Origin of the sequence: Pseudomonas brassicacearum (genome assembly GCF_003732175.1) — a bacterium.
Classification (GTDB): domain Bacteria; phylum Pseudomonadota; class Gammaproteobacteria; order Pseudomonadales; family Pseudomonadaceae; genus Aquipseudomonas; species Aquipseudomonas brassicacearum_G.
On the sequence record NZ_MOBI01000009.1, the window covers coordinates 237,565 to 295,235 of the forward strand.

Annotated in this window: 51 protein-coding genes and 1 pseudogene (2 of these 52 only partly in view); 19 read left to right on the forward strand and 33 right to left on the reverse strand. The window is 59.6% G+C overall.

The annotated features are described in order from the left end of the window. The 13 genes from pip to hutC form a co-directional block, all read right to left on the reverse strand. Positions 1 to 946, reverse strand: the 5' portion of a protein-coding gene (gene pip, locus BK658_RS09055) for a prolyl aminopeptidase (protein WP_123582020.1). It extends 26 nt beyond the left edge of the window; the window shows 946 of its 972 coding nt (coding positions 1–946); the start codon lies at positions 944 to 946; the stop codon falls past the left edge of the window. A gap of 104 nt (positions 947 to 1,050) precedes the next feature. Next, positions 1,051 to 1,986 carry an alpha/beta hydrolase gene (locus BK658_RS09060; RefSeq protein ID WP_123582104.1) on the reverse strand — a complete coding sequence of 312 codons (936 nt, stop codon included), beginning with the start codon at positions 1,984 to 1,986 and terminating at the stop codon, positions 1,051 to 1,053. A 15-nt stretch (positions 1,987 to 2,001) separates the two neighbouring features. Continuing rightward, a complete protein-coding gene (locus BK658_RS09065; protein ID WP_123582021.1) occupies positions 2,002 to 2,949 on the reverse strand; it encodes a choline ABC transporter substrate-binding protein in 948 nt (315 codons plus the stop codon). 245 nt (positions 2,950 to 3,194) lie between these two features. Next, a complete protein-coding gene (hutG, locus tag BK658_RS09070) occupies positions 3,195 to 3,998 on the reverse strand; it encodes an N-formylglutamate deformylase (RefSeq protein WP_123582022.1) in 804 nt (267 codons plus the stop codon). A 10-nt stretch (positions 3,999 to 4,008) separates the two neighbouring features. Then, the gene (gene hutI / locus BK658_RS09075; protein WP_123582023.1) at positions 4,009 to 5,214 is read right to left on the reverse strand and encodes an imidazolonepropionase; all 1,206 of its coding nucleotides are present in this window, start codon (positions 5,212 to 5,214) and stop codon (positions 4,009 to 4,011) included. A 16-nt stretch (positions 5,215 to 5,230) separates the two neighbouring features. Beyond that, positions 5,231 to 6,637 (reverse strand): amino acid permease, encoded by a 1,407-nt coding sequence (locus BK658_RS09080; RefSeq protein WP_123582024.1) that lies wholly within the window; start codon positions 6,635 to 6,637, stop codon positions 5,231 to 5,233. A 106-nt stretch (positions 6,638 to 6,743) separates the two neighbouring features. Further along, positions 6,744 to 8,276, reverse strand: a complete 1,533-nt coding sequence (gene hutH, locus BK658_RS09085; protein WP_123582025.1) for a histidine ammonia-lyase — start codon at positions 8,274 to 8,276, stop codon at positions 6,744 to 6,746. 216 nt (positions 8,277 to 8,492) lie between these two features. Next, the gene (locus tag BK658_RS09090; protein ID WP_123582026.1) at positions 8,493 to 9,317 is read right to left on the reverse strand and encodes a quaternary amine ABC transporter ATP-binding protein; all 825 of its coding nucleotides are present in this window, start codon (positions 9,315 to 9,317) and stop codon (positions 8,493 to 8,495) included. Further along, a complete protein-coding gene (locus BK658_RS09095; protein WP_123582027.1) occupies positions 9,314 to 10,165 on the reverse strand; it encodes an ABC transporter permease in 852 nt (283 codons plus the stop codon). Before BK658_RS09095 ends, BK658_RS09090 begins: the two co-directional genes overlap by 4 nt. Before the next feature lie 170 nt (positions 10,166 to 10,335). Further along, positions 10,336 to 11,799 (reverse strand): purine-cytosine permease family protein, encoded by a 1,464-nt coding sequence (locus BK658_RS09100; RefSeq protein ID WP_123582028.1) that lies wholly within the window; start codon positions 11,797 to 11,799, stop codon positions 10,336 to 10,338. Positions 11,800 to 11,963: 164 nt separating this feature from the next. Continuing rightward, on the reverse strand, positions 11,964 to 13,652 hold the full coding sequence (gene hutU, locus BK658_RS09110; protein ID WP_123582029.1) for a urocanate hydratase: 1,689 nt from the start codon (positions 13,650 to 13,652) through the stop codon (positions 11,964 to 11,966). A gap of 476 nt (positions 13,653 to 14,128) precedes the next feature. After that, a complete protein-coding gene (locus BK658_RS09120; RefSeq protein WP_123582030.1) occupies positions 14,129 to 14,701 on the reverse strand; it encodes a HutD/Ves family protein in 573 nt (190 codons plus the stop codon). Positions 14,702 to 14,727: 26 nt separating this feature from the next. Further along, on the reverse strand, positions 14,728 to 15,396 hold the full coding sequence (hutC, locus tag BK658_RS09125; RefSeq protein WP_236721995.1) for a histidine utilization repressor: 669 nt from the start codon (positions 15,394 to 15,396) through the stop codon (positions 14,728 to 14,730). Positions 15,397 to 15,583: 187 nt separating this feature from the next. Here hutC and BK658_RS09130 point away from each other — a divergent pair, with 187 nt between their 5' ends. Beyond that, complete coding sequence (locus BK658_RS09130) at positions 15,584 to 16,948, forward strand: formimidoylglutamate deiminase (RefSeq protein ID WP_123582031.1); 1,365 nt, start codon at positions 15,584 to 15,586, stop codon at positions 16,946 to 16,948. Between the two features lie 83 nt (positions 16,949 to 17,031). On the opposite strand, the gene BK658_RS09135 is transcribed toward BK658_RS09130, so the two are convergent. Both BK658_RS09135 and BK658_RS09140 read right to left on the reverse strand, forming a co-directional pair. Next, positions 17,032 to 17,601 carry a lipocalin family protein gene (locus BK658_RS09135; RefSeq protein WP_123582032.1) on the reverse strand — a complete coding sequence of 190 codons (570 nt, stop codon included), beginning with the start codon at positions 17,599 to 17,601 and terminating at the stop codon, positions 17,032 to 17,034. Between the two features lie 31 nt (positions 17,602 to 17,632). Beyond that, positions 17,633 to 17,887, reverse strand: coding sequence for a hypothetical protein (locus tag BK658_RS09140; RefSeq protein ID WP_054595181.1), 255 nt, complete (start codon positions 17,885 to 17,887; stop codon positions 17,633 to 17,635). A 29-nt stretch (positions 17,888 to 17,916) separates the two neighbouring features. On the opposite strand from BK658_RS09140, the gene BK658_RS09145 reads away from it, so the two are divergent. The 3 genes and pseudogenes from BK658_RS09145 (at position 17,917) to BK658_RS30715 (ending at position 20,062) form a co-directional block, all read left to right on the forward strand. Then, on the forward strand, positions 17,917 to 18,096 hold the full coding sequence (locus BK658_RS09145; RefSeq protein ID WP_123582033.1) for a hypothetical protein: 180 nt from the start codon (positions 17,917 to 17,919) through the stop codon (positions 18,094 to 18,096). An 85-nt stretch (positions 18,097 to 18,181) separates the two neighbouring features. Further along, positions 18,182 to 19,204, forward strand: a pseudogene (locus BK658_RS30710) (HAMP domain-containing protein); the annotation flags it as partial. Between the two features lie 93 nt (positions 19,205 to 19,297). Further along, entirely contained in the window at positions 19,298 to 20,062 is a 765-nt protein-coding gene (locus BK658_RS30715) for a methyl-accepting chemotaxis protein (protein WP_404943174.1), read from the forward strand. Positions 20,063 to 20,179: 117 nt separating this feature from the next. Here the strand turns inward: BK658_RS30715 and BK658_RS09155 are convergent, their stop codons facing one another. The 5 genes from BK658_RS09155 to BK658_RS09175 form a co-directional block, all read right to left on the reverse strand. After that, the gene (locus BK658_RS09155) at positions 20,180 to 20,782 is read right to left on the reverse strand and encodes a DUF924 family protein (RefSeq protein ID WP_123582035.1); all 603 of its coding nucleotides are present in this window, start codon (positions 20,780 to 20,782) and stop codon (positions 20,180 to 20,182) included. A gap of 3 nt (positions 20,783 to 20,785) precedes the next feature. Continuing rightward, positions 20,786 to 21,796 (reverse strand): class 1 fructose-bisphosphatase, encoded by a 1,011-nt coding sequence (locus BK658_RS09160; RefSeq protein ID WP_123582036.1) that lies wholly within the window; start codon positions 21,794 to 21,796, stop codon positions 20,786 to 20,788. A 272-nt stretch (positions 21,797 to 22,068) separates the two neighbouring features. Beyond that, complete coding sequence (locus BK658_RS09165; RefSeq protein ID WP_123582037.1) at positions 22,069 to 23,433, reverse strand: DUF3999 domain-containing protein; 1,365 nt, start codon at positions 23,431 to 23,433, stop codon at positions 22,069 to 22,071. Further along, positions 23,430 to 27,020, reverse strand: a complete 3,591-nt coding sequence (locus BK658_RS09170; RefSeq protein WP_123582038.1) for a DUF2339 domain-containing protein — start codon at positions 27,018 to 27,020, stop codon at positions 23,430 to 23,432. Before BK658_RS09170 ends, BK658_RS09165 begins: the two co-directional genes overlap by 4 nt. A gap of 239 nt (positions 27,021 to 27,259) precedes the next feature. Continuing rightward, on the reverse strand, positions 27,260 to 29,710 hold the full coding sequence (locus BK658_RS09175) for a glycogen/starch/alpha-glucan phosphorylase (protein WP_123582039.1): 2,451 nt from the start codon (positions 29,708 to 29,710) through the stop codon (positions 27,260 to 27,262). A gap of 253 nt (positions 29,711 to 29,963) precedes the next feature. Here BK658_RS09175 and BK658_RS09180 point away from each other — a divergent pair, with 253 nt between their 5' ends. Next, positions 29,964 to 30,401, forward strand: a complete 438-nt coding sequence (locus tag BK658_RS09180; protein ID WP_019691319.1) for a YkgJ family cysteine cluster protein — start codon at positions 29,964 to 29,966, stop codon at positions 30,399 to 30,401. A 211-nt stretch (positions 30,402 to 30,612) separates the two neighbouring features. Here the strand turns inward: BK658_RS09180 and typA are convergent, their stop codons facing one another. Both typA and thiI read right to left on the reverse strand, forming a co-directional pair. Beyond that, positions 30,613 to 32,433 carry a translational GTPase TypA gene (typA, locus tag BK658_RS09185; RefSeq protein WP_123582040.1) on the reverse strand — a complete coding sequence of 607 codons (1,821 nt, stop codon included), beginning with the start codon at positions 32,431 to 32,433 and terminating at the stop codon, positions 30,613 to 30,615. Positions 32,434 to 32,572: 139 nt separating this feature from the next. Then, entirely contained in the window at positions 32,573 to 34,027 is a 1,455-nt protein-coding gene (gene thiI / locus BK658_RS09190; RefSeq protein ID WP_123582041.1) for a tRNA uracil 4-sulfurtransferase ThiI, read from the reverse strand. Between the two features lie 330 nt (positions 34,028 to 34,357). On the opposite strand from thiI, the gene glnA reads away from it, so the two are divergent. From glnA to ntrC, 6 genes are all read left to right on the forward strand, one after another. Next, a complete protein-coding gene (gene glnA / locus BK658_RS09200; protein ID WP_123582043.1) occupies positions 34,358 to 35,764 on the forward strand; it encodes a glutamate--ammonia ligase in 1,407 nt (468 codons plus the stop codon). Positions 35,765 to 35,898: 134 nt separating this feature from the next. Then, positions 35,899 to 36,477 carry a chorismate mutase gene (locus tag BK658_RS09205; RefSeq protein ID WP_123582044.1) on the forward strand — a complete coding sequence of 193 codons (579 nt, stop codon included), beginning with the start codon at positions 35,899 to 35,901 and terminating at the stop codon, positions 36,475 to 36,477. A gap of 177 nt (positions 36,478 to 36,654) precedes the next feature. Continuing rightward, positions 36,655 to 37,161, forward strand: a complete 507-nt coding sequence (locus BK658_RS09210) for a DUF4124 domain-containing protein (protein WP_123582107.1) — start codon at positions 36,655 to 36,657, stop codon at positions 37,159 to 37,161. Beyond that, positions 37,158 to 37,784, forward strand: coding sequence for a DUF4124 domain-containing protein (locus BK658_RS09215; protein WP_123582045.1), 627 nt, complete (start codon positions 37,158 to 37,160; stop codon positions 37,782 to 37,784). Before BK658_RS09210 ends, BK658_RS09215 begins: the two co-directional genes overlap by 4 nt. A gap of 253 nt (positions 37,785 to 38,037) precedes the next feature. Beyond that, positions 38,038 to 39,123: a nitrogen regulation protein NR(II) gene (gene glnL / locus BK658_RS09220; RefSeq protein WP_123582046.1), complete on the forward strand. Its 1,086-nt coding sequence runs from the start codon at positions 38,038 to 38,040 to the stop codon at positions 39,121 to 39,123. After that, complete coding sequence (gene ntrC, locus BK658_RS09225) at positions 39,120 to 40,556, forward strand: nitrogen regulation protein NR(I) (RefSeq protein ID WP_123582047.1); 1,437 nt, start codon at positions 39,120 to 39,122, stop codon at positions 40,554 to 40,556. The genes glnL and ntrC overlap by 4 nt, the downstream gene beginning before the upstream one ends. 463 nt (positions 40,557 to 41,019) lie before the next feature. On the opposite strand, the gene BK658_RS09235 is transcribed toward ntrC, so the two are convergent. Further along, positions 41,020 to 41,460, reverse strand: coding sequence for a hypothetical protein (locus tag BK658_RS09235; protein WP_019691310.1), 441 nt, complete (start codon positions 41,458 to 41,460; stop codon positions 41,020 to 41,022). Between BK658_RS09235 and BK658_RS09240 the strand changes: the two genes are divergently transcribed. Next, positions 41,459 to 41,914 carry a tRNA (cytidine(34)-2'-O)-methyltransferase gene (locus tag BK658_RS09240; RefSeq protein ID WP_019691309.1) on the forward strand — a complete coding sequence of 152 codons (456 nt, stop codon included), beginning with the start codon at positions 41,459 to 41,461 and terminating at the stop codon, positions 41,912 to 41,914. The genes BK658_RS09235 and BK658_RS09240 overlap by 2 nt on opposite strands. A 195-nt stretch (positions 41,915 to 42,109) precedes the next feature. On the opposite strand, the gene secB is transcribed toward BK658_RS09240, so the two are convergent. The 3 genes from secB to BK658_RS09255 are packed head-to-tail and all read right to left on the reverse strand — an operon-like array spanning position 42,110 to position 43,318. Continuing rightward, complete coding sequence (gene secB, locus BK658_RS09245; RefSeq protein WP_123582049.1) at positions 42,110 to 42,592, reverse strand: protein-export chaperone SecB; 483 nt, start codon at positions 42,590 to 42,592, stop codon at positions 42,110 to 42,112. A gap of 56 nt (positions 42,593 to 42,648) precedes the next feature. Next, positions 42,649 to 42,903, reverse strand: a complete 255-nt coding sequence (gene grxC, locus BK658_RS09250) for a glutaredoxin 3 (protein WP_123582050.1) — start codon at positions 42,901 to 42,903, stop codon at positions 42,649 to 42,651. 1 nt (position 42,904) lies between these two features. Continuing rightward, entirely contained in the window at positions 42,905 to 43,318 is a 414-nt protein-coding gene (locus tag BK658_RS09255) for a rhodanese-like domain-containing protein (RefSeq protein ID WP_019691306.1), read from the reverse strand. 150 nt (positions 43,319 to 43,468) lie between these two features. Between BK658_RS09255 and gpmI the strand changes: the two genes are divergently transcribed. The 5 genes from gpmI (at position 43,469) to BK658_RS09285 (ending at position 50,059) form a co-directional block, all read left to right on the forward strand. Continuing rightward, on the forward strand, positions 43,469 to 44,998 hold the full coding sequence (gene gpmI, locus BK658_RS09260; RefSeq protein WP_123582051.1) for a 2,3-bisphosphoglycerate-independent phosphoglycerate mutase: 1,530 nt from the start codon (positions 43,469 to 43,471) through the stop codon (positions 44,996 to 44,998). A gap of 253 nt (positions 44,999 to 45,251) precedes the next feature. Continuing rightward, positions 45,252 to 46,547, forward strand: a complete 1,296-nt coding sequence (locus BK658_RS09270; RefSeq protein ID WP_123582052.1) for a murein hydrolase activator EnvC family protein — start codon at positions 45,252 to 45,254, stop codon at positions 46,545 to 46,547. Between the two features lie 34 nt (positions 46,548 to 46,581). Then, the gene (locus BK658_RS09275; RefSeq protein WP_123582053.1) at positions 46,582 to 47,901 is read left to right on the forward strand and encodes a S41 family peptidase; all 1,320 of its coding nucleotides are present in this window, start codon (positions 46,582 to 46,584) and stop codon (positions 47,899 to 47,901) included. A gap of 1 nt (position 47,902) precedes the next feature. Then, positions 47,903 to 48,688, forward strand: a complete 786-nt coding sequence (locus BK658_RS09280; protein WP_123582054.1) for a divergent polysaccharide deacetylase family protein — start codon at positions 47,903 to 47,905, stop codon at positions 48,686 to 48,688. 117 nt (positions 48,689 to 48,805) lie between these two features. Beyond that, positions 48,806 to 50,059, forward strand: a complete 1,254-nt coding sequence (locus BK658_RS09285; RefSeq protein ID WP_123582055.1) for a trypsin-like serine peptidase — start codon at positions 48,806 to 48,808, stop codon at positions 50,057 to 50,059. Here BK658_RS09285 and BK658_RS09290 read toward each other — a convergent pair. The 7 genes from BK658_RS09290 to BK658_RS09320 all read right to left on the reverse strand — a co-directional run bounded on the left by BK658_RS09290 (position 50,040) and on the right by BK658_RS09320 (position 55,842). Beyond that, the gene (locus BK658_RS09290) at positions 50,040 to 50,795 is read right to left on the reverse strand and encodes a substrate-binding periplasmic protein (protein ID WP_123582056.1); all 756 of its coding nucleotides are present in this window, start codon (positions 50,793 to 50,795) and stop codon (positions 50,040 to 50,042) included. The two genes, BK658_RS09285 and BK658_RS09290, sit on opposite strands and share 20 nt — an antisense overlap. A gap of 66 nt (positions 50,796 to 50,861) precedes the next feature. Beyond that, positions 50,862 to 51,632, reverse strand: a complete 771-nt coding sequence (hisF, locus tag BK658_RS09295; protein ID WP_054595158.1) for an imidazole glycerol phosphate synthase subunit HisF — start codon at positions 51,630 to 51,632, stop codon at positions 50,862 to 50,864. A 9-nt stretch (positions 51,633 to 51,641) separates the two neighbouring features. Further along, a complete protein-coding gene (gene hisA / locus BK658_RS09300) occupies positions 51,642 to 52,379 on the reverse strand; it encodes a 1-(5-phosphoribosyl)-5-[(5-phosphoribosylamino)methylideneamino]imidazole-4-carboxamide isomerase (RefSeq protein ID WP_019691297.1) in 738 nt (245 codons plus the stop codon). A 42-nt stretch (positions 52,380 to 52,421) separates the two neighbouring features. Beyond that, positions 52,422 to 52,679: a DUF2164 domain-containing protein gene (locus BK658_RS09305; RefSeq protein WP_071552372.1), complete on the reverse strand. Its 258-nt coding sequence runs from the start codon at positions 52,677 to 52,679 to the stop codon at positions 52,422 to 52,424. Then, a complete protein-coding gene (hisH, locus tag BK658_RS09310) occupies positions 52,679 to 53,317 on the reverse strand; it encodes an imidazole glycerol phosphate synthase subunit HisH (protein ID WP_123582057.1) in 639 nt (212 codons plus the stop codon). Before hisH ends, BK658_RS09305 begins: the two co-directional genes overlap by 1 nt. Beyond that, positions 53,317 to 53,910, reverse strand: coding sequence for an imidazoleglycerol-phosphate dehydratase HisB (gene hisB, locus BK658_RS09315; protein ID WP_071552374.1), 594 nt, complete (start codon positions 53,908 to 53,910; stop codon positions 53,317 to 53,319). The genes hisH and hisB overlap by 1 nt, the downstream gene beginning before the upstream one ends. A gap of 270 nt (positions 53,911 to 54,180) precedes the next feature. Further along, a complete protein-coding gene (locus BK658_RS09320) occupies positions 54,181 to 55,842 on the reverse strand; it encodes an OFA family MFS transporter (protein ID WP_123582058.1) in 1,662 nt (553 codons plus the stop codon). A gap of 274 nt (positions 55,843 to 56,116) precedes the next feature. Between BK658_RS09320 and BK658_RS09325 the strand changes: the two genes are divergently transcribed. Together BK658_RS09325 and BK658_RS09330 are read left to right on the forward strand one after the other, a co-directional pair. Continuing rightward, on the forward strand, positions 56,117 to 56,515 hold the full coding sequence (locus BK658_RS09325; RefSeq protein WP_123582059.1) for an acetyl-CoA sensor PanZ family protein: 399 nt from the start codon (positions 56,117 to 56,119) through the stop codon (positions 56,513 to 56,515). Positions 56,516 to 56,597: 82 nt separating this feature from the next. After that, positions 56,598 to 57,671: the start of an AsmA family protein gene (locus BK658_RS09330; RefSeq protein WP_123582060.1), read on the forward strand. 1,158 nt of this gene lie beyond the right edge of the window; only the first 1,074 of its 2,232 coding nucleotides appear in the window; the start codon lies at positions 56,598 to 56,600; the stop codon falls past the right edge of the window.

A 57,671-nucleotide genomic window follows, 5' to 3' on the forward strand; every position in this document is an offset into this window, starting at 1 on the left:
GCAAACGCCGGGCCATCTGGCTGGCCGCACGCACCAATGCATCGGTGATACCCGGCTCGGACGCTGCGTGTCCAGCATCGCGGATCACCTGCAGTTCGCTGTTCGGCCAGGCCTGATGCAGCTCCCAGGCATTATCCAACGGGCAGATCACATCGTAACGGCCGTGGACGATGACGCCTGGCAAATGGGCGATCTTGCCCATGTCGCGAATCAGCTGGTTGGGCGCAAGGAACGCGTTGTTGGTGAAGTAGTGGCATTCGATCCGGGCAATCGACAGCGCGCGCTGCGGCTCGGAGAAGCGGTCGACCACCATCGGGTTCGGCCGCAAGGTAGCCGTGCGGCCTTCCCAGGTCGACCAGGCCTTGGCCGCGTGCATCTGGGCAATCTGGTCGGTGCCGATCAAGCGTTTGTGGAATGCGCTGAGCAGGTCGTCGCGCTCGTCCAGCGGGATCGGCGCGATGTAGTCCTGCCAGTAATCCGGGAACAGACGGCTGGCGCCAGCCTGGTAGAACCATTCGATTTCCTGCGGGCGGCAGAGAAAGATCCCGCGCAGGATCAGACCGTGCACACGCTCCGGGTGGGTTTGTGCGTAGGCCAGGGCCAGGGTCGAACCCCAGGAGCCGCCGAACAGCACCCATTTCTCTATCCCCAAGTGCTGGCGAATCCGCTCAAGGTCGGCGACCAGATCCCAGGTGGTGTTGTTTTCGAGGTTGGCGTGGGGGGTGGAACGACCGCAGCCGCGCTGATCGAACGTAACAATGCGATACAGGTTCGGATCAAAATAGCGTCGACTCTGCGCATCACAGCCAGCCCCCGGACCGCCGTGAATGAACACCACCGGCAAACCTTCCGGTGAACCGCTTTCGTCGACGTACAGCGTGTGTATTGCATCGACGGCCAGATCGTGCCGGGCGTGGGGTTTGATCTGCGGGTACAAAGTCTGCATTGCGCGCTCCGTAAGGGGTCGAGGTCATCCCTGGGGGGACTTCAATTATTCTGCCGTCCGGCATCATAAACCCGAATTACCTGAATGAGCATGCCCGCAAAAAATCAGACTTCGCTTACAAGAAACCGATGCAAATATGCCAACAGGGTTTCATAGAGCAGATCCACTTCCGCGACCTCGCCCCTGCCCCGCAAACACCCGTGAATCAGCCCTTTGCCCGAATACAGACTGACCTCGCCCCCGGCGGCTTCAAGTCGCTGGGCATAACTGACACCGTCATCGCGTAGCGGGTCGAACTGCGCGACGGCGATCATCGTCGGTGGCAAACCGCTGAAATCATCGGCGAGCAATGGCATGGCGTAGGCCGAAGGGTGCCGCGTACCACGCAAGTACAACGCGTGATAGCAGTCCAGGTCGCTGCTGCTGAGTAGCGGCGCGTCGACACATTCGCTGCGCGATGGAAGCCTGGCGTCACCGCCCAGTCCTGGGTAAATCAAGACTTGTGCGCAGGGCAAGCGCTCGCCCCGGTCGCGCAATGCCAGGCACAACGCGGCGGCAAGATTGCCGCCAGCGCTGTCACCCGCCACCAGCATCCGCTCAGCGTTAAATGCAAACGGGCTCGCTCCCGCGCACAGCGCCTGCCAGACGCTCAAGCAGTCATCGAACGCCGCCGGAAATGGATGCTCCGGTGCCAGTCGGTAATCAACGGCTATCACCAGCACGCCCAGTGCCGTCGACAACTCGGTGCAGATGAAGTCGTGCGAATCCAGATCCCCCACCACCCAGCCACCGCCGTGCAGATAAAGGATGCACGGCCAACCCGAATCCGGCGGTGAAACCGCTGGCTGGTAAGACCGGACGCGAACGCCTTCCAGCGTGAGGTCGGTGACCTCCAGCCCTTCCGGGCGAGCCGGGGTAAATGCCCGACACATTTGACTGTAAGCCTGACGCAGCCCCTCCAGGCTGCTGTCAGGACTGCTGAAGCTGAGGGTTTTCTCGACAAATGCCGAGAGCTGCGCAGAGATCGGATAGTCAGGCATAAAGTTCTCGGCCACTCAGAGTTTCAGGCTGGCCTGTACCGCCTTCACACCGTCCTTGCCATCGAAACTGCTGACACCCGCCAACCAACGCTGAAGATCCTCGGGATGGTCACGCAGCCATTGGCGGGCAACTTCCTGTGCGGTCTTGCGCTCCATGATCGGCACCATCAACTGGCTTTCCTGAGCGGCGGTGAATGTCAGGTTTTCCAACAGACGGTTCACGTTCGGGCAACGCTGGGCATAATCCGGCGCGGTCACGGTCGAGACCGTCGCCGCACCTTCGTTAGGGCCGTAGACATCCTCGCTGCCGGTCAGGTAGTTGATCTTCATGTTGATGTTCATCGGATGCGGGGTCCAGCCGACGAACACCACGAACTCCTTGCGATTGACCGCCCGCTGCACGGCGGCAAGCATGCCGGCCTCGCCGGATTCGATCAGCTTGAAGTCCTTGAGGCCAAAGTGATTGGTCTCGATCATGGTTTTGATGGTGGTGTTGGCGCCGCTGCCCGGCTCGATGCCGTAGATCTTGCCACCCAGTTGGTCTTTGAATTTGGCGATATCGCCGAAAGTCTTCAGACCCGCTGCCGCGACATAGTCAGGCACCGCGAGGGTGGCCTGGGCATCAGACAGGCTGGGTTTGTCCATGACTTTGAGTTGATTGGCGGCGATGAATGGCGCGATGTTTTTGTCCATCGCGGGCTTCCAGTAGCCGAGGAAGATATCCAGGCGTTTGTCGCGGATGCCGGCGAAGATGATTTGCTGCACGGCGCTGGTTTGCTTGCTTTCGTAGCCAAGCCCGTTGAGCAAGACATCGGCCATGCCACTGGTGGCGATCACGTCGGTCCAGTTGACCACGCCCATGCGCACCGATTGGCAAGACGCCGGTTCGCTGGCAAAGGTGTTGGCGCTCAGAAGTGCGGTACCGGTAAGGATTAACAGACAGCGATTGAACAGTCGTTTCATCGGGAAGGCTCGCTCGGCAGCTGGTTATTGTGGGCCCGGTGTCTTCGTGCACCGTGGCCACAACGTTACGCAGCGTCTGAACGACAAAAGCGACCTGTGGCGACCGTGTTTTGCACAGTGGCGACCGCCTGCGATCGTTCCCACGCTCTGCGTGGGAATGCCTCAAGGGACGCTCTGCGTCCAGTGACGCGGAGCGTCACGGGCTGCATTCCCACGCGGGAGCGTGGGAACGATCCTCAACAGGATTATGCGCAGTAGTGTTTCTGCGCCCAAGCCAGCAAGCCTTGCAGCAGTTCCTTGAGCACCACTTGAGTCGGCGCTGCCAGGTCAGGCCGATAGCGGAACGGTTCGACCTCTTCCATGTAAGTGCACTGCCCCAATTCCAGCTGCACCGCGTGGATGTTTTCGGCCGGGTTGCCGTAATGACGGGTGATGTGGCCGCCCTTGAAGCGCCCGTTAAGCACATGGCTGTAATCCGTGTGCCGGGCGCAGATGGCTTCGAGCTGGCTGGCCAGCTGTGGATCGCAACTGGCGCCGTTGAAGGTGCCGAGGTTGAAGTCCGGCAGCTTGCCGTCGAACAGGTGCGGGATCACCGAACGGATCGAATGCGCATCGAACAACAACGCATAACCGAACTCGGCCTTCAGCCGCGCCAGTTCTTGCTGCAAGGTGCTGTGGTACGGCGTCCAGACCTTTTCCAGGTAGGTCGCACGTTCCTCAGCCGAGGGCTCCAGCCCTTCGCGGAACAATGGCACGCCGTCGAACAATGTTGCCGGGTACAGACCGGTCGTCGCACCGACATACAACGGCTTGTCGTCGGACGGCCGGTTGAGGTCGATGACGAACCGCGAATACTCGGCGGCCAGGGTGCTGGCACCCAGCTCGGCGGCGAATTCGTAGAGCGTGGGAATATGCCAGTCGGTGTCCGGCAGGCCTTGCGCCTCGGGGATCAACCCGGCTTCAACCGCAGGCGTCAGACGCACGCCAGCGTGAGGCATGCTGATCAGCAACGGCACCCGGCCTTGTTTGAAGTTCAGAACCTTATCCACAGCTGTTCTCCTATAACTCGACTTCGACGCCGTGACGCACGACGCGTTTTTCCAGGTCACCGCCCAACCAGTACGACAGGTCGGCTGGGCGATCGATCTGCCAGGCCACGAAGTCAGCGACTTTGCCGACTTCGAGCGAGCCATGGGTTTGCTCCATGCCCAATGCCTTGGCGGCGTGAATGGTCGCGCCGGCCAGCGCCTCTTCCGGGGTCATGCGGAAACAGGTGCAGGCCATGTTCAACATCAACCGAACCGACAGCGCCGGCGAGGTGCCAGGGTTGAGGTCGCTGGCAATGGCGATTTTCACCCCATGCTTGCGCAAGGCATCCATCGGCGGCAACTGGGTTTCCCGCAGGAAGTAGAAGGCTCCCGGCAGCAGCACGGCAACAGTGCCGGAGGCGGCCATGGCGATGGCGTCGTCTTCGGTCATGAACTCCAGATGGTCGGCCGACAACGCGTGATAACGCGCCGCCAGGCTGGAGCCATGCAAGGAGGAAAGCTGCTCGGCATGCAGCTTCACCGGCAAACCGAGTTGCTGCGCCGCGACGAACACCCGCTCGACCTGCGCAGGCGAAAACGCCAGGTATTCGCAGAACGCATCCACCGCATCAACCAGGCCTTCGGCCGCCAGCGCCGGCAGCATTTCGCTGCAGATATGGTCGATGTAGTCGTCGGCGCGGTCGGCGTACTCTGGCGGCAAGGCGTGAGCGGCCAGGCAGGTGCTGCGCACACTGACCGGCAGTTCGGCACCGAGGCGACGGATCACCCGCAGGATCTTCCGCTCACTGGCGAGGTCGAGGCCATAACCGGATTTCATCTCGATGCTGGTCACGCCGTCACGCAGCAGGCTTTTCAGGCGTTTCTTCGCACTGGCGAACAGTTCGTCCTCGGTCGCCGCACGCGTGGCGCGCACGGTGCTGGCGATGCCACCACCGGCCGCAGCGATCTCCGCGTAGCTCACGCCTTGCAGACGCTGCTCGAACTCTGCGCTGCGGTTGCCACCGAACACCGTGTGGGTGTGGCAGTCGATCAGGCCCGGAGTGACCCAGGCCCCCGCGAGGTCATGGACCTCGGGGTATTCGCCGGATGGCAGCTCGCTACGTGGGCCGATCCACTCAATGTGCGCTCCTGACGTCACGATGGCGGCATCCTCGATGATCGAGTAAGTGCCCTGCGCCATGCTTGCAACGTGGCAGTGTTGCCAGAGAGTTTTCATCCGAGGCCTCCGTTAGTTATCGATTAGAAAAAGAAGGATCACGCGCGACCAGAGCTGCCCGCCCTGCCGCCGGTTTGACCCATGTCAGGTAGGCCAGTACCAGCAACACAATCCAGACCACGCCGACGATCAGCGCCGCTTGGGTATCCGGGAAATAGCCCAGCACGCCGAAGACAAACAGCATGAAGGCAATCGCCGCCATCGGCGCATACGGCCAGAACGGTACCGGGAATTTCAGCTGCGCCACTTGCTCGGCGGTCATGGAACGACGCATCGCCACCTGGGTGAACAAAATCATCAGCCAGACCCAGACGGTAGCAAAGGTCGCAATGGACGCGATCAGCAGAAACACGTTTTCCGGGATCAGGTAGTTCAGCAACACGCCCAGCAGCAACGCGACGCTCATCACCACCACGGTCATCCATGGCACGCCATTGCGCGACAGACGGGCAAAGCCCTTCGGTGCGTGCCCTTGCTGGGCCAGACCGAACATCATGCGGCCAGCGCCGAAGATGTCACTGTTGATCGCCGAAATCGCCGCCGTAATCACCACGATATTAAGGAGGGTGGCCGCCGAGCTGATCCCCAGCTTATCGAAGATCTGCACGAACGGACTGCCCTGGCTACCGATCTGCTGCCAAGGAAAGATCGACATCAGCACCAGCATCGTCAGCACGTAGAACAGCAGAATCCGCAACGGTACGGCGTTGATTGCACGAGGCAGCACATGCTGCGGGTCTTTGGCCTCACCTGCGGTGACGCCAATGATTTCAATACCGCCAAACGCAAACATCACCACCGCGAACGAAGCGATCAGACCGCCCATGCCATTGGGCATGAAGCCGCCTTGGGTCCAGAGGTTGCTGATGTCGGTCACTTGGCCAGGGGCCGTGCTGATACCGAACAGCATGATGCCGAAGCCCCCGAGGATCATCGCAACGATGGCGGCGACCTTGAGCAGCGACAGCCAGAACTCCATTTCACCGAAGACTTTGACGTTGCACAGGTTCAAGCCGCCGACGATGGAAACGACGCCCAATACCCAAATCCAGCGAGAGACTTCCGGGAACCAGAAGCCCATGTAAATACCGAACGCAGTGACGTCGGCCATGCCGACGATGACCATTTCGAATGCGTACGTCCAACCGAGGATGAAGCCTGCCATCGGTCCCAGGTAGGTGCTGGCGTATTGACCGAAAGAACCTGCGACCGGGTTGTGCACGGCCATCTCGCCAAGGGCGCGCATGACCATGAACACCGCTGCGCCACCAATCAGGTAGGCAAGCAGCACCGCAGGACCGGCCATCTGGATGGCCGAGGCAGAACCGTAAAACAGCCCGGTGCCGATCGCCGACCCCAGTGCCATGAAGCGAATATGTCGGGCAGATAGCCCGCGTTTCAAGCCGTTTGCTGGCTTTTGCATTTCTCGTCCTTAGTTATTTTTATCGGCGGAAATAATTGTTCCCCCATGACACTGATCGTTCCCACGCTCTGCGTGGGAACGATCAGTGTGGGAACGATCATCAGACTTACAGGCTAGGCAGCAACTTCGCCATTACCAGCTCATTCAGGCAGCGCGAAGCCAGCAGTTCGCTCGCGGCGTTGATGTCTGGTGCAAAGAAACGGTCCTTCTCGTAGAACGGTACTTTGGCGCGCAGGGTGCTGCGGGCTTTTTCCAGTTTCGACGAGGTCTTCAGACCGTCGCGCAGGTCCAGGCCCTGGCAGGCAGCCAGCCACTCGACAGCCAGAACACCGCGAGTGTTTTCAGCCATTTCCCACAGACGCTTGCCAGCGGCCGGAGCCATGGAAACGTGGTCTTCCTGGTTGGCGGAAGTCGGCAGGCTGTCTACCGAATGTGGATGTGCCAGTGCCTTGTTTTCGCTGGCCAGAGCCGCCGCAGTCACCTGGGCGATCATGAAGCCGGAGTTCACGCCACCGTTGGCCACCAGGAACGGCGGCAGTTGCGACATGTGCTTGTCCATCATCAGCGAGATACGACGCTCGCTCAGGGAACCGATTTCAGCGATGGCCAGCGCCATGTTATCAGCCGCCATGGCGACCGGCTCGGCGTGGAAGTTACCGCCGGAGATCACGTCACCTTCAGCCGCGAAGACCAACGGGTTATCCGACACGGCGTTGGCTTCGATCACCAACACTTCAGCGGCCTGACGGAACTGAGTCAGGCAGGCGCCCATGACTTGTGGCTGGCAGCGCAGCGAGTACGGGTCCTGAACCTTTTCGCAGTTCTGGTGCGAATCGGAGACTTCACTGCGCTCGCCCAGCAGGTCGCGGTAAGCGGCAGCAGCATCGATCTGGCCTTTTTGACCACGGGCAGCGTGAATACGCGCATCGAACGGCGAGCGCGAGCCGAGCACGGCTTCAACGGTCAGACCGCCAAGGGCCAGGGCACCCGCGAACAGGTCTTCGCCTTCGAACAGGCCACGCAGTGCATAAGCGGTGGACACCTGAGTACCGTTGAGCAGCGCCAGACCTTCTTTGGCCGCCAGGGTCAGCGGCTTGAGGCCAGCCACTTCCAGCGCTTCGGTCGCTTGCAGCCATTGGCCTTTGTAGCGAGCCTTGCCTTCGCCCAGCAGCACCAGCGACATGTGGGCCAGCGGCGCGAGGTCACCGGAAGCACCGACCGAACCTTTCAACGGAATGTGCGGGTAAACCTCGGCGTTGATCAGAGCGATCAGCGCGTCGATTACCACCCGGCGAATGCCGGAGAAACCACGGCTCAGGCTGTTGACCTTGAGCACCATGATCAGACGTACCAACGCATCGCTGATCGGCTCGCCAACACCGGCAGCGTGGGACAGCACCAGCGAGCGCTGGAGGTTTTCCAGGTCTTCGCTGGCAATGCGGGTCGAAGCCAGCAGGCCGAAACCGGTGTTGATGCCGTACGCGGTACGGTTTTCCACGAGGATCTGTTCCACGCAGGCAACACTGGCTTCGATTTGGGCGGAGGCACTGTCGTCGAGACGGACGTTGACCGGTTGCTGATAAACAGCGCGCAGTTGGGCAAGACTCAGTTGGCCAGGGATAAGATTCAGAGCAGTCACATTTATTCTCCTTTTGAGAGTTTTTATGCTCTTTATATAAGAGCAGTTAACTAACCAGACGCTCCGGATGATTCCGTTGTCCGTCGCTGCCCGCTTCTTGAGGGGGTGGCGCCTTGGCACGCTGGCTTTTGTTGAAATCAGTACAGCTTGGGTAACGCGGTTTACAGCAGTATCGGGTCTATCAAAATCAATTCAGTCTGGAACATGGCAACTCGCCTAAACCACCGCCGCACGCCGCTGGACAAACCGGTCGACGTATTCATCGGCCGGCGAGTGAAGGATCTCTTTCGGCGTGCCGACCTGGATCAACTGCCCATCCTTGAGAATCGCAATCCGGTTACCGATGCGCACGGCTTCATCGAGGTCATGAGTGATGAACACGATGGTCTTGTGCAGCGTCTGTTGCAGTTCGAGCAACTGGTCCTGCATCTCGGCGCGGATCAACGGATCTAGGGCACTGAAGGCTTCATCCATCAGGATGATGTCAGTGTCCGCCGCCAAGGCGCGGGCCAGGCCCACACGCTGACGCATACCGCCAGACAGCTGATGCGGGTATTTGTTTTCGTAGCCTTGAAGGCCCACGGTGTTGATCCAGTGCTGCGCGCGCTCGGCGCACACTTGCTTGCTTTCACCACGCACTTTCAAACCGTAGGCAACGTTGTCCAGCACGCTCTTGTGGGGCAACAGGCCGAAGCTCTGGAACACCATGCTGATCTTGTGCCGACGAAATTCGCGCAGGGCTTGCATGTCGTATTGCAGGATGTCCACGCCATCCACCAGGATCACGCCACTGGTCGGGTCGATCAGGCGGTTGATGTGACGTACCAGGGTCGACTTGCCGGAACCCGACAGACCCATGATCACGAATATCTCGCCGGTAGCGATGCTCAGTGACAGATCATTCACGCCTATCACGCAGCCGGTCTCGGCCAGTACCTGATCCTTGCTCTTGTTCTGTCGGATCATGTTCAGCGCGTCGGCTGAACGGTTACCGAAAATCTTGAAAACGTTTTTGACTTCGATCTTGGCGGCGCTGTTCATTGGCTCACCTCATGCCGTGGACGACCGTAGGCTTGAGTAATGCGGTCAATCACCACCGCCAGAATTACGATCGCCAGACCGGCTTCAAGACCGCGTCCGACATTGAGGGTCTGGATCCCCACCAGCACGTCTTCGCCCAGACCACGCGCACCAATCATTGAAGCGATCACCACCATCGACAGGGCCATCATGGTGGTCTGGTTGATCCCGGCCATGATGCTCGGCAGCGCCAGCGGCAGTTGCACGCCAAACAGTTGCTGCCAGCGGTTGGCACCAAAGGCATTGATCGCTTCCATGACTTCGCGATCGACCTGGCGAATGCCCAGATCGGTCAGGCGAATCAGCGGCGGTACGGCGTAGATCACGGTGGCGAAAATCGCCGGGACCTTGCCCAGACCGAACAGCATCAGTACCGGAATCAGGTACACGAAGCTGGGCATGGTCTGCATGATGTCGAGCAGCGGCATCAACACTGAACGCAGGCGATTGCTGCGCGCCGACAAAATGCCCAACGGAATGCCGATCAGCACCGAAATAACCGTCGCCACCAACATCAATGCCAACGTTTGCATGAGCTTGTCCCAGAGGCCGACAGCACCCACCAGGAACAGCAAACCAACGATCACCGCCGTCGTCACCAGCTTGCGGGTCGCGTGCCAGGCAATGCCGGCGACGATCACCAGCATCAACCACCACGGCGCCGCGCGCAGCAGGCCTTCGAGGCTGACGATGGCCCAGAGCAAGGTGTCGGAGATGTGGCGGAACACATCCCCGTAATTGACGACCAGCGAATCAACCCAAACGTTGACCCGGTCGGCGATGGAAAAGGTGAAGCTTTCGGGAAACATAAGAGACTCTCAATCAAGTGGATGTAGCGAACGTCCCGGCCAGCCTCTCGGTTAGCCGGGAGGTATCTGCCTACAGTTCCGCGTTGATTTTCCTGGCAGTGTCGGTAGTGACCCACAACGGCCAGATCTCAGGATGTGCCTTCACAAAGATCTTCGCCAGTTTCGTCCAGTCAGATTGCTGCAACGCTATCCGCCCCGCTTGTTTTCACTTTTACAGCCTCGCCCTCCTCTACCGGCAGTATCAGCCGATCAGGTACTGCGCTATGCCACTTCCTGGCGGCGAAGTAGTACATCGCCGCCGGGACCACCAGGCCAATGATCCACGAGATGTCGGTATCACCGAGGCTCGCGACCAGAGGGCCGGTGTAGAAGTGGGTAGAAATGAACGGCATTTGAATCAACACGCCGAACACGTAAATGCTGATGCCCATGATGTTCCAGCGACCGTAGCGACCCTCGGGGTTGGACAGTGCCGGAATGTCATAACGCTCTTTGGTGATGCAGTAGAAGTCCACCAGGTTGATCGCGCTCCACGGCGTGAAGAACGCCAGCAGGAACAGGATGAACGCGGAGAATTCCTTGAGGAACGAGTCCTTGCCAAGCAAAGCCAGAGCAGCGGCAAGCGACACCATGATGAAGATGTACAGCAGGCGTACGCCGCTTCCAATGTGGCGGCTGCCACGGAAGCCGCTGATGATCGTCGCGATCGACATGAAGCTGCCGTAGGCGTTCAACGTGGTCACGGTGACTTTGCCGAAAGCCACGGCGAAGTACAGCAGCGCCGCGACAATCCCGGTACCGCCCAGGCTGACGATGAACGACACCTCGTGGTGAGCGAACTGCGAACCGGCCAGGGCTGCGGCGAAAACGCCGAAGACCATTGACGCCTGAGCACCGATCACCGAACCCAGGCCAACGGCCCAGAAGGTTTTCGACGCAGAGGTGCTGCGCGGCAGGTAACGCGAGTAGTCCGCCACATAAGGGCCGAACGCGATCTGCCAGGACGCCGACAACGACACCGCCAACAGGAAACTCGCCACCGAGAAATGCTTGTTGCCCAGCAACGCGCCGATGTCGTTACCGGCCAGCAGCTTGTAGAACAGGTAGATGAACGCCACCACGCCCAGCACACTGGCGACCCGGCCAATGCCGTGGATCACCCGATAGCCAAAGATGGTGAAGACCATGATCGAGCCGGCGAACAGCGTGATACCGACCCAGTCTTCGACGTGCAGCAACTGCGCGACTGCCTGCCCCGCCAGCAAAGAGCCGCTGGCCGAGAAGCCGATGTACATCAGGCACACCAGCACCAGCGGAATCACCGCCCCATACACGCCAAACTGCACGCGGCTGGAGATCATTTGCGGCAAGCCGAGTTGCGGACCTTGGGCTGCGTGCAGCGCCATGACGCCACCGCCGAGCAATTGGCCGATCAGCAAACCGATCAACGACCAGAACACATCCCCGCCCAGTACCACCGCCAATGCACCCGTCACAATCGCGGTGATTTGCAGGTTGGCACCCAACCACAGGGTGAACTGACTCAATAGACGACCGTGTCTTTCCGCTTCCGGGATGTAGTCGATCGAACGTTTCTCGATCAACGGCTTACTGCGTGCACGATCATTAGCCATGGTTCAACCTCTGTGGATTGTTCTGGATATACCTGGTGTTGCCTTTTGTGGGAGCGAGCCTGCTCGCGATAGCGGTTTGTCAGTCAACAAAGATGTTGAATGTGCTGGCCTCATCGCGAGCAGGCTCGCTCCCACCAAAAGCTCCTGCGCCTACAAGTACTGCGTTATTTACCGGTGATCATCGGCAGGTTCAGGCCCTGCTCCTTGGCACAGTCGATAGCGATCTGGTAACCCGCGTCGGCATGACGCATTACACCGGTCGCCGGGTCGTTGTGCAGCACACGAGCGATTCGCTCGGCCGCTTCGTCAGTACCGTCGCAGACAATCACCATGCCCGAGTGCTGGGAGAAGCCCATGCCGACGCCGCCGCCATGGTGCAGGGAAACCCAGGTCGCGCCGCTCGCGGTGTTGAGCAAGGCGTTGAGCAGTGGCCAGTCGGACACGGCGTCGGAGCCATCCTGCATGGATTCGGTTTCGCGGTTAGGGCTCGCCACCGAACCGGAGTCCAGGTGGTCGCGGCCGATCACGATCGGTGCCGACAGCTCGCCGCTGCGGACCATTTCGTTGAACGCCAGACCCAGCTTGGCGCGCAGACCCAGACCCACCCAGCAGATACGTGCTGGCAGACCCTGGAAGCTGATGCGCTCGCGCGCCATGTCCAGCCAGTTGTGCAGGTGGGCGTCGTCCGGGATCAGTTCTTTGACCTTGGCGTCGGTTTTGTAGATGTCTTGCGGATCACCCGACAGTGCAGCCCAACGGAACGGACCGATACCGCGGCAGAACAGCGGACGGATGTAGGCCGGTACAAAGCCTGGGAAGTCGAACGCGTTCTCGACGCCTTCTTCTTGCGCCATCTGACGGATGTTGTTGCCGTAGTCGAAAGTTGGGATGCCTTGCTTCTGGAAGTCGAGCATCGCTTTGACGTGCACGGCCATCGATTGCTTGGCGGCTTTGATCACAGCAGCCGGCTCGGTCTTGGCGCGAGCGCGGTACTCTTCCCAGGTCCAACCGGCTGGCAGGTAACCGTTGAGCGGATCGTGGGCGCTGGTCTGGTCGGTGACCATGTCCGGACGCACACCGCGACGGACCAGTTCCGGCAGGATTTCTGCCGCGTTACCCAGCAGGGCGATGGAAATCGCTTTGCCTTCTTTGGTGTATTTGGCGATGCGCGCCAGCGCGTCGTCGAGGTCTTTGGCTTGCTCATCGACGTAGCGGCTTTTCAGACGGAAATCGATGCTCACTTGTTGGCATTCGATGTTCAGCGAGCACGCGCCGGCCAGGGTAGCGGCCAGTGGTTGAGCGCCGCCCATGCCGCCCAGACCGGCGGTCAGTACCCAGCGACCGGTGAGGTTGTCGTTGTAGTGTTGGCGACCGGCTTCAACGAAAGTTTCGTAGGTGCCCTGAACGATGCCCTGGCTGCCGATGTAGATCCAGCTGCCGGCGGTCATCTGGCCGTACATGGCCAGGCCTTTGGCGTCGAGTTCGTTGAAGTGCTCCCAGCTCGCCCAGTGTGGCACCAGGTTGGAGTTGGCGATCAGTACGCGCGGGGCGTTGCTGTGAGTCTTGAATACGCCGACCGGCTTGCCGGATTGCACCAGCAGGGTTTCGTCGTCATTCAGGTTGGTCAGGCTCTCGACGATCTTGTCGTAGCATTCCCAGTTACGCGCCGCGCGGCCGATACCGCCGTAAACCACCAGTTCTTTAGGGTTCTCGGCAACTTCCGGGTCGAGGTTGTTCATCAACATGCGCAGCGGCGCTTCGGTCAGCCAGCTCTTGGCGGTCAGCTTGTTGCCGCGGGCAGCACGGATTTCAACGTCACGGTATTTCGTTGTTTTCTGGGTATTGTCAGTCACGAAAAAAACTCCTCAGCAATCAATCCAAACCAGCCCAGGCAGTGGGCGAGCAAGCCGATGTGCAAACAATGCACATCGGCGAATCAGTGGACGATGGTCGAGTCTTCGTGACTCATACGCATACGTCTTTACTTGTACATACAAGCATATGCAATCAAGCGGCCAACTTTCTGGATGGCGGTTCAACAAAGTGCTGAATCTGGCTGAAAAGCCCTTGGGACAAGGGTTCTGCGGCTGTCGATATTTTTTGGGGAAGGATTTTTTCGAGGAGTGACAGTTGTTACCTGAGCGCGGTTTTGCGCCACGCTGGGGCGTTCGGTAACAAACTGGTGCGCACAGGGAAACGGTGAGGATGATCGTTCCCACGCTCTGCGTGGTAACGCTGCCACGGACGCTCCGCGTCCGCTTTGTGACGCGGAGCGTCACGGGATGCATTCCCACGCTGGAGCGTGGGAACGATCAGAGTAGGCGTTGAATCAGAGTGCTGTCAGTTCAATCACACAGCACTGGCCGCTGACAGAAACATCCAGCAGCCCAGTGTTACCACCCAGTTGCAGACAATCATGACGACCCAGCACTTGGGCCGCATTGCCATCGATTCGAACTTCAAGCGCATCAGCCACGCTGAAAACCAGCAGCGTTCCGGTCGAACTGAAAAACCGTTGCTCGCCCTTCAGCCACTGCAACCGCGCCTGGTAGCGATTCGGCGCATAAATCAGGTTGAAGTCGCGGATCGCACCGCCAAGCAGGGTGCAGGAAACATGGCTTTCGCCGCTGAACGCAAACGGGTCCAGTGGTAACAGGGGCCGCGTGTTCTGGCCGTCGACCGTCAAGGTCATGCCTTCACCCTGCAGCACGGTGATGACCCGCTCGTAGCCTGCAAAGGTCGAGAACCCGCCCGACTCACCGATATCGGCAATCGACAGGCGCCAGCCAAATCCATCCAGGCCGGTGCCTGCATCGCGGGTGATTTCTTCAGTGCTGCCGCCGCCGTTTTTCCACGGCATGCGCGGATAATTCGCCGCGCGCAAAACGTTCAACTGACTCATTCAGGCCTCTTATTATTTATGGCTCTTTATTTGTGGAACCGCCCTTCCAGACGATGGCGGGAACCGGGGTGGATCAAGCGAGCGGCCGTCACCGGCTGACGCCCGGACCAGGTCCGACGACGGATCAGCAGGCATGGCTCGCCTTTTTCGATCTGCAGCAATTTGCATTCGGAAGGCTCGGCAAGAATCGCCTCGACCACGTGCTCGCCTTCGGTCAATGGTGCGACCTGATTCAGATAGGCATACGGCGTTTGCAGGGTGAAGTCTTGCTTGAGGTATTCCGGCGCGACCAGGGCATTGACGAAACGGTCCTCGATTTGCACGGGAATATCGTTCTCGAAATGCACGATCAGCGAGTGGAAGACCTTTTGGCCTTCACGCATGTCCAGCGCCAAGGCGCGCTCGGAACCGGCGGCCTCTTCTTCCAGAGTAATCACCTTGCACGTGTGGCGATGGCCACGGGAGGCGATTTCGTCGGCAATGTTATGCACTTCGAACAACGCGGACTGGCTCTTGGGTTCGGCGACAAAGGTGCCGACGCCCTGCATACGCACCAACAGGCCGTCAGTCGTCATCTCGCGCAGGGCGCGATTGATGGTCATGCGGCTGAAACCCAACTGGCTGACCAGTTCGCTTTCCGACGGCACGCGGTAGTGCGGCGGCCAGTTTCCACTGTCGATTTGCTGGGTGATCATCTGTTTGACGCGAGCGTACAAGGGCGCCGGACTGTCGCCCAGATTGGCACTCAGCGGTGAAACTACAGGCGGAGTCGGCACAGGAAATCCTTGTTCGTTGATGAAAGTCACTAGCTTGCCGGAGTTTACCGAGCAGGCAAACGTCTGTATATGTATATACAAATAACACACGATGGGGTGCTGAACCATGTCCGCCTTCTTTGCCGAACGCGCGCTACTGCCTAATGGATGGGCCAACAATGTACGTCTTGAGGTCAGTGCCGATGGCCTGCTGACCCACATCCAGGCCGATGCCAGCGCTGAAGGCGCCGAACGGTTGAACGGTCCGCTGCTGCCGGGCATGCCGAATTTGCACTCCCACGCGTTCCAGCGGGCGATGGCCGGACTGGCCGAAGTGGCGGGCAATCCGAACGACAGTTTCTGGACCTGGCGCGATTTGATGTATCGCCTCGTCGGAAAAATCAGCCCAGAACAACTCGGGATCATCGCCCGCCAGCTCTATATCGAAATGCTCAAGGCCGGTTACACCTCGGTCGCCGAATTCCATTACGTGCACCACGACCACAACGGCCATCCGTACACGGACCCGGCCGAACTGTCGTTGCAAATCAGTCAGGCCGCCAGCGCCTCCGGCATCGGCCTGACCTTGCTGCCCGTGCTCTACAGCCACTCCGGTTTCGGTGGTCTGGCGCCCAATGAAGGCCAGCGACGCTTCATCAACAGCACTGAAAACTACCTGAAGCTACAAGCCCGCTTGCAGCCATTGCTGGCGCAGCAACCGGCGCAACAACTGGGCCTGTGCTTCCACTCGTTGCGTGCGGTCACCCCGCAGCAAATCAGCGAAGTGCTGGCAGCCAGCGACAAACACTGCCCGGTGCATATCCACATCGCCGAGCAACAAAAGGAAGTCGACGACTGCCTGACCTGGAGTGGTCGCCGTCCGCTGCAATGGCTGTATGAAAATACCGACGTCGATCAGCGCTGGTGCCTGGTCCACGCGACCCACGCCAACCCGGAAGAAGTCAGCCTGATGGCCAAGAGTCGCGCTATCGCCGGTTTGTGCCTGACCACCGAGGCCAACCTGGGCGACGGGATTTTCCCGGCCGTGGACTTCCTCGCTCAAGGCGGGCGCATGGGCATTGGCTCCGACAGCCATGTGTCGCTGAGCGTAGTGGAAGAACTGCGCTGGCTGGAATACGGCCAGCGCCTGCGCGATCAGCGACGTAACCGCTTGTATGGCGCCGATCAGCCGATGGTCGGCCGCACCCTGTACGACGCAGCACTCGACGGTGGCGCGCAGGCGCTGGGCCAGCCAATCGGCGCATTGGAAGTCGGCAAACGCGCCGACTGGCTGGTGCTCGACGGCAACGACCCTTACCTGGCAACCGCCAGTGGCGACGGGATTCTGAACCGCTGGTTGTTTGCCGGTGGCGACCGCCAGGTCCGTGATGTGCTGGTGAACGGCAAGTGGGTAGTACGCGACGGGCATCACGCTGGCGAAGAAGACAGCAACCGCGCGTTCACCCAGGTGCTGCGCGACTTACTCGGCTAAAAGCAAAAGATCGCAGCCTGCGGCAGCTCCTACAGAACAGGTTATCCCTGCGTAGGAGCTGCCGAAGGCTGCGATCTTTTTGCTTATTTCGAGGTCTGGGCCATTTTGGTATCCGACACCCGCCAGATCAGGCGTGTGGTGTCGTAACCCTGCTGACGCGCCCTGCTCAGCAGCTCCTCGCGGGTATCGGCGTTGACTTCCGGCTTGCGTGACAGCAGCCACAGGTTGCGCCGATTGGGGCTACCGACAATCGCGGTCTGGTAATCGTCGCTGACATACAGCACCCAGTAATTACCCTTGCTCATGCCTGGCAACAACCGGGTAAACCAGTTATCGAAGTTCACCCACAGCTTGTCGTTCTTGCCGGGAACCTGCGGCGTTGCCGTGCCCTTGGCCTCTTCCCATTTCCACTCTGGGGTCAGACAACGGTTCAGCACTTCCATATCGCCGTCGTTCTTGAGGGTGTAATGGGCTTCGGATTGCGCGCAGTTACGCTGGAAGTACATCGGCATGCGAGCCAACTCGTACCATTTACCCTGGTAACGCTTGAGGTTGACGCTATTGACCGTTTTTGGCGCCAGCGAATCATCGCCAGAAGTGGCGCAGCCGGCCAACAACAGACCGGCCAAAAGAGCTATTACTAACCGCATCATTATTTTTCTCCCGTGGGCGTTTGGCCCCGGTTTACTTCAGGCCTTGCCCGGAAAACATCAGCACTTTGTCACCGGCGTACTGCACGCTGATAAAGCTGTTCTTGTCGCCCCAGGTACAGCTGGACATGCCCAACGCGCCTGAACAATCGGCAGGTTTACCCAGCAAGGCTTCGACCTCGGCCTTGGGCATGCCCGTCGACAGTTTCGAATAGTTTTCCTGGTTGATCTTGCTGCACGCAGCCAACAGCACGCAAAACGACAACAAGGCGATAGATCGCAGCGACATGGTGTAACTCCTGGTAAAGAGGGGAAGGCATGGCTGCCAACCAGAAGCTTAGAAGAGAAAACCCCGTTCTGGTTCCCACCGGTATCGGGTATTTCTTGAAGGGTGAAATCGACATTTCGCCCCAAAATCAGGCATTTTTTTGCGCTGATAGGTATTTCGTCGGTTTTCGTAAAACCCGCCTAATCTTTGGCGCTTCCCTGTCGACATAGACAGCAGCGCCAAGCCTGTCCTGTGGCAATTTGACGCTCCTTGTTGATCCGTCCTTCCGCGGTAGCGCCTTTAATGACCAGAAACATGAAGTTCAGCCACAAGATCCTGCTCGCCGCTGCCCTTGTGGTCGCGGTAGCGTTCGCCTGTTTCATTCTGTTCAACGACTACCGTCAGCGCCAAACCCTGCGCAACAGCACCGAGTCCTCGATGCAGGAACTCGGCAGCCTGACCACCAGCAACATCCAGACCTGGCTGGAAAGCCGTATCCAGTTGCTGCAATCACTGGCCCAGCAAGTGGCCGTCGACGGCCCGGCGCTGGACAGCCTGAAACGCGCGGTCAGCCTGCCGGCGTACACCAGCAACTTTCAATTGAGCTATTTCGGCGGTGCCGACGGCGTGATGTTCTCGGTGCCGGCCGGTAATCGCGCGGCAGACTACGACCCTCGTGCCCGTGGCTGGTACAAAGCCGCCAACAGTGCACAGCAGACCATCGTCACCGAACCCTACATCGCTGCGTCCTCGGGCAAGCTGGTGATCACCGTCGCCACTCCGGTGCAGCATCAGAACCAGATGATCGGCGTGGCCGGTGCGGACATCGACCTGAGCAGTATCAGCACCATCATCAACTCGCTGAACTTCGGCGGCCACGGCCACGCATTCATCGTCAGCGCCGACGGTAAAATCCTGATTCACCCAGACAGCAAACTGGTGCTCAAAAGCCTCGCCGAGGCCTACCCTGCCGGTGCGCCGAAGGTCAGCCCAGGCATGAAGGAAGTCGAGGTGGGCGGCAAGACGCAGTTCATCTCGTTCACCCACGTCGACGGCGTGCCGTCGGCTGACTGGTACGTGGCCCTGGTGCTCGACCAGGACACCGCATACTCGATGCTCAGCGAATTCCGCACCTCGGCGATCATCGCCATGGTGATTGCCGTGGTGATCATCATCGCGCTGCTCGGCATGCTGATCCGCGTCCTGATGCAGCCATTACTGACCATGGGCCGCGCCATGCATGACATCGCCGAAGGTGAAGGCGACCTGACCAAACGCCTGACCATTCATGGCCAGGACGAATTCGGGGCACTGGGCACTTCGTTCAACCGCTTCGTCGAGCGTATTCACACCTCGATCCGCGAAGTATCGTCGGCCACCGGCCAAGTCAACGAAGTCGCCCTGCGAGTGGTCAGCGCCTCCAACTCGTCGATGTTCAATTCCGATCAGCAAGCCTCGCGCACCAGCAGCGTGGCCGCGGCGATCAACCAGCTTGGCGCCGCCGCCGAGGAAATCGCCCAGAACGCCGCCCTCGCCTCGCAACATTCCAGCGATGCCCGCAGCCTGGCTGAAGACGGTCAGCAAGTGGTGGATAAAACCATCGCGGCGATGCAGCAGCTGTCGGCCAAAATCAGCGACTCATGCGGCAACATCGAAACGCTGAACAGCAACACGGTGAACATCGGGCAGATTCTCGAAGTCATCACCAGCATCTCCCAGCAAACCAACCTGCTGGCCCTCAACGCCGCGATCGAAGCCGCTCGCGCCGGTGAAGCCGGACGTGGATTCGCAGTCGTTGCCGACGAAGTACGCAACCTGGCGCACCGCACCCAGGACTCGGCGCAGCAAGTGCAGAAGATGATTGAAGAGTTGCAAGTCGGCGCCCGTGAGGCCGTCGCCATCATGACCGACAGTCAGCGTCAGAGCGAAAGCAGCGTCGTCATCGCTAACCAGGCCGGTGAGCGCCTGGGCAGCGTGACCCAGCGCATCGGCGAAATCGACGGCATGAACCAGTCGGTGGCCACCGCCACCGAAGAGCAAACCGCCGTGGTCGAATCGATCAACGTCGACATCACAGAGATCAACACGCTGAACCAGGAAGGCGTGGAAAACCTGCAATCGACCTTGCGCGCATGTGCTGATCTTGAGCAGCAAGCGGCGCGGTTGAAGCAGTTGGTCGGTAGCTTCAGGATCTAAGGAGCCTATGCAGGCCCCATCGCGAGCAGGCTCGCTCCCACATGGATCTTTGTCGTGCTGGAGATCCACTGTGGGAGCGAGCCTGCTCGCGATAGCGGCATTTGCAACAACGAATAGCTAGAACCGGGACCCAGGCCTGGAGAGAAACTCCAGCTCCTCAGCCGTAGACTCCCTTCCCAACACCGCATTGCGATGAGGAAAGCGTCCAAACCGGGCGATGATTTTCTGATGCCGTTCGGCGTAATCGAGGTTATCGGCAAATATCGCACGATCCGCCTCGGGTTGCTGGACCAGCAAGCCGGCAAAGCGAGAGATGGCTTCGTTTTGCACGGCCAGATGCTCGCAATGCTCGAACACCAGGTAGATGAACACCCGCTGGATAGGCAGCAATTGCCGATCGAAATCCGCAGCAATGCCTTGCGCTACCAGAGCCTGGGCTCTCAAGTCGCCTGCAAAGGATTTGGGGGTTTCGCGAAAAATCATCCGCGGTAACTGATCAAGCAATAACACCAAGGCCAGCCAGCCTTCGGGACATTGCGTCCACTCGGTCAATCCGCCGGCCAGAGCCTGTTCCACCAGATCCCCGAAACGCCTGCGCGCTTCGAGGTCCTGACTGTCACGCTTACCGAACCATAACGTGCGCTTCTGTGCCGCCACTTCGTTGGGATCGTCGGCTGAACCGAACCACCATTCGAGCAACGGCTGCCAGGGCGCGGTCATGGTTTATTCCTTGTGGTAAGCCGTGGCGCGTTCGACTTCTTCTTTCGAGCCCAGGAACACCGCTACACGCTGGTGCAGGCCTTCAGGCTTGATGTCGAGAATGCGCTGATGACCATCGGTGGACGCGCCGCCGGCCTGCTCAACCAGGAACGACATCGGGTTGGCTTCGTACATCAAACGCAGTTTGCCCGGCTTGGAGGGCTCGCGGCTGTCACGTGGGTACATGAACAGGCCACCACGGGTCAGGATGCGGTGCACGTCGGCCACCATCGCGGCGACCCAGCGCATGTTGTAGTTCTTTTTCAGCGGGCCTTCTTCGCCAGCCAGCAGTTCGCCGACATAGCGTTGTACCGGCGCTTCCCAGTGACGCTGGTTGGACATGTTGATCGCGAATTCCTGAGTGGAGGCCGGGATCTTGATGTCTTCATGGGTCAGAACGAAGCTGCCCATTTCACGGTCCAGGGTAAAGCCTTTCACGCCATCACCCAGAGTCAGCACCAGCATGGTTTGCGGGCCGTAGATGGCATAACCGGCGGCTACCTGTTGAGTGCCTGGCTGCAGGAAAGCCTTTTCGTTCAAGGGTTCGTTCTGGCTCAGGTATTCGTTCGGGCAACGCAGCACCGAGAAGATAGTACCGACCGGCGCGTTGATATCGATGTTCGACGAACCGTCCAGTGGGTCGAATACCAGCAGGTACGCGCCTTTCGGGTATTTGCCCGGGATCTGGTAGGCGTTGTCCATTTCTTCGGACGCCATGCCGGCCAGGTGACCGCCCCATTCGTTGGCTTCGAGCAGGATCTCGTTGGAGATCACGTCGAGTTTCTTCTGGACTTCGCCTTGCACGTTTTCAGTGCCCATGCTGCCCAGAACGCCGCCCAGGGCGCCTTTGGAAACGGCGTGGCTGATTTCCTTGCAAGCACGCGCCACTACTTCGATCAGAAAGCGCAGATCGGCAGGAGTGTTGTTGCTACGGGTCTGCTCAATCAAATAGCGACTCAAGGTAACGCGGGACATGGAAGGCTCCGGAGGAATGGGGGCTAAAAACCCGCGCAGTTTAACGCGAGTCGGTGCGCAATTCCTCTTATCAGACGAGATTCACTGAATAGAGTTCATGCGCGGGGTTGAGCGTAGTCGGAATCGGGATGGTTGTGGTATGAGGAGTAGTGGCAAATTGCGGTTTTTTTACCGGCACACAGGCCGCCATCGCGAGCAAGCTCGCTCCCACAAGGACGGCGAAAACCCTGTGGGAGCGAGCTTGCTCGCGATTGGGTGCGAAGCACCCACTTTCAGGAATTGACGGGGGGCTTGCGCAGCAAACTGAACGCCATACCCGCCAATCCCGCCACACCGAGCAAAAGCACCGCCCACAAACCGATCTTCTTCCAGTTCGTGCCCGGGACAATCGGCGTCACTGCCGCAGCCGGCGAAGTCATTACCGCCGCACCATCGACCTTGGCCTGGCCCAACGTCGCCAGACGCTTGGGACTGTAATCGGGAATCAGCGTCGACAAGGGCAAGCTCGCCGCTTTAACCGTCGCGCTGCCCAGCGCCAGTGTGTACGGCCCCGCCCCGCGAGCGAGGAACACCACCTGGGTCGAGCGCACGGCATAGCGCACTGTCGGAGCTTGTGCACCCAAGCCGCCACCGCGCTCATCGACGGTCAGTTTCAACTGCTGCACCACATGGCCTGGCAGCTGCAATTGGTTCTGCACCACATCCTGACCATTTTGCGTCAGCCGATAGAGCAAACCGCTGCTCAAGGGCTGCCACGGCAAGCTGCTTTCGCGACGCCCCGACAGGGTCACCGGCGCCAGGCTGTTGGCTTGGCTCAACTCAACCTGCAAGCGCTCGACGCTCAAGCCCATCGGCAATTGCCAGGCGTACTCACCGGCCTTGGTGCTGCTGCCGGCCAACGGCTCGGACCAGACCAACGGCTGCGGCAGATAGCTGGAACTGGCGCTTTGCAGTTGCGCGGAGGTCAGCGCGGGCGCCGCCTGCGGGGCTTTCCACAGCAAACGCAGATAACGTGCGCTCTGCCCCGGCAAACCGACTTCATGCTGCTCGACCCGCTCGTCGGCAAACGACAGCCGCGCCACCTGACCTTCGCCCCACGGCTGCCAATGCTGCAAGTCGTCACTGGCCTCGATGCTGAAACGCTGGAAGCCGTCGCGCTCGCTGCTCCAGTCGAGGATCAACTGCTGCAACGGCGCCTTGATCGCACTGGCATCCAGCAACCAGCCGCGCAGTACTTCTTCGCCAGCCTTGAGCGGGTTCGATGGCTGGACCTCCACCAGCGTGCCGCTGGCATTCGACTGCACGCGCACGCTCGGCACCGCCTCGCCGGCAGAGGCCGAGTCGTAAATCGGGAACCACTTAACGTCATTCACCACCAGACTTTCGCCGCTCTGCGCCTGCTCCCGCGCCAGCGAATAGGCCTGCACCTCACCGGCTGCGTTGAATACGCGCACGTCGCTGAGATCGGTCTGGCGTGCATTCAATTGCACTGCCAATGGCAACTCGAGGCGATACCACGGCCCCTCGCCACTCAGGCTCAACGGCACCTGCGTGGTGAAGTCTGCCGGTGCTTCCTGAGCCGTGGCCGACAACACCACACAGAGTCCAACAGCGCCCAGCGACAACTTCAGATTCAAGACGACACTCCTTCAGATTCATTGGCCGGTTTTTCAGGATCCGGCATTGCATCGGCACGTTTGGGCGGTAGCGGTGCGAAATAACCGACCACCAGCAGCAACACGCCCACGCCGATAAACGACACGATCCGCGCCAGCCCGCCGCGGTTACTCAATTCGACAAAGACCAGTTTGGCGACCACCAGCGCAATCAGCGCCGCGCCGACCAGCCAGACTTCCCGACGATGGCGCAAATGGCCGCCGATCATCAGGCTCAAGGCGATCAGGGTCCAGACGATCGACAAGCCTGCCTGCACCAACATCGACGCCAGCAAGGCATCCAGCTCATACGGCACGCCAGCCCAATGGTGAGCGCTGCGCATCACCAGCGCGGTGAAGAAGGCGAACAGTGAAACCCCGGCCACGACTTGCGTGGCGCGCTCGGCGTAATCGGCACGAATCGCCAATTGGCTGACCGCACTGCGCGACCACATATAAACGCCGAACAAGGCAAACAGCAGGCCGATTTCCAACGGGTTGAGCAACGGCACGTAAGGCAACGGTTCGGCGGTGCCATCGCTGGCAATGTTCGCCAGCCAGAACCAGCCGAGCATCAACAGCGCCAGCGGCAATGCGGCGTACACACGGTACTCGCGGGCATACGCCGACACCGGCCACGGCCAGGCGCGCGGTGCGGCCATCAGCACCAGATACAGGCTCGGCAAAATGGCCCAACCCAGCCAGCGCCAGGCATTGTATTGCTCGGACAACACCAGCAAGCCGTAACGCAGCTCCAGCGCCAAGACGCCGATCAACAGCCAGCAACCCACCACGTGAGCAGCACTCAATACGCGCGTGGGGAGCGTCGGCGCCAAGCGGCGCAACGAGATGAAATGCACTGCGAACACCGCCGCCCACGCCAGCCAGCCGATATTCGCCGCCGGGTGATAACGCGAATGCCAGGCCGCGACCAACACCAGTGCCGCCGCTGGAATCAGTAACGTGCAGAGCACGCCCATTTCCGGCCATTGCAGTCGCCGAGACAACAATGCCCACAACGCGACACTCAGCGCCGCAATCCCCAGCAACAGCGTGGCTTGCAGGTTAAACGGCGCAAACCGCAGCACTTCGCTGATCAACGCCAGTGCCCACCAGGCCGCGCCCCACACCAGCAACAACTCGGACAAGCGCTGCAAGCTCAAGGCATCGAACGCGCTCGCATGATTGCCCAGCTGCAAGCGCCAGGCGCCGACCATCGCCGCCAGCCCGAGCACCATCGGCGTCCAGAAACCGCTGTGGCCCAGTGGCCGCAGACCTTCGCTGCCGAGCGGTCCGAGCAGTTCGGGACCGGCGATCAGGAACGCCGCGCCGCCGATCACCTGCAACAACAAGCCAAAGACAAAACTCACCCGCTGCTGCAAGTACAGGCTCAGCCAGATGATCAACAGACCGCTGGCCGCCCACACCGCGCTCGCCGTTTGCCACGGCAACACGAACAGCACCGCCAGATTGATCAGCACCAACCCGGCCAGCAATACCACCGACAGCCCGCGCAGCAACCGCGCGTCACTGCGCACCATGTCGTCGCGAGCGGCGAACAGCATTCCGCCGATCAACGCCAGGCCAATCAACGATGCGGTGAGCAAACCGCTCCAGCCAGCGCTGAACACCGCCGCCTCCTCACCGCTGGCGCCTTGCAGCCGCAGCAGGAACAACACACCGCCAAGCAGTTGAACCGCGAACGCCGTAAACAGGAAGGTCCGCGATTGCAGACGCAAGCCGACAAACAACGTCGCCAAACCGGCCAGCGCCCAGCTGATTGCGGTGCCGTGGGTGAAGAAGAACAACGGCGCCAGCAGATAGAGGAACGTCAGCCCTGCACAGGCCAACACCGGCAAGCCCTTGCGTTCCCAGGCCGAGGTTTGCTCAGGGGAAGCGTTGCGCAAGTGATAGAAACTGAACAGCAACGCCACGCCGAGCATCAGCGCACCGAGCGGTGAGCCATCGAGCAGACTGCTGTCGCCCAGGCTCAATTTGCTGAGGAACGCCAGCGCCGAACCCAGTTGCAGCAGCAAGGCAAAGACCCGTGCCAACGGCCGATGCTGACGCAGGCCGAGCCAGAAAATCCCCGCGCCCTCCACCGCCCAGGCGGCCGCCGTCCAGCGCGCATCAAGCCCCAGCGGTATCGCCAGGCTGGCGAAGATCACCCCCAACGCCAGGCAGGTTTCTGCCAGCAGCAAGGCTCGGCCGCCGCTGAGAAAACGCGCCAGGCCCATGTACACGATGCCCAACGCCAGCGCGCTGAACGCGGCAGCAAACTCATAATGATGAATCAGCGCGAACTGCATGCCAAAGCCCACCAATGGCGGACCGAACAGCATCGTGCCGTCGACGTAGTCGCCCTTGCGCGCCGACCAGCGCAGCAGCGCCTCACGGCTGTCATCCTCCGGCGCGTCTGTCATCTCGAGCAGTTTGCGGCGGGCGAACAACAAGCCGATCGCCAGGTACATCAGGAAGAACAGGATCAGGAACGGCTCGGTGCTCCACAGCAGTTCCGGCGTGTAAGAACGCACGCCCCAGGCAAAGCCAATGCCGAAGGTGCCGGCGAAGCCGATCAGGTTCAGCGGCCTCCAGGCCTTGAACCAGGCAATGGCGAGAATGCCGGCATTGAGCAAGGCGAAGTAGCTGAACAGCGCGACATGATTGCCAGCGCCGGTGGAGGTCAGGATCGGCGCGGCGAACCCGCCCAATGCCGCCGCGCAGGCCAGCGCGAGCGAGTCCTGGGTGATCGCCAGAATCGCCGAAAAGATCGTCACCGCCACCAGCAAGCCCAACGCTGCCGACGGGTCGAGCAACGGGTGCAAGCGCATGGCGGCGAACACCGTCAGGTACAGCACGGCAATGCCGGTGCCCTGCAGGATCAACGCGTAGTTGGTGTTGCGCAGTCGCAACCACCAGCCCAGCCCCAGCAAAGCCAATGCGGCCGCAGCGACCCCGGCGTAACGCAATTCAATCGGCACCACCATGCCTTCAGTCGCGTAGCGCAGCAAAAACGCCAAACCGAAGAACAACAGCACCACGCCGACCCGCAGTACGGTGTTGCCACCGAACAGCCAATTGCGTGCGGCGGTAATACCGCGCTCGATCAGATTCGGGCCACGGGGTTCGGCGGGTTGTGGCGGCTCGCTGGCGTGCGCCCAGAGATCGGCGGGCTCGGGCGCAATGCTCGCGTGTACCGGTTCGAATTCGGGTGGCAATTCCCAGACCAGTTCCTGCGCGGTAGACAACGGCGCCGGGCCAGGCTCAGGTGCTTGGTCAAAAGTGACTTCAGGAGAAAGCGTCGGCTCGCTGGCCGTTGTTGACTCAGGGACCGCGGCTGATTGGACGCCATGGGTTTCCAGCAACGCCAGCCGCTGCTCGACCGCAGCGAGGGCGACCTGCGCCTGCTCCAGTTGGCGACGCTGTTCGTCCGCTTGTGAATTCAGGCGTTTGAGCACAATCGCCTGACCCACCCCCAGGCCGATCAATGCGCCAATCAGCGCATCGCTGAATGACTCATCGAGCACCCAGCCCAGCACCAGCCCTATCAGCATAAACATCCATTGCATGGTCAATATCCCTAAGCGGCGCGTTCTTGTGGGAGCGAGCTTGCTCGCGATGGGGTCATTCCATTCACCATTGATGTGAATGGAAGTCCGCTATCGCGAGCAAGCTCGCTCCCACACTGGATTGCCGGTGCGTCCAAATTTGACTGAGCCCTGCAACACCGCGGCCCGACAAAACTGCTGCTTAGTATATCGATCCGGCCCCACAACCGTTGGGCCTTACTCGCAATTATTGCTAAAAGTTACTCCAGCGCTTTCCAGATATCCGTGGCGTACTCGCGAATGGTTCGGTCGGATGAGAACCAGCCCATGCGCGCACTGTTGAGCACCGCCGAACGCCACCACTCCTTCGAGTCGTGCCAATGCTCTTCAACCCGCGTCTGGGCATGCCAGTAGGAATCGAAGTCGGCGCAGACCAGGAAGCGGTCATATTCGATCAACGAATCGATCAACCCGGTGTAACGCGACGGCTCATCCGGCGAGAACACCCCGCCGCGAATCGCTTGCAACACATCACCCAGTCGGCGAGAGGCGGCGATATCCGGTGCGGCATAGAACTCGTGATTCTGTTTGCGCGCCTCAACCTGTTGCGCCGTCAGACCGAAGATGAACATGTGCTCGACGCCAATGCGTTCACTCATTTCCACATTGGCACCGTCCAGGGTGCCGATGGTCAGCGCACCGTTGAGGCCGAACTTCATGTTGCTGGTACCAGAAGCCTCAAAGCCAGCGGTGGATATCTGCTCCGACAGGTCAGCCGCCGGAATAATGCTCTCCGCCAGGCTGACGTTGTAGTTGGGCAAGAACACCACTTTCAGCAAGCCGCGCACCGTCGGGTCATTGTTGACCACCCGAGCGATGTCGTTGGTCAGTTTGATGATCAGCTTGGCCTGGTGATAACTCGCGGCAGCTTTGCCGGCAAAGATCTTCACCCGCGGCACCCAATCGACTTCCGGCTCGGCGCGGATCGCCTGATACAGCGCCACGGTGTGCATCAGGTTGAGCAACTGGCGCTTGTACTCGTGAATCCGTTTGACCTGCACGTCGAACATCGCCGCCGGATTGACCGCGATCCCCAACCGCTCATGAATCAGATAGGCCAAGGCTTTTTTACTGTGCAGGCGCTGCTCGGCGAACTTGTTGCGGAACGCCGCTTTCTCGGCAAACGGCTCCAGGCCGATCAGTTTCTGTTCCGGGTTATCCAACAGATCCGGGCCCAGTGCATCGACCATCATCGAGGTCAGTTCCGGGTTGGCCTGATAGAGCCAGCGGCGGAACGTAATGCCGTTGGTCTTGTTGTTGATTCGCTCCGGATACAGCTTGTGCAGCTCGGAAAACACCGTGCTGCGCATCAATTGAGTGTGCAGGGCAGACACGCCGTTAACACTGTGAGAACCCAGAAACGCCAGATTACCCATGCGCACCCGACGACCGTTGTCTTCCTCGATCAGCGACACCGCGCGCAATACGTCAAAGTCATGAATGCCTTTGGCCCGCAGCGAGTCGATGTGCTGGGCATTGATCAAATAGATGATCTGCATGTGCCGTGGCAGCATCCGCTCCATCAAACCGACTGGCCAGGTTTCCAGCGCTTCCGGCAACAGCGTGTGGTTGGTGTAGGAAAGCGTATCGACCGTGATCTGCCAGGCCGCGTCCCACGCCACGTCGTACACATCGACCAGTTGCCGCATCAATTCGGCCACGGCGATCGAGGGGTGCGTGTCATTGAGCTGGATCGCCGCGTGATCGCCCAGGGTCAGCACCGAGGTGTGCATATTGCGGTGACGGCGCAGCAGGTCCTGCAAGGACGCGGCGACGAAGAAGTACTCCTGACGCAGCCGCAGTTCCTGACCGGCCTCGGTGCTGTCGGCGGGATAGAGCACGCGGGAGATGCTTTCCGCGCGGGCCACTTCGGCCACCGCCCCCAAGTGGTCGCCGGCGTTGAAGCGCTCCAGGTGCAAGTCTTCCATGGCTCGAGCACGCCAGAGGCGCAAGGTGTTGACGCTAGCGCCGCGCCAGCCGACGACTGGCGTGTCGTAAGCAATCGCTCGAACGGTTTCCGCCGGCGTCCAGACTTGTTTGGACCTGCCGGTCTCATCGGTCACGGTTTCAACGCTGCCACCAAAGCCGATCGGGTAAGCCACTTCCGGCCGCTCAAATTCCCAGGGGTTGCCGAAATCCAGCCAGTTTTCGGTTTGCTCCTGCTGCCAGCCATCGACAACCGCCTGACGGAACAACCCGTGTTCATACCGAATACCGTAGCCATGGCCGGCGATGCCAAGCGTCGACATGCTTTCCATGAAGCACGCTGCCAGGCGACCGAGGCCGCCGTTGCCCAGCGCGGCGTCCGGCTCCAGCAGGCGAATGCGTTCGAGGTCGACGCCCAACTCAGTCAGTGCTTCGCGTGCCACATCGAGCAGGCCAAGGTTGCTCAGGCTGTCATAGAGCAGGCGGCCGATGAGGAATTCCAGCGAGAGGTAGTAAACGCGCTTCTGGCCTTTGCGGTAGATCTGCCGCGTGTGGTCCATCCAGTGCTCGACCATGTGATCACGCGCCGCCAGAGCAATCGCTTCAAACCAGTCATGGTCAAAGGCGTGATCCGGATCCTTACCCACTGCATAGGTAAGTTTGGTCAATACGGCGTCGCGAAATGCGGCCACTTCAGCTTCACGAACTAGTGGTTCTTGAGTCATCGATAGGACCTCGGACGAGCATGAAATTGACTGAGCCTAGTCGGTCTGACATGAGATAAAAGCACTGGTTCGGCGTTTTTTGCAATTGCCTGAATCGAGCCTATCCCCTTGCCGATACACGTTGAAAAGATGCAGATGCCATGCCGATCGCTCGGAAAAATCAGTGTAGCCATAAAAAAACCGGCAAATGGTCGTTCAAAAAATCACCAGTCCCGGTATGATCGCGCGCCCTGATGCACGCTGGTAATTCCACATGATGAAGCCGAACCTGATCGCCGCCGCGGAGATCGACCGTCTCGATACCTGGGCCAAGTACTCCGCCCCGATGTGCGGCTCGTGCGTGTCCAGCTGCTGCACGCTGCCGGTCGAGGTCAAGATCAAAGACCTGATCCGCATCGGCATCGTCGACGAATTCGAACTGGGCGATCCACCCAAGAACATCGCCAAGCGCTTGCAGAAGGAAGGAATTGTCGAGCGCTACAACCAGAAGTCCGAGATCTTCACGCTCCAACGCATGAGCAACAACGATTGCCTGTATCTGGATCGTAAGAGCCGTTTGTGCACTATTTATGAAAAGCGCCCGGATACTTGCCGCAACCACCCGAAAATCGGCCCACGGCCTGGGTATTGCGCGTACAAGCCAAAAGAAGTCGTGCGCGAGAGCAATCCGCGGACCCTCGACAAGTTCTGATCCGTATCTTCGCTGCCTGACAGGGCCTCATCGCGAGCAGGCTCGCTCCCACAAGGTTCAGCGCTGACCACATATTATGTGAACACCACAGCCCACTGTGGGAGCGAGCCTGCTCGCGATGAGGCCGGGACAAACACCGCACAAACCCCAGACAAACAAAAACGCCCCCGACCTTGCGGTCGGGGGCGTTTTTCATTCAGCCTGAGTTAACTCAGTTCTTGGCTTTCTTGGCAGCGCGGGTACGCTCGCCTTCGTCCAGGATCTTCTTACGCAGGCGGATCGACTTAGGTGTCACTTCGCACAGCTCGTCGTCCTGGATGAATTCCAGGGCCTGTTCCAGGGTGAAGCGAACAGGTGGAACCAGGGCGATGGTTTCGTCTTTACCCGAAGCACGCATGTTGTCGAGCTTCTTGCCTTTGGTTGGGTTGACGCCCATGTCGTTGTCACGGCTATTCAGACCAACGATCTGACCGTTGTAGATCTCTTGACCGTGTTCAACGAACAGCTTGCCACGCGCCTGCAGGGTTTCCAGGGAGTAGGTCAGCGCCTTGCCGGTTTCTACCGATACCAGAACACCGTTCTGACGGCCGGACATGTCGCCGGACTTCATGGTGTCGTAGCGATCGAAGATCGAGGTCAGGATGCCAGCACCGTTGGTCAGGGTCAGGAACTGGTTACGGAAACCGATCAGACCGCGAGCAGGGATGTTGTATTCCAGACGAACACGGCCTTTGCCATCCGGCACCATGTTGGTCAGGTCGCCTTTACGCAGGCCCATCTCTTCCATGACCTTGCCCTGGGATTCTTCAGGGGTGTCGATGGTTACGTTTTCGAACGGTTCCTGCTTCACGCCGTCAACCTGACGGATGATCACTTCAGGACGACCAACGCCCATTTCGAAGCCTTCGCGACGCATGGTTTCGATCAGTACCGAGAGGTGCAGCTCACCACGGCCGGAAACCTTGAACTTGTCAGCCGAGTCGCCTTCTTCAACGCGCAGTGCAACGTTGTACAGCAGCTCTTTGTCCAGACGTTCCTTGATGTTACGGGAAGTCACGAACTTGCCTTCTTTACCGCAGAAAGGCGAGTCGTTTACCTGGAAGGTCATGGAAACGGTTGGCTCGTCAACGGTCAGAGGCTTCATCGCTTCGACCGCGTCCGGGTGGCACAGGGTGTCGGAGATGAACAGCGAGTCCATACCACTGATGCACACGATGTCGCCTGCTGCAGCTTCTTCAACGTCAATACGGTGCAGACCGTGGTGACCCATCAGCTTCAGGATACGACCGTTACGCTTCTTGCCGTCGGCGCCGATAGCCACGACCGGAGTATTCGGCTTGACGCGACCACGAGCGATACGGCCAACACCGATAACACCCAGGAAGCTGTTGTAGTCCAGTGCGGAGATCTGCATCTGGAACGGACCGTCACGGTCGACTTTCGGCGCAGGTACGTTGTCGACGATCGACTGGTACAGCGGGGTCATGTCTTCAGCCATGTCGGAGTGATCCAGACCGGCAATACCGTTCAGGGCCGAGGCGTAGACCACTTTGAAGTCCAGCTGTTCTTCGGTGGCGCCCAGGTTATCGAACAGGTCGAAGATCTGGTCCAGAACCCAGTCCGGACGCGCGCCTGGACGGTCAACCTTGTTGATGCACACGATCGGACGCAGGCCGGCTTCGAAGGCCTTCTTGGTCACGAAACGGGTTTGCGGCATAGGGCCGTCTTGAGCGTCAACCAGCAGCAGAACGGAGTCAACCATCGACATTACGCGTTCAACTTCGCCGCCGAAGTCGGCGTGGCCCGGGGTGTCCACGATGTTGATGTGGTAGCCGTTCCAGTTGATGGCGGTGTTTTTCGCCAGAATGGTAATACCGCGCTCTTTCTCCTGGTCGTTGGAGTCCATCACGCGCTCGTCGTTGAGCTCGTTGCGCTCCAGGGTGCCGGATTGACGCAAGAGCTTGTCTACCAGGGTGGTCTTACCATGGTCAACGTGAGCAATGATGGCGATGTTGCGTAGATTTTCGATCACTTGTGTATCTCGATCAGAGGATTCGGTGTGCTGACAAGTCTTGGCAGCGATTTACAGTAGAGTCAGGCCTTGCCGTTACAGCTTGACGGCGGCGTCGGGGGGCCGGTGACGCAGGCCACAGGCAAACAGCCCCGGGCTCTTAGCTCGGTCGATAAACGCGCACATTGGCATGCCCCTCACTGAGCAAATGGTGGGCATGCAGGCGACTCATCACGCCTTTGTCGCAATACAGCAGGTACTGGCGAGTAGGGTCCAGTTCCTTGAAACGAGCGTTCAGGGCATAAAACGGCATCGCTTGTACCTCGATACCAGCAAGCTCCAGCGGGTCGTCTTCGGCGGCATCCGGGTGACGGATGTCGATGATGATCTGACCGGCCAGCGCCTCACTGACTTCTTCAACCTGCACATCCTGGCCCAATTCGTCGATCACCCGATCGATCGGCACCAGCTTGGCGTTCTCGAGCGCACGCTCGAGCACTGCCATATCGAATTCTTTCTCTTCATGCTCCACGCGCGGACGCTTGGCGTGGGTCTTGGGGTTCACCGAAATGACCCCGCAGTACTCCGGCATGTGCTTGGCGAAATCGGCGGTGCCGATTTCGTTGGCCAGGTCGATGATGTCCTGCTTGTGACTGGCGATCAGCGGGCGCAACACCAGCTTGTCGGTCACGCAGTCGATCACGGACAGGTTCGGCAGCGTCTGGCTGGAAACCTGGGAAATCGCTTCGCCGGTGACCAGCGCCTCGATGTCCAGCCGATCAGCGATCCGGGACGCAGCGCGCAACATCATACGCTTCAATACTACGCCCATATGACTGTTATCGACTTTGCCGAGAATTTCTCCCAGCACTTCCTCGAACGGCACACTGACAAATAACACGCGCTGGGAGCTGCCGTACTTCTTCCAGATGAAGTGCGCGACTTCCATCACGCCCAGTTCGTGGGCACGCCCGCCGAGATTGAAGAAGCAGAAGTGAGCCATCAGCCCGCGGCGCATGATCTGGTAGGCCGCGACGGTGGAATCGAAACCGCCGGACATCAGCACCAGGGTCTGTTCCAGCGCGCCGAGCGGATAGCCGCCGATACTGTTGTGCTGGCTATGGATCACAAACAACCGTTGGTCGCGAATTTCGATGCGAACTTCGATTTCGGGTTCTTTCAGCGAAATTCCGGCGGCGCCGCACTGACGACGCAGCTGGCTGCCGACGTATTTCTCGACGTCCATCGAGCTGAATTCGTGCTTGCCGGCACGCTTGCAGCGCACCGAAAAGATCTTCCCGGCCAGCGAATCGCCGAAGTGCTGCTTGCACTTGGCAACGATGTCGTCGAAGTCGCCCAGCGGGTACTCGTCGACCTGCAGGAAATGCGCGATGCCCGGCATGCAGCTCAGGCGCTCGGTCATGTCCTTCAGGGCCTTGGGGTCACTGACGCGGGTTTCCAGTTCGAGGTTGTCCCACACGCCGTTCACCACCACAGCCGGGTCCAGATCGCGGAGCACGGCACGGATGTTTTTGGCCAATTGACGGATGAAACGCATCCGTACCGGGCGGCTCTTGATGGTGATCTCGGGGAAGACTTTTACGATTAGTTTCATGAAAACAGCGCGCGCAGGGCCAGCCGAAAAAGGGGGGCGCGGATTATAGCGGAAATTGCTCAAGGTTTAACCAGTTAATGTGCAGAAGGTTTTTGATGCACCAAAACGGGTCATTTGTGAAATTGAGCGCTACATTAAAGGGCGGGATTTTCCATTTTAGAGCGCCTTGCACCTTTAAAAGCGTGATATTGGGGCAATAAACCCAAGTCGGGGCACTGGCATGCAATTTGCTCCCTTGTGAGGCAGGTTGCCAAGGCAGAGTATTCGCGCCGGCATCACCCACATTCTAAGGGCACTCCACTACCCGCCCGAAGCCACCCGGAGGACACTATGTCGAAGTCGGTTCAACTCATCAAAGATCATGACGTCAAATGGATTGATCTGCGCTTCACTGATACCAAAGGCACTCAGCACCACGTGACCATGCCGGCCCGTGATGCGCTGGATGAAGCCTTCTTCGAAGAAGGCAAAATGTTCGATGGCTCCTCCATTGCTGGCTGGAAAGGCATCGAAGCCTCCGACATGATCCTGATGCCGGACGACGCCACTGCCGTCCTGGACCCGTTCACCGAAGAGCCGACCCTGATCCTGGTTTGCGACGTGATCGAGCCTTCGACCATGCAAGGCTATGACCGTGACCCACGTGCCATCGCCAAGCGTGCCGAGGAATACCTGAAGTCCACCGGCATCGGCGACACCGTTTTCGTCGGTCCAGAGCCTGAGTTCTTCATCTTCGACGAAGTGAAGTTCAAGTCCGACATCTCCGGCTCGATGTTCAAGATCTACTCCGAACAAGGTTCGTGGATGTCCGACCAGGACGTGGAAGGCGGCAACAAAGGCCACCGTCCAGGTGTCAAAGGCGGCTACTTCCCGGTTCCGCCGTTCGACCACGACCACGAAATCCGTACCTCCATGTGCAACGCCATGGAAGAAATGGGCCTGGTCATCGAAGTTCACCACCACGAAGTGGCGACTGCCGGCCAGAACGAAATCGGTGTGAAGTTCAACACCCTGGTCGCCAAGGCTGACGAAGTTCAGACCCTGAAGTACTGTGTACACAACGTTGCTGATGCATACGGCCGCACCGCGACCTTCATGCCTAAGCCGCTGTACGGCGACAACGGTTCGGGTATGCACGTTCACCTGTCCATCGCCAAAGATGGCAAGAACACCTTCGCTGGCGAAGGTTATGCCGGCCTGTCCGACACCGCCCTGTACTTCATCGGCGGCATCATCAAGCACGGTAAGGCCCTGAACGGCTTCACCAACCCGTCGACCAACTCCTACAAGCGTCTGGTCCCAGGTTTCGAAGCTCCAGTAATGCTGGCCTACTCGGCTCGCAACCGTTCCGCTTCGATCCGTATTCCTTACGTGTCGAGCCCTCGCGCTCGCCGTATCGAAGCACGTTTCCCGGATCCGGCAGCCAACCCGTACCTGGGCTTCGCTGCACTGTTGATGGCTGGCCTGGACGGCATCCAGAACAAGATCCACCCAGGCGATGCGGCTGACAAAAACCTGTACGACCTGCCGCCTGAAGAGGCGAAAGAGATCCCACAAGTTTGCGGCAGCCTGAAAGAAGCCCTGGAAGAGCTGGACAAAGGTCGTGCGTTCCTGACCAAAGGCGGCGTTTTCAGCGACGACTTCATCGACGCTTACATCGCCCTGAAAAGCGAAGAAGAAATCAAAGTACGCACCTTCGTACACCCACTGGAATACGAGCTGTACTATAGCTGCTGATCCAGTAACGCTCGCGCAAGCGGCGTAACGCGAAAAGGCCTCCTTCGGGAGGCCTTTTTTGTGGGCGAACACTTATTATCGGGCCTACTGTTATAGACATCATGCCCTTCCACGGAATGAAGAAGAGACGTCCCATGTACCTACGCTTGAGCCTTGCACTGTTCACCGCCCTACTTGCCAACACCGCCTTCGCTGCCACCGCAGCCACTCACGCTCCAGCTCCAACCCCGGCACCCGCAGCCCTCGCCCCGCTGCTCAGCACCATTCAGGAGCGACTGGTGATTGCTGACAAAGTCGCGCTAAGCAAGTGGGACAGCGGCAAACCTGTCGAGGATCGGCAGCGTGAACATGAAGTCATTGCCGACGCTCTCGCCGAGGCGCCCTACTATAAATTGAGCAATGAAGCCGTTGAGCAGTTCTTCTCGGCGCAGATCGAAGCCAACAAGTTAGTGCAGTACGCGCATTTGTCCGACTGGCACGCACAAGGCAAAGCGCCCAACGACCCTCGCCCCGACCTCGTTGGCCTGATCCGCCCGCAACTCGATCTGTTACAAACGCGCCTGCTGCAACAACTGGCCGATTTCACCCCGTATCGCAATGATCCCCACTGCCCGCAATGGCTGGCCAAAGCCAATAAAGCCGCGACCCAAGTGCCGCTGCGCGAGCTAGCGTTGGTACGCGCCACTGCCGAATTGTGCAGCGCCCATCCGTAGAAGCTGCCGCAGGCTGCGATCTCTTGTTTTTTAAAGAGCAAGATCAAAAGATCGCAGGTTTCGCCAGCGCCTACGCGAGGTTGATCGCTGTTTCGTGTCAGGGTGTTAGTGAATTGGGCCAACACCTAACCCTGGCCTATGCTGCAAACCAACGTTTTCGTTTATTGGGCGTTTTTTATGGGTCGTGGTTTTCTGTTCATCCTGATGCTGATCGCCCTGCCCGCCACCGCGCAGATCTACCGCTACACCGACGCCAGCGGCAATACCGCCTACAGCAATCAGCCGCCCGATGGCGTGAAGAGCCAGGCCGTCGAGTTGCCACCACTCAACAGCATCGAACGCCAAGCACCAATAGCGCCCGAACAACCGGCCCCGCACGCAGACAAAAACGCCGTGTATTCAGTACTGGAACTGACCGGCCTGCCCAGCGATGAGGCCCTGCGCGCCAACAACGGCACCTTCACCGTCAGCGTGCAGATTCAGCCACGCTTGCATGGGTCACATCTGTTTCGATTGTTGCTGGACGGTCAACCGTATGGTCAGCCGAGCAACGTGCCGCGCTTGCAACTGGTAAACATCGATCGCGGCGAACACCGTCTCGCGGTGCAGGTGCTGGCCGGAGAAAGTCTGGTGCAGCAAAGCCCGACCCTTACCTTCACCGTGCAGCGAGTACACATCCCATGAGGTGCTGGATAATCGCCATGTGCCTGTGGCTGACCGCACTGCCCGTGCAGGCCGAGGTCTACACCTACGTCGACGCCCAGGGCAATCGGGTCTTCACCGATCAACCCCGCCCTGGAAACGCCAAGCGAGTCACACTCGCGCCGGGTAATCGCATGTCGGCCAATCCCGGCAGGGCAATACCGCAAGCAGCCCCAAAGAAGCCTGAAGAAAAACCCCTGTTTCACTACGACATGCTTCGCGTACTCGTACCGGAACCGGACGCTTCGGTTCGCAGCAGCGCGGGGGAAGTGATCGTTAGTGTCACCAACGAACCCACCTTGCAACGCGGCCATCGCTATCGGTTGTTACTGGACGGCCAACCGACTGCCGATCCCGGCCCGAGCCCGGTGTTCGCCTTGAGCAATATTGATCGCGGCACCCATCAACTGGCGGTGGAAATCCTCGACGAACACGGGCGGATTGTCGAACGCACGGCTAACCAGCCATTCCACATGCTGCGTATCTCACTGGCGCAGAAGCGCCTGGTCAAGCCTTGCACCCTGACCGATTACGGCCAACGCCCGGAATGCCCGCTCGCGGATAAGCCCGAAGAAGAAAAAGTCGGGATTTTTTCTTTCTTCTGAACTTTGTTCAGGTTTGCGCACTATATTGGTGCAATGCACTGCACCCTACCCATATTCCAACCCATTTTGGTTCGAAAATACCCGTAAACGCCGGCAGAACGCCACGCAATCGCGCTTAAAACGCCTATTTCAGGGCCTGAACGCTTCTTTTCGGAGCCTTGGTTTGGTTTTTGCATTTTCCTCGTATCAGCGCTCGGTTCACGCGCGTGATTCAGACCAGTCTCTGAGCCGCCACGCTCCAAAAGAGGTCCTAATGACCATCAGCGACGCACTGCACCGCTTACTACTCGACAACCTGACGACCGCCACCATTCTGCTCAACGCCGAACTGCGCCTTGAGTACATGAACCCCGCGGCGGAAATGCTCCTGGCCATCAGCGGCCAGCGCAGCCATGGGCAATTCATCAGCGAGCTGTTCACCGAGTCGACCGAAGCCTTGAACTCCCTGCGCCAGGCAGTCGAACAAGCGCACCCGTTTACCAAGCGCGAAGCGATGCTCACCGCGCTGACCGGCCAGACCCTGACCGTCGACTATGCGGTGACGCCGATCCTGAGCAATGGCGACACGCTGCTGCTGCTCGAAGTCCACCCGCGTGATCGCTTGCTGCGCATCACCAAAGAAGAAGCGCAACTCTCCAAGCAGGAAACCAGCAAGATGCTGGTGCGCGGCCTCGCTCACGAGATCAAGAACCCGCTCGGCGGGATTCGCGGCGCCGCTCAGTTGCTGGCCCGCGAGCTGCCGGAAGAAAGCCTCAAGGACTACACCAACGTCATCATCGAGGAAGCGGACCGCCTGCGTAATCTGGTCGATCGCATGCTCGGCTCGAACAAACTGCCGTCGCTAGCCCTGTGCAACGTCCACGAAGTGCTGGAGCGCGTCTGTCATCTGGTGGAAGCCGAGAGCCAAGGCTGCATCACATTGGTGCGCGACTACGACCCGAGCATTCCGGACGTGTTGATCGACCGCGAGCAAATGATTCAGGCCGTGCTGAATATCGTGCGCAATGCGATGCAGGCCATCAGCACCCAGAACGAGTTGCGTCTGGGCCGCATCACCCTGCGTTCGCGTGCCATGCGCCAGTTCACCATCGGCCACGTGCGCCATCGCCTGGTGACCAAGCTCGAAATCATCGACAACGGCCCGGGAATTCCAGCAGACCTGCAGGAAACCATCTTCTTCCCCATGGTCAGCGGCCGCCCGGACGGTACCGGGCTCGGCCTGGCCATTACCCAGAACATCATCAGCCAGCACCAGGGCCTGATCGAATGTGACAGCCATCCAGGCCACACCACGTTCTCGATCTTTCTGCCACTGGAACAAGGAGCCACATCGACATGAGCCGTAGTGAAACCGTGTGGATCGTCGATGACGACCGTTCTATCCGTTGGGTCCTGGAAAAAGCCTTGCAACAGGAAGGCATGACCACGCAAAGCTTCGACAGCGCCGATGGCGTGATGAGCCGCCTGGCGCGCCAACAACCGGACGTGATCATCTCCGACATCCGCATGCCCGGCACCAGCGGCCTGGACCTGCTGGCACGGATTCGCGAGCAACACCCAAGGCTGCCAGTGATCATCATGACAGCGCACTCCGACCTGGACAGCGCTGTCGCGTCCTATCAGGGCGGTGCGTTCGAGTACCTGCCAAAACCGTTCGACGTCGATGAAGCGGTGTCGCTGGTCAAGCGCGCCAACCAGCATGCCCAGGAACAGCAAGGCCTGGAAGTGGCGCCAATCCTGGCCCGCACCCCGGAAATCATCGGTGAAGCACCGGCGATGCAGGAAGTGTTTCGCGCCATTGGCCGTTTGAGCCACTCCAACATCACCGTGCTGATCAACGGAGAATCCGGTACCGGTAAAGAACTGGTGGCCCACGCCCTGCACCGCCACAGCCCGCGTGCGGCGTCACCGTTTATCGCACTGAACATGGCGGCAATCCCCAAGGACCTGATGGAGTCCGAGCTGTTTGGTCACGAAAAAGGCGCGTTCACCGGCGCGGCCAACCTGCGGCGCGGACGGTTTGAACAAGCGGATGGCGGCACACTGTTCCTCGATGAAATCGGCGACATGCCAGCCGACACCCAGACGCGCTTGCTGCGGGTACTGGCCGATGGCGAGTTCTATCGCGTCGGCGGTCACGTGCCGGTCAAGGTCGATGTGCGCATCATTGCCGCGACTCACCAGAACCTGGAAACCCTGGTACACGCCGGGAAATTCCGTGAAGACCTGTTCCACCGCCTGAACGTGATCCGCATCCACATTCCGCGCCTGTCGGACCGTCGCGAAGACATTCCGACCCTGGCCAAGCATTTCCTCGCCCGCGCCGCACAAGAACTGGCGGTGGAGCCGAAGCTGCTGAAAAGCGAAACCGAGGAATACCTGAAGAACCTGCCGTGGCCAGGCAACGTACGGCAGCTGGAAAACACCTGTCGCTGGATCACGGTGATGGCGTCGGGTCGCGAAGTGCACATCAGTGACCTGCCACCAGAGCTGCTGAGCTTGCCGCAGGATTCGGCACCGGTGACCAACTGGGAGCAAGCACTGCGTCAGTGGGCCGATCAGGCGTTGGCGCGTGGTCAGTCGAGCCTGCTTGACAGCGCCGTACCGAGCTTCGAGCGGATCATGATCGAAACCGCCCTCAAACACACCGCCGGCCGCCGCCGCGACGCCGCCGTGTTACTGGGCTGGGGCCGCAACACCTTGACCCGCAAGATCAAGGAGCTGGGGATGAAGGTCGACAGCGGCGATGACGATGAAGGGGATGAGGCCTGATACATGATCGTGCCCACGCTCTGCGTGGGCATGCATCCAGTGACGCTCTGCGTCACAGCGGACGCCGAGCGTCCGGGGCAGCATTCCCACGCAGAGCGTGGGAACGATCTAAAGCCAGGGCCTGCGTGCACCGCCTCAATGCACCGTGAACCGCAATCGCGCATTCCACGGCAAGCAAAATCCCGCCTCCAGCAACACCAAAAACCATTGCACAAAAAAACCAAAGCCCCGGAACACGGGGCTTTCAGCGCTTCACGCAGGTTTTTTGTTGCCACATATCAAAACCTGGCACGCGCCCTGCAATAGTCCAATCAGTGATTCGATTCACTACCCAGTTTCGGGGGCCTTGGTACAGGCAGGCCGGGGATTCCCCTCTTTACATCCGGGGTTCATCACGCAGACCGCGACGAACCCCCTCCCGTTTTGGGGAACCTTGGTACAGGCAGGCCGGGGATTCCCTCTTTTATTGCTCCTGGAGATGGATCTCCAACCGCCAGCGGTCATTGACCTCGCTACCGGCCCACTCACCCTTCAGGGGCCGGGCCGCCACCAGCGTCAGCAACAAGCCCTTATCACTCAATCGCACCCGCCAGTTCACGTCCTTGTCGTTGAGCTTCAACTGGCCGTTTTGTGCCTTGCCTTCAGCCTCGAACAGCAACGCGACGCTACCGTCGATGAACTCGCCGTGGGTCTTCGGTTCATTGTTGAACCACACCACCAAGCCATCGGGTTCGACCTCAACCTGTTGCAATACTGTAGGGTCGGGCTCGGTCAGGCGACCGATCATCATCCCGACCATGACGCCGACGATCGCCAAGGAGGCCATCACCCGAGGGAATAGCTTCGGTCGCGGGTCCACTTCAGGCGTAGAATGCTGCCCATCTTTACCTTCGGAGCCGTGCATGTTTCACGTCATCCTTTTCCAACCAGAAATTCCGCCGAATACCGGCAACGTTATCAGGCTATGCGCCAACAGTGGCTGCCACCTGCATTTGATCGAACCGCTGGGCTTCGAGATGGACGACAAGCGCCTGCGCCGGGCCGGTCTCGATTACCACGAGTATGCCACCTTGCAACGCCATGCCGACCTTGCCAGTTGTCTGGAAAGCCTCGGCCATCCGCGCTTGTTCGCCTTCACCACCAAGGGCTCGCGGCCGTTCCACGACGCCAGCTTCGCCGAGGGTGATGCCTTCCTGTTCGGACCGGAAAGCCGTGGCCTACCCGCCGAGGTACTCGATGCCCTGCCTGCCGAACAGCGCCTGCGCCTGCCGATGCGCGAAGGGTGCCGCAGCCTGAACCTGTCCAACACCGTGGCGGTGGCCGTATACGAAGGCTGGCGCCAGCTCGGCTTCAAATAACCCCCTGAGCCCCGTACATGATCGTTCCCACGCTCCCGCGTGGGAATGCAGCCCGTGACGCTCCGCGTCACTGGGCGCAGAGCGTCCCTTGAGGCATTCCCACGCAGAGCGTGGGAACGATCAATAGCTGCTACGACTCGACAACCATAAAAAAAGCGCCTGTTACGGCGCTTTTTTCGTTGCAGCATCGAACGCTTACTGAACGGTCTGTACGCCGTCTTGCTGCATGCGTTGCACTTCTTGCGCGTACAGGGCATCGAAGTTCACCGGAGCCAGCATCAGGGCCGGGAACGAACCGCGGGTCACCAGGCTGTCCAGAGCTTCGCGAGCGTACGGGAACAGGATGTTCGGGCAAAAAGCACCGAGGGTGTGGCTCATCGAGGCTTCGTCGAGGTTCTTGATCAGGAAGATACCGGCTTGCTGGACTTCAGCGATGAACGCCACTTCGTCACCGTTTTTCACGGTAACCGACAGGGTCAGCACGACTTCGTGGAAGTCAGCTTCCAGCGCTTTCTGACGGGTGTTCAGGTCCAGACCAACGCTCGGCTCCCACTGCTGGCGGAAGATCGCCGGGCTTTTCGGGGCTTCGAAGGACAGGTCACGCACATAAATGCGCTGCAAGGAGAATTGCGGTGCAGTTTCTTCTTCAGTAGCAGCAGTGTTCTGTTGGTCAGTCATCACAGATCCTTCTTGATCTCGGGGTCTTGTAGGGTTTGCTGATCTTAAGGGTTTAGTCAGGCTCTGAGCAGTGCGTCGAGCTTGCCGGCGCGGTCCAGGGCAAACAAATCATCACAACCACCAACGTGGGTGCTGCCGATCCAGATTTGCGGCACGGACGTACGTCCGGCTTTCTGGGCCATCTCGGCACGCACCTGCGGCTTGCCATCGACCTTGATCTCTTCGAAGGCTACGCCCTTGTTCTCGAGCAGGTACTTGGCTCGGGAGCAGTAGGGGCAGTAATCGCTGGAATAGACGACGACGTTTTTCATATCACTTCACCAGCGGCAGATTGTCGGCTTTCCAGCTGGAGATCCCGCCGGACAGCTTGGCTGCGGTGAAGCCGGACTTCAACAGCTCGCGAGCGTGAGTACCGGAGTGCTGGCCCAGGGCATCGACCAGAATGATGGTCTTGGCCTTGTGCTTTTCCAGTTCGCCAACGCGAGCGGTCAGTTTGTCCTGCGGAATGTTCAGCGCGCCAACAATGTGACCAGCGGCGAAATCCTTGCTTGGACGGATGTCGACGACGACGCCCTGGTCCTTGTTGACCAGCGCAGTCAGCTCGGCGGTGCTGAGGCTGCGGCCGCCACGGCTCATTTCGCGGGCGATCAACAACGCCAGCAGAACGACGAAGATACCGACGAGCAAATAGTGGTTAGTGGCAAATTCAATCAGGTGAGCAACCATCAAGGAGGTTCCAGGGCGTTAAAATGTCGGCCAGTATACACAGCCGCCATGGACGACCAAACCCCGCCCGGCGGTGACGTGGAATGAACTTGCCTTTAAACTGCCACTCCCTTTTCCATCGCCCCTTTAACTTAAGCCAGAGTGGAATCCATGACTACCACGCCTAAACCTTTGGTCCTGATTATTCTCGACGGCTTCGGTCACAGTGAAAGCCAGGAATCCAACGCCGTGTTCGCGGCCAAAAAGCCGGTCCTCGACCGTTTGTACGCCACCGTACCGAACGGCCTGATCTCGGGTTCGGGCATGGACGTCGGCCTGCCGGACGGGCAAATGGGCAACTCGGAAGTCGGCCACATGAACCTCGGCGCAGGCCGCGTGGTGTATCAGGACTTCACCCGCGTGACCAAAGCGATCCGCGATGGCGAGTTCTTCGAGAACCCGACCATCTGCGCCGCCGTGGACAAAGCCGTTGCTGCCGGCAAAGCCGTGCACTTCATGGGTCTGCTGTCCGAAGGCGGCGTGCACAGCCACCAGGATCACCTGATCGCCATGGCCGAACTGGCCTTCAAGCGCGGCGCCGAGAAGATCTACCTGCACGCCTTTCTCGACGGCCGCGACACGCCGCCAAAAAGCGCACAGTCGTCGATCGAGCTGCTGGATGAAGCATTCAAGACGCTGGGCAAAGGCCGGATCGCCAGCATCATTGGCCGCTATTTCGCCATGGACCGCGACAACCGCTGGGATCGCGTGTCCCAGGCCTACAACCTGATCGTTGACGGGATCGGCGAATTCAACGCCGCCACCGCCCAACAGGGTCTGCAAGCCGCGTACGAACGTGGCGAGAGCGACGAATTCGTCAAAGCCACCACCATCGGTGAACCAGTCAAGGTCGAAGACGGCGACGCCGTGGTGTTCATGAACTTCCGCGCCGACCGCGCCCGCGAGCTGACCCGGGTCTTCGTCGAAGACGATTTCAAGGACTTCGAGCGCGCTCGCCAGCCGAAACTGGCCGGCTTCGTCATGCTGACTCAATACGCCGCCAGCATTCCTGCACCGTCGGCCTTTGCGCCGGGCAGCCTGGAAAACGTGCTGGGCGACTATTTGGCTAAAAACGGCAAAACCCAGCTGCGTATCGCCGAAACCGAAAAATACGCTCACGTGACCTTCTTCTTCTCCGGTGGTCGCGAAGAACCGTTCCCGGGCGAAGAACGTATCCTGATCCCGTCGCCGAAAGTCGCGACCTATGACTTGCAGCCAGAAATGAGCGCGCCGGAAGTCACCGACAGGATCGTCGATGCGATCGAAAACCAGCGCTACGACGTGATCGTGGTCAATTACGCCAACGGCGACATGGTCGGCCACAGCGGCGTGTTCGATGCCGCGGTGAAAGCCGTCGAGTGCCTGGACCTGTGTGTCGGTCGCATCGTCGATGCCCTGGAAAAAGTCGGCGGCGAAGCGCTGATCACCGCCGACCACGGCAACGTCGAGCAAATGTCCGACGAATCCACTGGTCAGGCGCACACCGCTCACACCACCGAACCAGTACCGTTCATCTACGTCGGTAAACGCAACCTCAAGGTTCGTGAAGGCGGTGTACTGGCGGATGTGGCACCAACCATGCTCATGCTGCTGGGGCTGGAAAAGCCTGCCGAGATGACCGGTACGTCGATTCTGGTGTGATCAAAAGGGGGGGATTGCTTAAATCCCCCCTGACACACCATAAATCGGCTGCGGGAGCGGGCTTGCTCGCGAAAGCGGGGTATCAGGCAACATTGTTGTCGCATGACACTCCGCTTTCGCGAGCAAGCCCGCTCCCACATTGGTTTTCGGTGTTTTTCAGTCCAGTTATCACACAGCCAGAAATGGACGTTTTTTTTACAGCCTTGGCCGGGCATACTAGGCTGTCCTTTTTCCCCTGGTGTCGCCCGCCTTTATGCTTCGCGCCCTGATTGCCCTTGCCCTGACCTGCCTGCTCCATCCGGCGTTTGCCGATGAACGCGCGCAAACCCAGCAACAGTTGGACGCCACGCGTCAGGATATTGCCGAGCTGAAAAAGCTGCTGGGCAAGTTGCAGGAAGAAAAGTCCGGCGTGCAAAAGGAGCTCAAAGGCACCGAGACCGAGATGGGCAAGCTCGAAAAGCAGGTCGATGCACTGCAAAAAGAGCTGAAGAAAAGCGAATCCGAGATACAGCGACTCGATGGTGAGAAAAAAAAACTCCAGAGCGCGCGCATTGAACAGCAGCGACTGATCGCCATTCAGGCCCGCGCGGCCTATCAGAACGGCCGTCAGGAGTACCTGAAGCTGCTGCTCAACCAGCAGAACCCGGAAAAATTCGCCCGCACCCTCACCTATTACGACTACTTGAGCCAGGCACGCCTGGAGCAGTTGAAGAATTTCAACGAAACCCTTCGCCAGCTGGCCAACGTCGAGCAGGATATCGCCCTGCAACAAGCCCAGTTGCTGGTGCAGAAAAGTAGCCTCGACAGCCAGCGCGACGAACTCGAGAAAGTCCGCAAGGAGCGTCAGCAAGTCCTGGCCAAGCTCAACGACGACGTGAAAGCCCGCGACCAGAAGCTGCAAACCCGCGAGCAGGACCAGGCCGACCTGTCTAAAGTACTCAAAACCATCGAAGAAACCCTGGCCCGCCAGGCACGCGAGGCGGAAGAAGCGCGACAAAAAGCGCTGATCGCCCAGCAGGAAGCCGAAAAAAAGCGTTTACGTGAGGCTCAGGCCCGGGCTGAGTCCCCTACTGATGCCCCACGCAAACCCGCCAAGTCGACACCCGGCGCACTGGTTTCAAGTGCAGGCGAGTCCTTCGGCGGTCCCTTTGCTTCAGCCCGCGGAAAACTTCCGTGGCCTGTCGATGGTCGATTGCTTGCGCGTTTTGGTGAAACCCGTGGCGACGATGCCCGAACAAAGTGGGACGGCGTGATGATCAGCGCCTCCGCGGGCAGCCAGGTGCATGCCGTACACGGCGGTCGCGTGGTGTTTGCCGACTGGTTGCGCGGTGCCGGTTTGCTGGTGATCCTCGACCACGGCAATGGTTTTTTGAGTTTGTACGGCCACAACCAGACGCTGCTTAAAGCGGCCGGTGACGTGGTCAAGGCCGGTGAATCCATCTCCACTGTCGGTAACAGTGGTGGCCAGGACACACCTGCACTGTATTTCGCTATTCGTCAGCAGGGTCACCCGAGTGATCCAGCACAATGGTGCCGCGCGCAAGGATAGGCGTTGAGTCACCTACATTAGGAGTTCGTTCGACATGCTGCATTTGTCCCGCCTCAATTCGCTGGCCCTGACGATCGCTCTGGTGATCGGTGCGCCGTTGGCGTTTGCCGCTCAACCGGCCCCGGCGGTTGCGCCTGCGGGCACTGCTGCGACCACCAAGGCGCCATTGCCGCTGGAAGAGCTACGCACCTTTGCCGAGGTCATGGACCGGATCAAGGCTGCCTATGTCGAACCGGTTGACGACAAGACCCTGCTGGAGAATGCCATCAAGGGCATGCTCAGCAACCTTGACCCGCACTCCGCCTATCTCGGCCCGGAAGACTTTGCCGAGTTGCAGGAAAGCACCAGCGGCGAATTCGGCGGCCTGGGCATCGAAGTCGGCGCCGAAGACGGTTTCATCAAAGTCGTTTCGCCGATCGATGACACCCCTGCCTCCAAGGCCGGCATCCAGGCGGGCGACTTCATCGTCAAGATCAACGGCCAGCCAACCCGCGGCCAGAGCATGACCGAAGCCGTGGACAAGATGCGCGGCAAGATCGGCGAGAAGATCACTCTGACCCTGGTGCGCGATGGTGGTGCACCGTTCGACGTGACGCTGACCCGCGCGACCATCCAGGTCAAGAGCGTGAAGAGCCAGTTGCTGGATTCGGGCTACGCCTACATCCGCATCACCCAGTTCCAGGTCAAGACCGGCGAAGAGGTCTCCAAGGCGCTGGCCAAGTTGCGCAAGGACAATGGCAAGAAGCTCAGCGGCATCGTGCTTGACCTGCGCAACAACCCGGGCGGCGTGCTGCAAGCGGCGGTCGAAGTGGTCGACCACTTCATCACCAAAGGCCTGATCGTTTACACCAAGGGCCGCATCGCCAACTCCGAACTGCGCTTCTCTGCCACCGGCAAGGACGAAAGCGAAGCGGTGCCAATGGTCGTGCTGATCAACGGCGGTAGCGCCTCGGCTTCAGAAATTGTCGCCGGCGCCTTGCAGGATCAAAAACGCGCAGTGGTCATGGGCACCACCAGTTTCGGTAAAGGTTCGGTGCAAACCGTACTGCCACTGAACAACGACCGTGCGCTGAAGATCACCACCGCGTTGTACTTCACGCCAAACGGGCGCTCGATCCAGGCCCAGGGCATCGTTCCGGACATCGAAGTGCGCAAGGCCAAGATCACCAACGAACAGGACGGCGAGTACTTCAAGGAAGCCGATCTGCAAGGTCACCTGGGCAATGGCAACGGCGGCGCCGACAAGCCAACCAAGTCCAGCGGCAAAGCCAAACCGATGCCACAGGACGACGATTACCAATTGGCCCAGGCCCTGAGCCTGCTCAAAGGCCTGAGCATCACCCGCGGCCACTGAGATGCGTTTGCGGGTCATCCTCAGTCTGCTGTGCTGTCTGGCAGGCGCTGCTCATGCGGCGCCTGCCGAGACGGCGGCGCCACACAAGGCCTACCTGAGCCTGATCATCGATGACCTCGGGCAAAACCTGCCACGCGACCGCCGCGTGCTGGCACTGCCCGGGCCGGTGACCACGGCAATCATGCCCGACACCCCCCACGCTGCCGAATTTGCCCGCGAGGCCCACCGCGCCGGCAAGATTGTCATGCTGCACATGCCCATGGACCCGGCTACCGGCCCGTTCGCCTGGCATCCCGAACTCCCGATCGAAGAGCTTGAGAAACGCCTGAATGCGGCGTTCAATGCCGTGCCCTATACCAGCGGCATCAACAACCACATGGGCAGCCGCATGACCGCCCAGCAACCCGCCATGACCTGGCTGATGGCCGAGCTGCAACGTCGGCACAAGTTCTTTGTCGACAGCCGTACCAGCGCTCAGACAGTCGCTGCCGCCGAGGCGCAGAAGATTGATCTGGCCAGCGTTTCGCGGGATGTGTTTCTCGATGACGAGCGCACCGAGGCCGCAATCCTCACTCAACTACAGACCGCCATCAGTCTGGCCCGCAAACAAGGCTCGGCGGTGATGATCGGCCATCCGTATCCGCAAACGCTGACGGTGCTTGAGCGAGAATTGCCCAAGCTCAAAGCCCAGGGTATCGACTGGATCGATATCAAGATGATGATCAGCGTGCGCGGCAATCGCGCGACGGCGGCCCATGGCACCAATGGGAACTACCGCACCCGCTGAAACACGCCTGCACATCGATCTTCGGCTGGCTGCGATGCAATAACTATCTATGCCTTCAGGTACTCAGGCACGTGCCAGGATAAAGCTCGCTCGGAATTTCATCCCCAAGGAATGGCCATGAAATACATCAATCATCTAATCCTTTACTGCCTGCTGATCACCAGTACCTGCCTGCAAGCGCGGGACCTGGGAGAAGGCGCCATCAACGGATCAGTTTCGAAAGCACTGCAAAACATCGATAAGCGCTACACACTCTGGAGCGGCATCGGACGCCTGACCTTCAGTTCCGGCGCTTCATGCACCGCCTCCCTGCTCGACACCCGAAACAGCGAAGGCAAAGCCGTAGGGCCTGCGTATCTGATCACCAGCGGTCATTGCGTGCTCTACGAATACGGTACCGCACGCACCAACGTGCCCATCGTTGCGAACATCACCTTCAACTACTTTTATGACGAACCTGAGCGGCAGATCACCTACCCGGTACGCACCGCCCTTTGGAGCAGCACTGTCGGCACCGATCTCGCAGTAATCAAGGTTGAGCAATCACTGGCAAGCCTCATCAATTCAGGTGTCAAACCACTCAAACTTGCCGCCCACCAGAGCGACGAGAGTCGCGACGTGCTAAACATTGGAGCTCCACCAGGGTTCACCGAACAAGGCCTGCGCATGAGCGTTTGCTCGGAACAATCGGCCGGTAGCTTTATCGGACATCCGGGTGTATTCCCGCTGGCATTCAGAAATCGATGCGATGCAATCCGCGGCGGCAGCTCCGGAAGTCCGATGCTGGATCGTAGCAACGGTGATATCACCAGCATCGTCAGCAAGTACGCATTGGCTTCCGATGGAACAGACCGGTCAGAGTGCCGTTACAGCGACTCCTGCGAGGCGAGCACCTACAACTACAGCTACGCCGCCAACTTTCTGCACTACTGTTTTATCAATGGCGTGTTCGACGGCAGCTCGACAAACTGCTTGTTGCAGCCCGTGGACATCGCTATCGAAGAACCCTGGAACATACGAAGCCACGTCTACGTGGAGCGGAGCACTGTTCAGGAAAGTATTTTGCCAACCTGGAATTACAGGTTTTCAATCAGCGCACCGTTCTATCGATACAAAACCACACGCAACGCAAAAGATTGCCGTGTACCGGATCATTACAGTGCGACCTTTGACTCAGCCTCGCCTTATATCAACCGGACCATAGGGCCTCAAACCGGCGCCCACGTGCTGTGTATCATTGGCGTCAACAGCGCAGAACAGCCCATTACCACAACACTTTTGCGCAATGCATTCACGTGGGCGGTTTACCTTGTTGATCGCAGACCAACCGCTCGAAATGCACTGAACGCCATCAGAGATACCGCGCCATGATGTCGTCCACCACGCCTTCCTTGCGCAACTGATCCAGCGCGGCCTGAAGCCTGGCGACGATTTCGTCGGACACGTCTTTGTTCAGCGCCAGATAAAGCTGCGCACTGTTGAAACGCAGTACGGTCTTGAGGCCAGTCACACCATCCTGCCGAGCGAGGTAACGACCGGCAGGATCTCCCGTCGCCCAAAGGTCGATCTGGCCGTTGACCAGTTTCTTCGCGTTGTCCTGATCGCGCAGCACCACGATCGGCTTCAGACCCTGCTTGGCCAATGTCTCGGCAATCGCATCACCCTTATAGGCTCCGATCTTGTATTTGCGCGCCTGCGCCAGCGACTCGAGGGTAATCTTGCTGTCAGCCTTGGCCAGCATGATCCAGTCATCCGGGCCGATGGGGCCGACCCATTTGAAGAGCTTTTCCCGGTCCGGCAGCCGCGCCATGACGAACACGCCATAACCAGGTTTTTCCAGGGCGAGCTTGTAAATTCGCTCCCAAGGAAAACGCAGGGTCAGGCTGTAGGTGATTTCGGCGCGCTTGAACATCTCGCGGACGATGTCCACGGCGATGCCATTGATATTGTCTTCCTGAGCGAAGTTCTTGCCGTTCTTCGCCATGTTGTAAGGCGGGAAGTTTTCCGTCAGCAACACCAGATCGGTGCCGTTTTTTTCTGCAGCATGCGCAGCGCCAGCCAATAATAACGAGGCGCTGGCGAGTACCAGAAGAAGATGTTTGAGCATGACGGTTTACCGGAATCCATGGCGTGCCCAAGCTTGCCCTGAGCCCGCCATGCTGTCCACAGGCCTTTACCGGACGCAGATACCCCGTTGCGCCATGTAAGCCTTGGCTTCCGGCACGGTGTATTCGCCGAAGTGGAAAATACTCGCCGCCAACACCGCGCTGGCATGACCTTCGAGGATGCCGTCAGCCAGGTGCTGCAAATTGCCGACGCCACCAGAGGCAATCACCGGAATCCCCAGGGCATCGCTGATAGCTCGCGTGACGCCCAGGTCAAAGCCGTTTTTCATGCCGTCCTGGTCCATGCTGGTCAGCAGGATTTCGCCGGCTCCCAGACCTTCCATCTTCTTCGCCCACTCCACCGCATCCAGCCCGGTAGGTTTGCGACCGCCGTGAGTGAAGATCTCCCAGCGCGGGGTTTCGCCCGGCAGTGAAACCTTCTTGGCGTCGATGGCGACAACGATGCATTGCGAGCCGAAATGCTGCGCCGCTTCGCCGACAAACTCTGGATTGAACACCGCCGCGGTGTTGATCGAGACCTTGTCTGCACCGGCATTGAGCAGGTTGCGGATGTCTTGCACGGTGCGTACGCCACCGCCGACGGTCAGCGGGATGAACACCTGGCTGGCCATGCGCTCGACGGTATGCAACGTGGTATCGCGGCCATCGACGCTGGCGGTGATGTCGAGAAAGGTAATCTCGTCGGCACCCTGCTCGTCGTAGCGACGGGCGATTTCTACCGGATCGCCGGCGTCACGGATGTTCTCGAACTTCACACCTTTGACGACCCGGCCGTTATCCACGTCCAGGCAAGGAATGATGCGTTTGGCCAGCGCCATGGTAAGTCCTCAGCCTTTGTACGAATCGCAGAAAGCTTGCGCTTGCGCGACGTCGAGGGTGCCTTCGTAAATCGCCCGGCCGGTGATGGCGCCGATGATCCCCGGCGCCTTGGCGTCGAGCAGCGACTTGATGTCACCCAGGTTGTGAATACCGCCGGACGCAATCACCGGAATCCGCGTCGCGGCGGCCAGTGCTGCGGTGTACGACACGTTGCAGCCCTGCATCATGCCGTCTTTGGCAATGTCGGTATAAACGATCGCAGACACGCCGTCGGCTTCAAACTGCTTCGCCAGGTCGATGACCTGCACGGTGCTGATCTCAGCCCAGCCATCGGTGGCCACAAAGCCGTCTTTGGCGTCCAGGCCGACGATCACCTTGCCCGGGAAGGCGCGGCAGGCTTCGGCGACGAAGGCCGGATCTTTCACGGCTTTGGTGCCGATGATCACGTAGCTCACGCCCGCTTTTACGTAGTGTTCAATGGTTTCCAACGAGCGGATACCACCGCCGATCTGAATCGGCAGGTTCGGGTAGCGCTTGGCGATCGCGGTGACCACTTCGCCGTTGACTGGCTGGCCTTCAAAGGCGCCGTTCAGGTCGACCAGATGCAGACGACGGCAACCGCCCTCCACCCACTTGGCAGCCATGCTCACCGGGTCATCGGAGAACACTGTGGAATCTTCCATGCGGCCCTGGCGCAGACGTACACAGGCACCGTCTTTGAGATCGATAGCGGGAATAATCAGCATCTGGCAAACCTTTAAATTCGATTTTTCAGCGTTGCTCGGAAATCAGTTTTTCTCGAGCGCCCACAAGTCGCTTTCGATGCTTTCGAACCTCTCCTTGAGGTGCGTCTGCACATCGAAAATCGCCCTGTTGTAATAGTGCGGAGCAATTTCGCGGGTAAACAGCTCAAGAATTTCAGCCGCCTCGAACGAGCCAAGGTCGAGTTCGAAGCGGTCTTCCATGAAACGCTTGATCTTGCTGTTGGCCTCGTTCTCTTGCTCGGGTGTGAGCGTGAGGATCGGCGGCTTCTTCTTGACAGCCATTACCAGCGACCGTCCCACGCAGCGAAGTTCTGCAGCAATTGCAGGCCATGGGTATGGCTCTTCTCCGGGTGGAACTGCACAGCGAAGCGCGAGCCATCAGCCAGCGCCGCAGCGAAATCGACACCGTAGTGACCGCCGCCCACCACCTGCCGCGGGTTACCGGCGGCGATGTAGTAGCTGTGCACGAAGTAGAAACGCGCCAGGTCCGGAATGTTGTGCCACAGCGGGTGATCCACCGTCTGCTTCACTTCGTTCCAGCCCATGTGCGGGACTTTCAGGTGTTCGCCGTCTTCATGCAGACCTTTGCCGAAGAACTTCACCTGGCCGGGAAACAGGCCGATGCAGTCGACGCCGTCGTTTTCTTCACTGCGCTCGAGCAAGGCTTGCATGCCCACGCAGATGCCGAGGAACGGACGGTCCTGGCTGACTTCACGCACCAGCGAGTCGAAGCCCAGGCGACGGATCTCCGCCATGCAATCGCGAATCGCGCCCACACCGGGGAAAACCACCCGGTCGGCTTCGCGAATCACGTTGGCATCGCTGGTGATCAGCACTTTGCCGGCACCGACGTGCTCGAGGGCCTTGGCCACCGAGTGCAGGTTGCCCATGCCGTAATCGATAACCGCGACCGTCTGCATTACAGAACGCCCTTGGTCGAAGGCATTTGCCCGGCCATGCGCTCATCCAGCTCGACGGCCATGCGCAGTGCGCGACCGAAGGCCTTGAACACGGTTTCGATCTGGTGGTGGGTGTTGTGCCCACGCAGATTGTCGATGTGCAAGCTGACGTTGGCGTGATTGACGAAGCCCTGGAAAAATTCCTGGAACAGGTCGACATCGAAGCCGCCGACAGTGGCGCGGGTATATGGAACGTGCATCTGCAGGCCAGGGCGGCCAGAGAAGTCGATCACCACGCGCGACAGCGCTTCATCGAGCGGCACGTAGGCGTGACCGTAACGACGGATGCCTTTTTTGTCGCCGATGGCTTTGGTGAAGGCTTGACCCAGCGTGATACCGACGTCTTCCACCGTGTGGTGGTCGTCGATATGCAGGTCACCCTTGCACTCGATATCCAGGTCGATCAGCCCGTGACGGGCGATCTGGTCCAGCATGTGCTCAAGGAAGGGAACACCGATATCAAATCGGGCCTTTCCGGTGCCATCCAGGTTGATCGAGGCTTTGATCTGGGTTTCCAGAGTGTCGCGCTCGACAGACGCCTTACGTTCGGCCATCACCAGCTCCGCAAAATCATTGGGCGAAAAAGGCAGCCATTATAGGGGCGCGGACGCCAAACAGAAACACGCGAGGTGATATCCCTGACGGGCTGAACCCAATGCCGCCGGGGCTATACATGTCAGTACAAGCATCCCGAGACCGCTGATCGCTCCCACGCTCTGCGTGGGAGTGCAGCCTTGGACGCTCCGCGTCCGACCGAATGTGACGCGGAGCGTCACGGGAGGCATTCCCACGCAGAGCGTGGGAACGATCAGACAGGGGAGGCGTTAGTGGAACAGGACGGCAGTCTTCTGCAATGTCACCCAAACGCCCCACGCCAGCGGAATACCCACCACCAGCCATGCAGCAACGGCCAATGGCACGCTACCCGAGGAAGCTTTCCACTCCAGCACGGTCGTGCTATCCGCGCCTTTGTCGTGACCCAGCGCCTGTTCGACGGCCAGTTCAGCATCGGTCATGAAGTATTTATCCGCCACCGGACGCACCAGCAGGTTGCAGAGGAAACCCAGCACCAGCAGGCCCGCAAGGATGTACAAGGTGATGTCATACGCAGCCGCGCGCTCGACGCCGATGCTCAACTGATACTCACGCAGGTAGTTCACCAACACCGGACCGAGCACGCCGGCAGCGGCCCAGGCAGTCAGCAGGCGACCGTGGATCGCACCGACCATTTGCGTACCGAACAGGTCCGCCAGGTACGCCGGAACCGTCGCAAAACCACCGCCGTACATCGACAGAATGATGCAGAACGCCGCCACGAACAGCGCGATGTTGCCCAGATGGCCGAGGTTGGGAATCAACGCGTACAGGGCAAAACCCAGGGCGAAGAACACGAAGTAGGTGTTTTTGCGGCCCAGGTAGTCGGAGAACGACGCCCAGAAGAACCGTCCACCGATGTTGAACAGACTCAGTAAACCGGTGAAACCGGCAGCGATTGCCGCGATCGACGCCAATTGCGAAGCATTCAGCTGACCAAAGGTCAGATCGTTGCCGAGCAATTTGCCGGCGAATACTTCCTGCAACAGCGGCGACGCCATACCGAGAATGCCGATACCCGCCGATACGTTCAGGCACAGCACCAGCCACACCAGACGGAACTGCGGGGTTTTCCACGCAACGTTAACGTGCACATGACGGTGAGTGATCATCGCGTTCGCGGCTTTTTTCGCCGGAGCGGTCCAGCCCTCAGGCTTCCAGCCAGTCGGCGGAACGCGGTACGACAGCGCACCGCCGATCATGAACACGAAGTAGATCGCAGCCATCACCAGGAAGCTCTGCCACACGCCGACGCCAGCCGGCGAAGCGAAATGGCCCATCAGCGCAGCCGCCAGCGGAGCACCGACCATCGCTCCGCCACCGAAGCCCATGATCGCCATGCCAGTCGCCATGCCACGCTTGTCCGGGAACCACTTGATCAAGGTCGAAACCGGCGAGATGTAGCCCAGCCCCAGGCCTATCCCCCCGATGACGCCGGAGCCGATCCACATCAGCCAGATCTGGTGGGTATAAACCCCCAACGCGGAAATCAGCAAACCGCCGCACCAGCACAGCGCCGACACGACACCGGCCTTACGCGGCCCGGCATGTTCCAGCCAGCCACCCCAGATCGCTGCCGAGCAGCCGAGGAAGATGAAGAACAAGGTGTAGATCCAGCCGAGCATAGAGATCGGCCAATCACACTGGGACGAGAAAATCTGTGCGATAAAGCTCATGCCTGGCGCGCAGGCCACCGGCGCGGTCACGCCGAGGGCTTTGGACAACGGCAGCCAAAACACCGAAAAACCATAGGCCATGCCGATGCACAGGTGAATGGCCAACGCGGCCGGTGGAACCAGCCAACGGTTGAAACCGGGCTTGGCGATGATCCGCTCCTTGGACAGGAACGCTGACTGGGCGGGAATAATACCCGCCTCGGTACTCGTGCTCATTTGTGTTTCCCCCAATTATTAGTATGGTTCGCCAGACACTCTTCACCCTCGGCCTTGTTGCACACCGGCATGACCGTTTTATTGAGTAGAGCGCCTTTCGGGCGCGACGACAGGTCGCAGAAGGACCGACGAACGGGCAAAGATTACCATTTGCCCGTGACAGAAAAACCAAACTGATATCACCTTTTATGTGACATCTGTTCCGATCACACGCTAAAAAGCCGTTTCAGCCACTGACCGGCGATGCTCGAACAACCCTTTCACAGGAAACCCTATGCCCATCGTCGTCCAATTGCTGAACGAACCCAGCTATCAGGATCTGCAGGATCTGCAGAAGATCTACCACGATGCCCCGCGCTGGCTGATTGCACCGTTCAACGATGAGCTGCAATTGATTGAAAACAACCTGCGCGACGGCTCGCTGATCGCCGGACGTTTCAATGACCGGCTGCTCGGTGCGGCACGCCTGCATTGGCAGCAGGACATCTGGTACCTGTCGCAGTTGTGCGTGCGAAAAATTACCCGTCGCCGAGGCGTGGCTGAACGCCTGGTCTGCGAAGCACAAAAAATGGCCGGGCTCGCGGGGGCAAAATTGCACTTGCAGGCCCCGGCCGGGCACCTCGAAGCCCAGGCACTCGCTGCCAAGCTCAAACTGCCGCTGGACCTGCTCTAGGCGATCACTGACCAGTCGTCGGTTTCGGGGCGCTATACTCCTTGGCTAAATTTCGACATTGACTCACTACAAGGACTCGCCCATGAAAGCGTTCGGCAAAATCCTGGGTTTGGTGCTTCTCGGGTTGTTGCTGATCATTGTGGCGCTGGGCTTTGCCCTGACCCACTTCTTCGATCCCAACGACTACAAAGACGAGATCCGCCAAATTGCCCGCGACAAGGCCCACATCGAGCTGACGCTCAATGGCGATATCGGCTGGAGCCTGTTCCCCTGGCTCGGCCTTGAACTGCACGAAGCCGGCGTCGCGACCCTGGCCAACCCGACCCAGCCGTTTGCCGACCTGCAAATGCTTGGCCTGTCCGTACGGGTGCTGCCGTTGCTGCGCCGGGAAGTGCAGATGAGCGATGTCCGCGTCGAGGGCCTGAACCTGCGCCTCAACCGTGACAAAAATGGCCACGGTAACTGGGAAGACATCGGCAAGGTCCCGCCTGTCGCCGCCAAGGCGGATGCGCCGGCTACCGGCAACACCAGCGAACCGGTTGCCGAAATACCCGCCACTGCGGAAAAACCGGCCCAACCGATTCGTCTCGACATCGACAGCCTGACCGTGAACAACGCCCGGGTTGAATACAACGATGAGCAAACCGGCAAGCAGTACAGCGCCGAAAGCATCCAGCTGAGCACCGGACCGGTGCACGACGCGACCAACATTCAGGTCAAGCTGACGGCATTCCTGGCCAGCAACCAGCCGGACGTGCGGGTGCGCACTGAACTCAATGGCGGGCTGCGTTTCGAACGCGCCCTCCAGCGCTACCAGTTCGAAGATATGAAACTTGCGGGTGAAATCTCCGGCGAACCGCTGCAAGGCAAGATCGTGACCTTTGCCGCTCAAGGCCAACTGCTGTTGGATAAAGCAGCGAACGTCGCCGAATGGACCGGTATCAAGATCTCTGCCAACCAGTTGCGCGCGCTCGGCGAACTGAAAGTCAACAACCTGGACAAAACCCCGCAAATCAGCGGCGGTGTGTCGATTGCCCAATTCGACCTGGCGAAGTTTGTCGACAGCATTGGTCAGAAACTCCCGGCCATGGCCGAGGGCAGCCTGAGCAAAGTCGAACTGGTCAGCCGTGTGGCGGGGACCCCGAGCAGCGTGGTG

Coding starts and splice junctions, on each gene's coding strand:
- BK658_RS09060 (WP_123582104.1), bottom strand. CDS start 1,986: ATGCCTGACTATCCGATCTCTGCGCAGCTCTCGGCATTTGTCGAGAAA.
- BK658_RS09065 (WP_123582021.1), bottom strand. CDS start 2,949: ATGAAACGACTGTTCAATCGCTGTCTGTTAATCCTTACCGGTACCGCA.
- hutI (WP_123582023.1), bottom strand. CDS start 5,214: ATGAAAACTCTCTGGCAACACTGCCACGTTGCAAGCATGGCGCAGGGC.
- BK658_RS09080 (WP_123582024.1), bottom strand. CDS start 6,637: ATGCAAAAGCCAGCAAACGGCTTGAAACGCGGGCTATCTGCCCGACAT.
- BK658_RS09090 (WP_123582026.1), bottom strand. CDS start 9,317: ATGAACAGCGCCGCCAAGATCGAAGTCAAAAACGTTTTCAAGATTTTC.
- BK658_RS09095 (WP_123582027.1), bottom strand. CDS start 10,165: ATGTTTCCCGAAAGCTTCACCTTTTCCATCGCCGACCGGGTCAACGTT.
- BK658_RS09100 (WP_123582028.1), bottom strand. CDS start 11,799: ATGGCTAATGATCGTGCACGCAGTAAGCCGTTGATCGAGAAACGTTCG.
- BK658_RS09120 (WP_123582030.1), bottom strand. CDS start 14,701: ATGAGTCAGTTGAACGTTTTGCGCGCGGCGAATTATCCGCGCATGCCG.
- hutC (WP_236721995.1), bottom strand. CDS start 15,396: ATGATCACCCAGCAAATCGACAGTGGAAACTGGCCGCCGCACTACCGC.
- BK658_RS09130 (WP_123582031.1), top strand. CDS start 15,584: ATGTCCGCCTTCTTTGCCGAACGCGCGCTACTGCCTAATGGATGGGCC.
- BK658_RS09135 (WP_123582032.1), bottom strand. CDS start 17,601: ATGATGCGGTTAGTAATAGCTCTTTTGGCCGGTCTGTTGTTGGCCGGC.
- BK658_RS09140 (WP_054595181.1), bottom strand. CDS start 17,887: ATGTCGCTGCGATCTATCGCCTTGTTGTCGTTTTGCGTGCTGTTGGCT.
- BK658_RS09145 (WP_123582033.1), top strand. CDS start 17,917: ATGGCTGCCAACCAGAAGCTTAGAAGAGAAAACCCCGTTCTGGTTCCC.
- BK658_RS30715 (WP_404943174.1), top strand. CDS start 19,298: ATGTTCAATTCCGATCAGCAAGCCTCGCGCACCAGCAGCGTGGCCGCG.
- BK658_RS09155 (WP_123582035.1), bottom strand. CDS start 20,782: ATGACCGCGCCCTGGCAGCCGTTGCTCGAATGGTGGTTCGGTTCAGCC.
- BK658_RS09160 (WP_123582036.1), bottom strand. CDS start 21,796: ATGTCCCGCGTTACCTTGAGTCGCTATTTGATTGAGCAGACCCGTAGC.
- BK658_RS09170 (WP_123582038.1), bottom strand. CDS start 27,020: ATGCAATGGATGTTTATGCTGATAGGGCTGGTGCTGGGCTGGGTGCTC.
- BK658_RS09175 (WP_123582039.1), bottom strand. CDS start 29,710: ATGACTCAAGAACCACTAGTTCGTGAAGCTGAAGTGGCCGCATTTCGC.
- BK658_RS09180 (WP_019691319.1), top strand. CDS start 29,964: ATGATGAAGCCGAACCTGATCGCCGCCGCGGAGATCGACCGTCTCGAT.
- thiI (WP_123582041.1), bottom strand. CDS start 34,027: ATGAAACTAATCGTAAAAGTCTTCCCCGAGATCACCATCAAGAGCCGC.
- glnA (WP_123582043.1), top strand. CDS start 34,358: ATGTCGAAGTCGGTTCAACTCATCAAAGATCATGACGTCAAATGGATT.
- BK658_RS09205 (WP_123582044.1), top strand. CDS start 35,899: ATGTACCTACGCTTGAGCCTTGCACTGTTCACCGCCCTACTTGCCAAC.
- BK658_RS09210 (WP_123582107.1), top strand. CDS start 36,655: ATGGGTCGTGGTTTTCTGTTCATCCTGATGCTGATCGCCCTGCCCGCC.
- BK658_RS09215 (WP_123582045.1), top strand. CDS start 37,158: ATGAGGTGCTGGATAATCGCCATGTGCCTGTGGCTGACCGCACTGCCC.
- glnL (WP_123582046.1), top strand. CDS start 38,038: ATGACCATCAGCGACGCACTGCACCGCTTACTACTCGACAACCTGACG.
- ntrC (WP_123582047.1), top strand. CDS start 39,120: ATGAGCCGTAGTGAAACCGTGTGGATCGTCGATGACGACCGTTCTATC.
- BK658_RS09240 (WP_019691309.1), top strand. CDS start 41,459: ATGTTTCACGTCATCCTTTTCCAACCAGAAATTCCGCCGAATACCGGC.
- BK658_RS09235 (WP_019691310.1), bottom strand. CDS start 41,460: ATGCACGGCTCCGAAGGTAAAGATGGGCAGCATTCTACGCCTGAAGTG.
- secB (WP_123582049.1), bottom strand. CDS start 42,592: ATGACTGACCAACAGAACACTGCTGCTACTGAAGAAGAAACTGCACCG.
- grxC (WP_123582050.1), bottom strand. CDS start 42,903: ATGAAAAACGTCGTCGTCTATTCCAGCGATTACTGCCCCTACTGCTCC.
- BK658_RS09255 (WP_019691306.1), bottom strand. CDS start 43,318: ATGGTTGCTCACCTGATTGAATTTGCCACTAACCACTATTTGCTCGTC.
- gpmI (WP_123582051.1), top strand. CDS start 43,469: ATGACTACCACGCCTAAACCTTTGGTCCTGATTATTCTCGACGGCTTC.
- BK658_RS09270 (WP_123582052.1), top strand. CDS start 45,252: ATGCTTCGCGCCCTGATTGCCCTTGCCCTGACCTGCCTGCTCCATCCG.
- BK658_RS09275 (WP_123582053.1), top strand. CDS start 46,582: ATGCTGCATTTGTCCCGCCTCAATTCGCTGGCCCTGACGATCGCTCTG.
- BK658_RS09280 (WP_123582054.1), top strand. CDS start 47,903: ATGCGTTTGCGGGTCATCCTCAGTCTGCTGTGCTGTCTGGCAGGCGCT.
- BK658_RS09285 (WP_123582055.1), top strand. CDS start 48,806: ATGAAATACATCAATCATCTAATCCTTTACTGCCTGCTGATCACCAGT.
- BK658_RS09290 (WP_123582056.1), bottom strand. CDS start 50,795: ATGCTCAAACATCTTCTTCTGGTACTCGCCAGCGCCTCGTTATTATTG.
- hisF (WP_054595158.1), bottom strand. CDS start 51,632: ATGGCGCTGGCCAAACGCATCATTCCTTGCCTGGACGTGGATAACGGC.
- hisA (WP_019691297.1), bottom strand. CDS start 52,379: ATGCTGATTATTCCCGCTATCGATCTCAAAGACGGTGCCTGTGTACGT.
- BK658_RS09305 (WP_071552372.1), bottom strand. CDS start 52,679: ATGGCTGTCAAGAAGAAGCCGCCGATCCTCACGCTCACACCCGAGCAA.
- hisH (WP_123582057.1), bottom strand. CDS start 53,317: ATGCAGACGGTCGCGGTTATCGATTACGGCATGGGCAACCTGCACTCG.
- hisB (WP_071552374.1), bottom strand. CDS start 53,910: ATGGCCGAACGTAAGGCGTCTGTCGAGCGCGACACTCTGGAAACCCAG.
- BK658_RS09320 (WP_123582058.1), bottom strand. CDS start 55,842: ATGAGCACGAGTACCGAGGCGGGTATTATTCCCGCCCAGTCAGCGTTC.
- BK658_RS09325 (WP_123582059.1), top strand. CDS start 56,117: ATGCCCATCGTCGTCCAATTGCTGAACGAACCCAGCTATCAGGATCTG.